Here is a 57,671-nt window from a genome sequence, read left to right on the forward strand (position 1 = left end):
ATCGATAAGGCTGTCTATGCCGTATTATTGGAACACCTTGTTTCAAAAAATACCAGATGAGGTGTTTTTTTTGCATGCCCTTTTATGGCTCAAAAAGTGTTAAAAATAAGACAGTAACCTCGGAATAACTACTGTCTTATCTCATTTTTCACTTAAAGCCTTGACAGACTTGACAAATGGTAGAAAAAAATACCAGATGAGGTGTTTTTTTTGCATGCCCTTTTATGGCTCAAAAAGTGTTAAAAATAAGACAGTAACCTCGGAATAACTACTGTCTTATCTCATTTTTCACTTAAAGCCTTGATAGACTTGACAAATGGTAGAAAAGAGCCAGTAAAACTAGCCCTCTCTTTTCATCCTAGAACATCTCTAGAGCAATCATGGTAATCATCGTTGCATCATAGTAATTATCCAAAGGTAAATCTTGTGTGAAAATGTATTTATTTTGTTGAAGAAGTTTCAGATAACCTTCTCCCTTATCAGAAGCATAGGTAATCGGCGCCAAGAAACTACCTGCCTGGTATTGATTGAGGGCAGTTCCATTCAAGTCATATCCGGCATAAATGCGTTGCTCTTTCATAAAGAAGTTCATCATCTTTTGAACGATTTTTTGACTTCTTTCATCCTGGCTCTGTGACAAGTGATAAGGCAAACGACAAGCGTTATAAGAATATGCCCCATCGTATTGAGATTCAATTGTGTTAGCATCAACAAGGCGCGCCCCTGACTTCTCAGCCCAGATAAAGTCTGGCAAAAGTCCAGTATCAGAATGAGAACTGATTTGCTCCAGTTGATCAAGCATTTTATCTTTAATATTTAGCCATTGTTTATCTCCAGTTAGATTATAAAATACTTGGAAATAATGAGGTAGTGTATCAGATGTTCTCATCAAATAGTAAAAATTCGTATTTTTTTCTGCCCAATTTCCTACCTTTAGAACACCGGTCTCCTCGTTATAATTAAATCGAAGAATATCAATCAAAATACTTTGGGCTTGACCTTCGTATTCCTGTGCTTTATCTGGCCACTGTTTAGCAGCTTCAATCAAGGAATAGGCAATATAGAGATCCCCATCAGTTGCGTTTTGTTTCTCAACCGTTTCACTACCATTTTTGATCACTTGTTTCCAAGACATCAACTGCGTTCCTTCGATACGATGATTCTGGTAATAGCGATAAAGACTATCAAAATCTGCTTGTGTTGCTTGCCCTTTTTGGGCTGCTAGAACTGTTATGAGCATTCCGTAACTTTGCGCTTCTGATAGAACTGTTGTTTCCTCAGAGTCATTCGTCGTACGGACATAGGACTGATCACCTTTTGTAACAAGGAACTGTTCACTCCACTGGCTGTAAATTCGATTACGCATCTCAATTTTAGTCCTTCCTCTTGCCAAAAACAAGGTTAAACAAAAGATAGAAAGGATGAGCACAAACCAGACATATTGTAATTTATTCGTTTTCATAGAACCTCCTATCCTGCAAATCGTTTAGTTTTAACCCACTTGGTTTCTTTTCGTCGGAGTACTTTATCCAACACGATTGAAGAAATGGAATCAACGGATACAACGATAAACATCTGTGCATAAGAGAAATAGGCTACCAAGGCTAACCAGATTTGCTTCGTAGTAGCTTGTCCAAATTGACTTGCCAATGCAATCATAATCTGCATCAGATACAGACCAATCATGAGAATCCAGTTGAAGAGCATGAACTGGGCAATGTAGATATTATCCGCATCAAAAGCAAATGGAACTCTGACATCTGGGAAGAATAGGTTCAGACAGATTGCTAGCACATTCGCTAGGAAAATCAAATCCGATAGGACAATGGCAAAGTTAAACCAAAAGAAAACACACGAATAGTTAAAAACTTCTAGTTTAACACGCCAGTTTGCTCTGTCAAATAAATGCTTAAAGTTTGATAAAACAACTTCGTAGTTTCCTTTAGCCCAACGTTTTCGTTGCATATAGTAACTCTTTAAAGTCTCAGGTTCTTGTTGGAAGGCCTCTGAGTTATAAGCAAGGGCGATCAATTTCCCACTCTGCATGATTTTGAAGGAAATATCGGTATCCTCAGTCAAGGCACCATTCTTCCAACCACCGATACTCTTTACAAAGTCGGTTTGAATGATAAAGTTGGTTCCTGGAATACGCCCAATTTTAAAGAGATGCCACATCCCAACATGGTGCACCCGTTGAGTAACAACGATTTCTTGGTTGATACAACGAGTCAAGAAATTTTGATTGGCATTTCGGGTCTTGTTCCGACCGAAGGATGCCACGTGGCGTTCTGGGTCTTTCATCACTTCTTTGACCAGGAAATATAAGGCATTTTTTCAGGCATGGCATCTGCATCATAGACACAGATGTATTCACCTGTTGCCATCTGCAAAGCATCGTTTAGAACACCAGCTTTTCCTCCCGTACCAGTACGATCGATAATAGTAAGATTTCTGCCAGCATATTCAGGCATGGCTTGTACAGACAAACACTCTGAATAGGTGTTGTCCGAACAGTTATCCGCAAACAGGAGTAACTCCACACGATCGTGAGGGTAATTCATATCTAAGATAGCTTTTGCCGTTTGCGCAATAACCACATCCTCATTATGGGCAGGTACAACAATGGTAACCTTAGGGTAATAAGGCAGTGGCGATGTATCCACACGAAAATCACTGTGTTTAAACCAAAAGTGTACTGCTGAAAAGAGAATTACCACCCCCCAAGCTAGAGAAATCCAAATAGTAAGCAGAGTAAAAATCATTAACATTTGACTAATCATGATTCACCGCCTTAAAATTTTTATTCACTCGATGGTAAAGAATATTGTATGCAATAAATAATATGATAAAACAAATGCCAAAGGTGAGACTGAGTCCCAAAGCAATGCCAAAAAATATATCGGTTAGAGTCATGTTTCCCTCCTAATATTCTACAATTACATCTGTCTCTAATTGACGCTTGAGATGACTGGCAACATCCGAGTAGTTTTGGTATTTACTTCTATTATCAGAGTTAATCACCAGGTAACCTGTTTGGAATTGAATTCCTTGGTTGCCATCTTCTCCATGAAAAACTAAACTGCTTAGTTTATCCTGCAAACCACTCAAATAGAGTTCTTTCAAAGAATGTTGGCTACTACTAGATAGAACGAGAAAACTACCATCTGAAACATAATAGAGCTTATCGTTGTCACTCAATTTCTGAGAAATTACCTCTTGAATGCGACTGAGCATCTGGTTATATTCTTTAGGTTTAATCTGGAAGAACAAATCTTCATGCGCCCAATGAATCAATAAAGACTGTACCGTCACATTACTTTGTGCAGTTACCATAGCTTGGTAATCAGCTCGAGCTGCGTCTTCTTGTTCTTGTACTTTTGAGGCTACCTTGAAGAAATAGTAACGAACTTTAAGCAGAATCCCAATCAAAAGTGGAAAACTGACTAATAAGAAGACCAGTTGAATGATTGGGATATAAACTATACCTGCAACCAAAGCAATAAGTCCAAGCCCAAATGTTAAGATAAGGGTCCACGTAAGCAAAAGATCAGATAAGACCAATACTGAAAACAAAGCCAAAGCTAAAAACAAAATTTGTTCTAAAATAATCTCTCGAGCAAAGAAAAAAGAAAGCCCTAAAAGAAGCGACTCACACCCCAGAAAAGCAAGGAGCCAATTCCTAAATTTATTCCATTTTTTCATTACGCCTCATCCCCCTCTTTAAATTCAGATACAGATTCAGCCATTCCAAAATAATGTTGTATAGCACGAACGATTCGTTTAGATGCTCTTCCATCTCCATAAGGATTCGGTGCCTGAGACATTTGTCTATAGAGAGTTTCATCTGTTAAGAGTGCTGCCATAGATTTTTTCACACGTACCGGATCCGTACCAACTAGCTTCAAGGTTCCTGCACGAACTCCTTCTGGACGTTCTGTCGTGTCACGAAGGACGAGGACAGGTTTCCCAAGAGAAGGTGCCTCTTCCTGGACACCTCCAGAGTCGGTCATGATAAAATAGCTTCTTGAAGCCAAATTATGAAAATCAAGTACATCTAAAGGTTCAATCAAGTGAATACGATTGTGACCTGCTAAGATATCTTTTGCTGCTTCTTGCACGGCAGGGCTAAGGTGAACAGGATAGACAACTTCAATTTCCTGATGAAGATCGACCATCTCACGTAAAGCTGTAAAGACATTTCTCATTGGTTGACCTTGATTCTCACGACGGTGCATGGTTACCAATACAAGTTTCTTATCTGGATCCAATTGATCTAGAACTTCATGATAGTAATCCGATTGAATGGTTAATTTCAAAGCATCAATGGCTGTATTCCCCGTAATAACAATAGCAGACTCAGGGTGATTTTCCTTGAGGAGATTTTCTTTACTCTCACTAGTTGGAGCAAAATAAAGATCCGCAAGGTTATCTGTCATCTGACGATTCATTTCTTCTGGGAAAGGAGAATACTTATCAAAGGTCCTTAGGCCAGCTTCAACGTGTCCGATACGTACCTGATTATAGAAAGCAACTAAACTTGCTGCAAAAGTTGTTGTTGTGTCTCCATGAACAAGAATTATATCTGGAAGTTCTTGCTTAACAACTGGATCAAACTTTTCTAAAATTTTTCCGGTAATATCTAAGAGGGACTGATTTTGCCCCATAATATCTAAGTCATAATGTGGCTTGATGCTAAACGTTTCGAGAACTTGATCTAGCATTTGACGGTGCTGAGCTGTTACAACTGTGATCGTCTCAATGCTGTCACTGTGTTTTTGCAATTCCAACACTAAAGGAGCCATTTTAATAGCTTCTGGTCGTGTTCCAAAAACAACCATCACTTTCAGTTTTTTCATTATTGTATCCTTCTACTATAATAAAATTTGATACATCAGATTAATCCTTATATCGAATTATTTCGCAAATCAATTAATTCGACTATCTTAACTATTTTACCGTCAATTAATCTATATGTCAATTTTTTTCAAATTATATTATTGCATTTAATTTAAATAAGCCGTAATCTTTTTTCAATGATACAATTTACAACATGTAAACCTCATTCCTTAAGATTTTCTTAAATTTTTTTGAAAAAATATTTTTCAAGTATTCTAAAACTTACCATTATCTAAATATTTATTTTTTTCTTAATGATTCAGATAACTATATTTTATCGTTTCCCAATTTGTAAAATTAAGCTAGACAGAAAAAGCCATCTATGTTAGGCTCAGATAAACTACCACATTTGTCTGAAAGGAACTAACATAAATGACCTATACTCATTTTACCACAAACGAGCTTATAATGATAGAGGCTTACTATCAAGAAAACATAAAAGTTTCAGATATCGCGAACGCACTAGGAAGATCAAAACAGACAATCTACACTGTCATCAACTATCTGAAAGAGGGCCACTCTGCTTATGATTACTATAACCGATATAAAGTCAATAAGAAACGCTGTGGCAGGAATAAAACAAGTCTTACACAATCAGAAAAAGATTTTATTCCAATCTTCTTCATATTTTCTTATTTCGAAATATCGTTTTGCTTTATCGTATTCTGATTCTTTGTAAGGATATTCTTTAGAGATTCTAAATTCTAAATCGTGATTTTGATTGTATCCATACCCCAAGGTTCTTAACTCTTTTATTTCCGAACCTTCCTCCCACAAAAAATATAACAACTCTTCAAAATATGATTTTTTCTTATCAATAACTTCGATAATATTTTACGAAGCAATACTAGAATATTCCTCTTCTAGAATCTCTTTATCAATCGTAAACTGATAAAGATCACTCTCCAAGATGTTATACAGATATTCCATATCTAAATTTATCGGTTTATATTTAAAATACTTCACAAGCGACATAAGTATACTCTCGATTCCCATACGACCATTCATCCAATTGATAACATAGTCTGCTTTCTCGCTTTCATCAGTTTTATTTGAAAGTTCTTCTAATGACTTTTGAAATTCTCTCAAGCTCAATTTTTCTTCTTTCATTTGTTGTTTTTTTTCCTGTACCTCTCTATAATTTTTATCTACATAATAAATTTTAAAAATCAATGATAACATTTTTCCAAAGTCATCATCTCTCAATTTACTCTTTTTCAAAATGTTATCTATGACTTCTTCTGTAGATACCATTCGATTATGATTTAGCTTAAATTTATTATAAATAATCTTCTTTGCTGACCCAATTTCCTCAATGTTTAAAATTACAATAATTTTAAATTTTTTATTCTCAGAAAGATAGTCAATATAACCCAATAAATCATTGTAATCTGAAGGGTTATCTGATTTTGCTGCATCTGAAGGGTTATCTGATTTTGCTGCATATGAGACCCGTTCGAAATCATCAAAAATAATGATAGAATCTCGCTTCATCAAATCCGTTCCAACTGTTTTAAAGAACCATTTAAAAACTCCTCCAACAAGTGGAATAAAGTCCAAATTTCCGAGTATGGATTGTTTTTCTATTTCATTGATCAATATTTTCTCGGCTTGCTCTCTTGTTTTGATCCCAAAGCAGGAAATATAGTAGATTTCTTTCTTTTTGTAAATTTGATTTTCAAAAAACGTCTTTACAAAAAATGTTTTCCCACTCCCCCAAGAACCATCTAGCCAGAAGACATTATGAATAGAGTCTGGACTATTTAAAAATTCCACCAGATGAGTTTGATAAGGATAGTCATCCAAGTCATATTCCGGAAATAGCCCTGGGTCCAGTTTCTTATAACTAACTTTTTTAAAAATTATGTCTAAAAACCAGAACAGTATTGTTGGTATAGTCAGTGCTAACAATAGTATTACACGATTCACATACAAAATCGAAATAATATCTTTTAAAAAATTATAATTAGATATAAATTTATAGATAGGCAAAGCAAAGCGTTTAAATTGTTCGATCTCAAGTGCAAGATACAGTACCCATATACTGGCTATAAATATTTTGTACCATTCAACAATTCTAACATTACTACTCCATGATGGTCTTTTCAATAAATATTTCAATAGTTTGAATTTGAAATTCAGAAGAAAATTAAGAATCCTCGTCATTGTATTTTTCATATATCCCCCTTTTAATCTATATTATCATGATTATACCACAAAATAAGAGTTATAAAGCGGATTCAAGGACAAAGATTGCAATCGCTATACTAAATTTCTTTTCTTATTTTTTGTCTTAGGAAATCTGTCATTTTCCAAAAAACTTTATCTTTAATTTATTAGCTAAAATTTCTAAAATAAAAAAGGGCTCTATAATATTTGTAGTGGGTAAATCCCCTATGGATATTATGGAGCCTATTTTATTGTAGAAAAAAAGTCCCATATAATCTATAATGAAAAGCGACCAAACCATCATTAGAAAGAATCATATGGAACCATTACATTTTATCACAAAATTACTAGACATTAAAGACCCTAATATCCAAATTATAGATGTTGTTAATAGGGATACCCACAAAGAAATCATCGCTAAACTGGACTACGACGCCCCATCTTGCCCTGATTGCGGAAATCAAATGAAGAAATATGACTTTCAAAAATCTTCTAAAATTCCTTACCTTGAAACAACCGGTATTCCTACTAGAATTCTCCTGAAAAAGCGTCGTTTCAAGTGCTATCAGTGCTCAAAAATGATGGTCGCTGAGACTCCCCTCGTCAAGAAAAATCACCAAATCCCTCGTATCATCAACCAAAAAATTGCTCAGAAGCTAATTGAAAAGACGTCTATGACTGATATTGCCCATCAACTTTCCATCTCAACTTCAACTGTCATTCGCAAGCTCAATGACTTTCACTTTGAGCATGATTTTTCTCGTCTACCAAAGATTATGTCTTGGGACGAGTACGCCTTCACTAAGGGAAAGATGAATTTTATTGCACAAGATTTTGATAATCTCAATATCATCACTGTTCTTGAAGGAAGAACACAAGCTATCATTCGAAATCACTTTCTTAAATATGATAGGACAGTCCGATGTCAAGTGAAAATCATTACTATGGATATGTTTAGTCCCTACTATGACTTAGCTAAACAGCTTTTTCCGAATGCAAAAATTGTACTTGATCGCTTTCACATTGTACAACATCTCAGCCGGGCTATGAGTCGTGTGCGTGTTCAAATCATGAATCAATTTGAACTAAAATCCCTTGAATACAAGGCTATCAAGCGTTACTGGAAACTCATTCAACAGGATAGCCGTAAACTGAGTGATAAACGTTTTTATCGCCCTACTTTTCGTATGCACTTAACCAATAAAGAAATCCTAGACAAGCTGTTGAGCTATTCAGAAGACTTGAAACACCACTATAATCTCTATCAGCTCTTGCTTTTTCACTTTCAGAATAAGGAGCCTGACAAATTTTTCGGACTCATTAAGGACAATCTAAAGCAGGTTCATCCTCTTTTTCAGACTGTCTTTAAAACCTTCCTCAAAGATAAAGAGAAGATTATCAACGCCCTGGAATTACCCTATTCTAACGCAAAACTAGAAGCTATTAACAACCTCATCAAAGTTATCAAACGCAACGCTTTCGGATTTCGAAACTTTGACAATTTTAAAAAACGTATTCTCATCGCTTTGAATATCAAAAAAGAGGCTCTATAATTTCTGTAGTGGGTAAATCCACCGCAGGGATTATGGAGCCTGTTTTGTTGTAGAAAAAGAGCCGAAAAAAACAGCCAAACTGACTGTTTCCCCATTCTACTAATTAGAATTTTTTACGTTTACGAGCTGCTTCTGATTTGCGTTTGCGTTTTACAGAAGGTTTTTCATAGAATTCACGTTTGCGTGTTTCTTGAAGAGTACCAGCTTTAGTAACCGCACGTTTGAAACGACGAAGCGCGTCGTCAAGAGATTCATTCTTGCGTACTACTGTTTTTGACATTTTTTTCACTCCCTTCAAGTCCAAAATCTTTTTAATCATACCATACCTTTGATTGATTGTCAAGAACTTTTCTTCTGTAGTATGTGTCTGGATTTCTGAGGTTTCAAAAAAATATATCAAAAACAGGAAATATAAAAATAAGGCTAAACAATTTACTTGCTCAGCCTTGACATCTACTAAAATTTCTGATAGTATTAATCTTACTGATAAACAAGCCCTAATTGTTTATCTTTATGAGAGGTACGTTGCTGCGTGCCTCTTTTTTTATTATAAGAATATTATACACTAATAACTCTTACAAGTCAAGAATTTAAGCTGTTTTTAAGCGTTTTTTCTAATTATTTTCTTACTTTTTTATTAAGAAATCGATCCCGTTCTCTATGCCTATGGCCCTTCCAAGAAGCATCAACCATCAGACCTAGACTACGTGGAACCCGATTCATTTTTTCCTTCACCTTAGCACCGCTCATTCCCTCTGAGCGGTATTTTTCATATTCTTTTCTCCAATTACCAAAAAATAGCTCTCTTATCTGGTTATGAGACAACAAAATGATATGAGACATGGTATCCGCATGTTCAAGAGACCAATACATTCCTCTATTCTTCATTCGGTAACTAATTTTCCGATGCTGGCTCTCCATAATCCCTAAGCTGTCTATTTCTATATTTCTTTGTTTAGGACTTTGAGTGTATTGAAAGTTTAGTAAGATCCTTTTCTTAAAACTTATAAAACTTTCAAACTTCTTTTCGTCCTGAGTATTCAATACTAATGCTTCTAGAGTATCAATGGCACTTCTAAGCATCTTTTTACTGTTGTTTTTGATTGCTTCCAAAAAACGATCATAAAGCTCACTTGAATAAGAATAGACTGACTTTTTTATTTCCATATTCAAATGAAATCGATCCCAAAAATGCTCATGCTTCTTTATTTTCAATCCTTTCGCTATTTCTTGGAAAATATAAGGTGTATAGCCATGCCCCATATCCGAATTTGTCACCAGCAAAGTGTTTTGATTAATTTCATAATGGTTATAAATATAATCAATAACCTTCTCTCTAGCAACTCGATTATTTTGAGATACAATTTCAACCTTATTTTTTAGAATGGTTCTGTTTCCTTGTCGCTCTGAACCTGTGTGAATCACAAAATGCGCTATGTCTTTGTTCCTTCGTTCTTTTTCTTGTTCAGTAACTTTTATCCATAAACCATCGCCTTCAAGATAAATGACTGGTACTTCAATCTTTTTGACCATCAGTTCTTCTTGATAAAATCGATAATTTTCTTTCTCAACTAACAGTTCGTCCGCCAATTGAATTGCCTTTAGCACAGTATCTTTAGTGATATACACTTGATACATCAGCTCAATCACTTCCACAACTTTCCGATAGGGCATCATCGTAGCCAGTCTCGTAATTTTGTAAAGCAACTCTTTTGAGTAAGCAGCTCGCTTTTCTAATCCCAGCTTCTCATCCACTGGAATTCGACACTTCCCTTTTTTATACCAGCGTTTTCTAGAAAATGTGACTTGACCAAAAGTGAAAGTCACTGTTCTTTCAGCATAGTTTACAAATTTATAACCCCTCGCACGCATGATAGGAGACATAAATTTATCATAATCACTTACAAATTTATGGAATCCTTCTAGGTTTTTCTCTTTAAATTTCTCCACAAAATCTCTTTCATCAATAATCTTCGTATCCAAACTAAAAATACTCCTGGACTAAAATAATCATACTAAGAAATTATAATTATTTTAGCCCAAGAGTTCAAATTTTCTATTTCAGAGTAAATAAAAGCCTGGTATAAAACCAGACTCAAGGTGGTTGTTAGGGTTATCACCTCACAACTAGTATAGCATATTTTGCAATAAAAAGAATAATGATTTTTTATATTTGTAATTATATTTATAGTTATAAATATAGACCTTTCTCTTCTTTGAGATGGCTTTTTTGAGGATGTTCTTCTTCTGCCTTTTGCTTAAACTGCTCCAATTTCTCTGACTTTTTTATAAAGTCACCAGCTTTCTCATCATTGATAGCCCCTTCAAATCCTTTATTTTTGAGATAATTCGTATAAAAATGTTGCTCCGATTGAAAATAATCAAATAACGGCTGTCTGTTATCTTGAACCTGAAACGCTTCAAGTGCTGAATAATAAGTTGCCTTATTAAGATCATCTACAATTAGGGGTGTAAGCCCTTCTTTCAAACACTGTTTATACAAAAGTAACCGACCTATTCGACCATTACCATCTGCGAAAGGATGGATTCTTTCAAACTGTGCATGAAAGCTTGTTAAGTAATTCAAATCTTTCTGTTCTTTTAAGTCATAACCAAGCAGCAAAGAAAGCATCTCATCTTCAGTTTGTTCGACAGAAGCTGTCGCAATTTTTCCCACCTCATTTTGTAAAACTTTATAACGACCAACTGGAGCTATCGGGTTATGCTCCGAACTTGTTCCACTTTTTAGAATCCGATGCAGTGTTTTAATATAGTTCTCTGTCAGTGGCTCGTTAACGGTATCTAAGATATAATCAAAGCACTTGAAATGATTATTCATTTCTACCAGATCATCAATTTTGATTCCTTTAGCATCAATATTTGCGATCGTCTTTGTCTCATAAATTAAGCTAGTCTGTTCTTCTGTCAGACGACTCCCTTCGATCCGATTAGAATTATAAGCAAAGCGTTTCTGTGTGATGTCATAAATACCACCATGTACTTTCCCTTCTCTCTCTGCCAAGAGTCTCGTGATTAAATCCATAATTTCTCCTTATTATAAACTCTCCAACCACTTATCAAGATAATCCGAGGCCGACTTTGCACCAGCTGCTTTAGCCACTTTATCCAGTTTCTCTCGATTACTAGGTTTCAAAGTGAATTGAAATTGCTTCTTACGCTCAAACCTTTCAAACTCAACTGCGACTCCATTTGGAGTCTGATCAGGTTGGCTGCTCGCTTCAATGATCTGTGATATTTCTTTTTCCTTAGGGGTAAATGCCATGATAATCTCCTTCTAATTATGTTTATAATTGTAATTGTGTTTATAAATATAATTATATTGTATCATAAATTTTTGAAAAAGTATGCTCGAGCTCGTTAAAAAACTTTTTGTGTTTCTGATAAAGCTTTGGATTTTCTCTCATATCTGCAATAGAGACCTTATCAATCGTGGAATGATTGAATAGTTCTTTTGCTGGTACAATCCCTAAAAGGTTATCCGTCCCCTTTTCTTTTGCTTCCAATCCCAGAGCCTCCAGCAGATCCCAGGAGGATCCATAGTTTGGTCGGATCATATTGGCCAGGAAATAAAGTTCGGCTGTGATATAAGATTCCCTAGTCCGATAGTCAATAACATCCTTTCGGAAAGCTTCTAGTCGAGTAGATAGATTGAACTTAGCATTATAGCCAAATTCAGAAGGAGTCAGTGGACTAATGATAGCATGGCTAACCGCAACCGCATTTTTGGTAGCTGTCGCAAAATCTGGCCTACAGTCGATCAATATATAGTCAAACTGATCCAGCTGCTTCTTATCGTAGTTATCTTCTAACCAGAGATAAAGTAACATATTTTTCTTGTCGCTATTCTCCAGATCTCGTTCCACCGTGTCCAGCTGAACTGATCCTGGAATCAGACTGATATTTTCCTTGACTTGCTTAATATCCACATCACCGCCTTTGAAAGCATTAGCAATCGTATTCTTGCTCTCGTAAATATTATAGCACTGGGTCAAATTACACTGATGGTCCAAGTCTATCAGAAGAACCTTATGCCCTTTCTTAGCCAGCCATTCCCCATAATTAAATGTCAAAGTTGTTTTTTTCCAACACCGCCTTTTATAGCAGCAAAAGTAATAATTTTCATGATGAATCTCCTTAATTCTCTTGATTACGTTCTTTTTTGTAAATATTCAAGCACTACAAGTCTTATTGTTCGGCAGGCCTGTTCTCCAATCATACCCCCTCTTAGCCAACATTCTCCTAGCAGCCTGTACTGACCGATTATCTGGATGCCCTTGAGCTGTTTCCAAAGATTTCTCTATATTAGTCGGTGGTCTAAATTTACCACTTTCTACCAAAGCATTATATTCTTTAATAGCTTCATTTCTTTGTTCATGGTACTCATCAATGATTCTTCTGGCATCTTTTGAAAATTTTTCTCTTTGCTTTCCACTCAAAAAATGTCTATTACCTCGCCACTTGTCATCTAGATAATCACTAATTGGGAAGCTTAATCCTTTCAAACCGAGAAATTTTTCTAGCGACATTACTTGAATTTCTTTATTTATCATATTCTGTCTCCTTTGTCTATATCTCTATTATATCATTATAATTATATTTGTCAATATAATTATAATGATATTTATAAATATTTTACAATAAGGTTTCTCTCTCCTTGCGTTGCTCTACATTCTTTTCAATATCCTGATGGAGCTTGTAATCTTTTGTGATAGATTCTACTCTTTGATGCAATGCCTGGCGCTCGAAGGTTGCCTCTTTGACAAGTTTATCAATTTCTGCTTTGCGAGTGCTAGGATCCACTTTAAAGTCTTTTAAAATAGATTCAGCCAGTCTTGCTTCCTGGGGTTCTCTTGACTCTAGGGCAAGGAAGGCTGACTGAATTTTATTTAGATCACCCAAACGTCGATCTAATTTATCAAGCATCTTATCGACCTCCTCTAGCTCTTCTTCAAAACGATTTAGCAAGTCATCAAATTGTTGTCCTTCGGTTACACCATGAGCGGATAAATAGTTATACTCACGTACGAGTTGATCTAGAGTTGAAATTTTAGGATTCTTCCGGACAATCATTTCCCCATTATCGTAAGACAACTGGGAAGCAACTGTTTCTCCTTTCATGTATCTATTCTTATCCGCATGTTCCGGATTAACGAAATAATAGAAATCATTCTTCCGGATAAAAATTTCATAAGAACCATCTTCCACTTTCTCGACCTGATGAGCAGGAATGAGAATAGTTCCCTTATTCCTGAGCCCAAATTCCATTTCAATATAAATGCCATTCTTGGTTTCTTCCATCACCTGCCATTCTTCAACTGTGATTTTCATTTCAAAATCATCGTCTCGCTCTGCGACCATTTTTTCATATTCAGATTTAATTTCATCGACAGAGAAGGTCACCTCGTTAGCAACAACTCTCTCAGAAATTTTCTCCAAAGAATAATTTCCCTTTTTTGACAAAGTACGATCACGGACATTTCTAGTTTGGTCCCGATCAGCCAACCGGTATTTTACTTCTTTGCCTGTCGTATCAAGAATAAGATCTAAAGCCTGGGCTTTGAGTTTAAAATCCTCAAGAGAAGTTGATTGTTGCAAAAGAAAATCCAATCGAGATTTAATCTCATAACGAAAAGAATTTTTCTTTCGATAAGCATGATAGGATTTTCGATTAGTCCACAATCGCTCTTTTAAAATTTTAGCTCCAGCAAGATCTGCATACTTGTTTGAAATATTGAATAGGCTTCTAGCAGTATTTTTCTGCCAGCGAAATTTGTTTAGCGTAACCGAGTTTGTAGAATTGAAAATGATGTGATTATGAATATGCCCTTTGTCCATGTGGGTCGCAATGACAAATTCATGTTGACCGCCGGTCAATTCTAAAATCGTTTTGCGGCCAATCTCATGAATTTCTTGCGGACTCAAATCATCTTCTGGAGAAAATGATTGGATGATATGATGAGCCAAAACTCGATTCGGATTTTGAATGTCCGATAATTCTTTTGTTCCTCTTCGCTGAGCCGCATTCTTTTTTGTCAAAAGAAATTCTTCCGTCGCTGTACTGGCATCTGTGATACCATAAGTAGAAACAAGCTGCTTAACCACCCGGCCATCTTTGACCACTGCTGGAAATTCTAGTTGTTTATCTTTCTCTAGTAAACTTGTTTTTGAGGGATTCTCAATATAGCGTAAAGCGTTGGTCAAACTTTTTATATCGGTCAGCTCGACTGTTTTTGCTTCGTCCTCGATATATTTTGTAGAGCGCCCCAAAGAAGCCACTCCTTTTATCTGCAGAACTTTTGTTACAACCATCTGTCTTGTTCCTTTGTTTGATTTTCTTGTTTTTGAATAAATTGATTGACTGTCTCTTTCAAATCTTTTTGCAACTCAAGAATCTGACTCAACTCATTTAGACTAACCTGGTCATCTTCATTGACCTTTTTTGCAATTTGATTGACATTGACTCCAATCCGATTTATTTCCTTACGTAGCTTTCTTAATTCTTCAAAATTTAAGATTTTGACCTCGCCCATAATCAACATAATTCGGGCAAAGGCATTAAAATTCGTCATTCCAGATTCTAAAACTTTGGTCGAAATGAACCGAGCCTCTTCTTCTGTCAATCGAATTTTTTTCTGGATCATCCGTTTTCGTTTCTCTTCACTTTTCAAAAATAGCCACCTCCATTCTGGCATTTTTCGCTTGAGGCCCTCAGGGCCCTTTTCTTCTGGCAAGATTAGCACTTGGGTACCCAAATGCTGTTTTTAAAAAGGTCAGAGATGGTCAGCTTCTAAAACTGACCATTCTTGACTTTTTAAACTTTTGGGGAAATCCCCAATCCCCTAATCCCTGCAAGCAGGAATTTTTATATCACGAGGGAAAGCTCATTTAATCATTTTAAAGTTTGAAGCAGAAAAGCTATATCATTTGCTGGCTCCATTTTAAGAATTTCATCCCTTAGTTTCTCGAATACTTCATCACTCATACCCTCAATTTCTTGAAGTGCAACTGGATAACTTTCTGCTTCTTCTAGTTCATAGTTTGATTTGATCCGCATATCTCTACGAAGAATGTAGAGACATTCTTTGCGAGAAATGTGCTGGTTCACCTCATCAATTTTTGGTGAATCTGTCTCGCTATTCTCAAAGAATATATCCATCAAAATATCAAAAGTTTCTTGTTTTAGATGTTCAATCATCTTCCGTTTCTCCTTTTTTGTTTTTCTTCCGACGAATCAGCGCCTCCATTAGTGAGGGCTGCTCAGGGACTTTTTTTCCTCCACCTGCTTTACAGCCTCGGCCTTTTGATTACTCAGCTTCTCAGATTGTTCTTTTGCCTGCTGGAGCTTATCTGCAAATTTATCTTTTACAACTGTTTTATTTTTCACCAATTCCAGCTTAGCATCCATCCGATCAATCAAACTTTTTGCTTCCTTTTGGACAACCTGCAGTTGCTCTACCATATCTTCAAATCCATTTTTATCTTTCGCCCAAATGGCCAAATAGCCAAAACTATAGCTACTCGTATCGAAACCAAAATGACTAGCTACAACATAGGCGACACTCTCCGCTTGCAATTCTTGCTTGCGGTATTGGTCATCTCCATATTGTGCATTGGATCCTTTGTGTAAATCGGCATGAGCCATTTCATGAAAAATTGTTTTTAGGATATGTTCTTCACCTTTTAATTCTTTTGAAATAACAATTCGATTTTCACTTGGAGAGTAATAACCACTAGTGTTCTCTCTTTTAATTTCTTCAAAACTGATGGGAACCTGATTGTCCGTTGAAACAGCTTTAGCTGCTCGATACAGATCTTCATAATCTTTGACACTTCCGGTCAATTCATGAACGGCTTTGGGCAATTCTCTTCCTTCTGTTTGGGAAACATCAAAGACATTTCCTAGCTTAAAGCGAGTAACAGTGATCTCCTTCTGATCCATTTCTTTTTCAGGTTGACCAAAGGTTAGCTCCTTTTGCTTGTCAGGAATTGTTGTCTTCACCTGGTAAGGAACCCAAATTTTCAGAGCTTTAGCTCCCTTTTTGACGGTTCTTTCAAAATCAGTTTTCCATTTATTGAAACTAGCAACTTGAGTCACATTTGGATTTTGCATCTTCAGCAAATGGATATTATTTAGTGAGTAATTGTGAAACTTGCTCATCGTATCTAAGAAAGATTTAAACTGATCTGAATCCAGATAGTTCTTCATTCCTTCTTTCAAGTGTTCAGCTAGAGCCTTTGTATCTTTATCCGCAACCATCTGAGAGATGCTTCGTTCCGAATTTTTAGTGGCGACAGCTTCTGTGATAATAGCTCCAGCTGCTACCTCAGCATCTATTCGCCTTTCTCGCTCTTCTTGCTTTTTATGAAGATTAGAAGCAGCATTATAAGGATCTGTCCCCTGCAGCATCTCATCAGAATTTGAAATGCCATCTCCGTCCAAGTCTCGATCCATCTCATCTTTTCGATTGTGCTGGCGAATTTTTTCGTCAGAGCTTGGAAGAGTTCGTTCAGGGTTATCTTGAATCATTTCCTCTTTAGAATTTGTTTCTTCAAATTCTCGTCTTTGTAAATTTTCCATCATTTCCTTGCCGCCATCAGCAATCAACGCTTCATTGATTGATAGCTGCTCTATTTGCCCCTCCCGTTCTCGGTAAACACCAAGAATAGGGATTCTGTCCACTGTCTCCAGTTCTTTGACCAGTTTTGTCCTGGACTGAAAGACTGACACTGGGATATAATGATCCTCTTCCAGCTCTTTAAACAGCAAAATAATATCTTTATCATCAGACTTGATGAGGCTGTCAAAACGGCCATTATAACGCCGAAGATCAGTTAAATCATCAAAATAGAAGGATGTGCTTTCTGTTGCGACTGAAAGATCTGATAACACTTTGAGCTTGTCAAAAGCTGCATCATTGTTGGCCAAAAGAATATTATCAAAGCGTCCGTTTCCTTCTGCAAAGTCATGCAAGGTTTTTTCAGGTGTCTGGCCAGCTGCAAGTGGTTTGATCCCCGTCAAGTGCATGAAGTGTTTTTCTTCAAAATTTACTTGGACAGTCTTATCAGGAGTGACATAATAAATTTTAGAATTGGCCAATTCATCCAAGTAATACCGTGCTGCATTCTGTATAGTTTGACTACGAATTGGACGATTCAATTTAGCTAATTCATGCGAGGAAATCGAATGATAGTGGCCATCGTTACTTGACTGAAACTCTTCATTTATGCTAAAATATAATAAATGAGAGGATAACGTAGGGCGACTGGTAACAGAGCGTTCAAAGGTACCAACTTCTGGTACGGGTGTGGGACTGCCTTCAGCTTTGGGCTGTAAAGACCCCTGACTACCATTGGTCCTCTCATTTTTTTGATACTCTGAATTCACATTTTGCTCTTGAGACTTCCCAAGAGCTTTTTCTGTGCTCTTATTTTCTTCCAGTGCTCTACTAGAATATCCAAGAGGATTGGAAGGTTTTTCAAAGGTCACTGTTTTATCTGAATCAATAACCATCTGTTTTTTAGGCTCTACTGAAAAGCTGATGTTGTTCCAGTTCTGCTTCAGCCATTCCGCATCTTCTGGAGATAGATTGCTAGTATCTGGAGTCAAGGCTGATTTATGAGTCTCATCCTCACTTTTCTTCTGATTGGACAGCAACTTGTTTACTATCTCTTTTTCTTCATCCGTATTAGGGCGATATTTAGGAGATGGTTCAAATCTCCCTTCCTCCGTCAATTCTAAAGCAACTCGACGTAGCCCTTTTACGAAGTAGATATTTGGCTGCTTAGCCCACTGCTTGACCTCTCCAGAATCAATTAGAGCCTGTGTTTCCGGTTGAATCACTAGTCCATCAACTTTATCTTGAATAGCTTCTAGGCGTTCTGATTTATACTCAGCCCTAGCTTCGTGTACTTCCGACATACTATTTCCCCTTTCTTTCTCTTGATCGATAATCCTTGTATATTCCTGATGGACTTCTTCCTTTGTCAGTTGCTTAGCTGAGACAAAGGCTTTTACATCATCTTCAGTTAGCTCTTGCACTTTTGCGAGAGCTACTTCTTTTGAAAAATAGCCCTGGTAATGCCAGGACTCTTCGTCTGCGCTGTAAACATGCACCAGCTCATTAGGAGCCTCATTCCCTCGCTTCAGAAAATCATTCCAATCTTCCTTTTCCTGGTCAATCTGGATAATAGGTGGAATGGCAATCTGTACCGGAATGCCCTTTTCTTGTAAGCGAGTAATAAAATTCTGCCCTGCGGCATCATTATCTACAGCCAGTGTAATCATATCCTGATGCTGGCCGTCTTTGAAATAATCTGTTGTGTTGACGACAGTTTCTAGAGCTTTTCCAGTATTCTGATCTATTTGATAGGATTTACCGTTCATCTCTGCATACAATTCCATAAAACGTCGGCTAATGATGCCCTCTTTGACCCCATCCATAGCTACTAAGCGTACATCCTGAAGAGTAGCCTTATGAAGCTCATAGTAGCTCATTAGATCAATTGGAGCTTCCGCAAAGACTAAGCGCTTTGGCTTTCCAATATCAATTGAAAAGCCAAGTTGCCCGTCTGAGTTTCTCATAATTTGTTTCAGACGGCCACGTTCTGGATAGTGCACCCGGTTTTCGACCACTCCCTGAAGGCTTGCTCCAGCTAAAAAGCCTGTGTTGTCCTTATACTTAAAGACTATCACAGGCTCAAAATAATCTCCTTTTTTTCGAGTGGCTTCCGCCATGCTTCCCTGACTCAAAAAGAAATTTATCGTATCATCTGAAAGGCCTCTCTGAGTCCTCAGATAGCTTCTAGAAGCATTGAAGTCCGAATGCTCATATCTTTCCAAGCTATAGTGAAAGGGCTCTTTTACGGCTGTCTGCACCACTAAATCTACTTCCCTAAATTCTCCAGTTTCCAAGAAGTGCATTGCTTCTTTGTAAGAAACTTCTCGTATGGTTTGAACTAATTGAATCACATCTCCAAATTCAGTTCTGGAATTCCAGTAAAAACCATTTTCCCTTGCATCGATTACAAACGAATCATGCTCTGTCCACGTATAGCTATATGCTCCCGTGCGCTTTAGCTCCATTCCCAACTGTTCCGCAACAGAAAGGATAGATAGATTTTTAGCTGCTTCTTTGGTTAATGCCATCTGCCGCCTCCTTTATAATGAAAGTCCAGACACTTCTTTTTCTGCTGCAAATTCTTGAGTCTGGTTAAGCTGTTTCTCAACTTCCTCTGCTTCTACAAATCGCTCTAAATCAGGAATAAGGTGCTGGACTTGTTTGAGTTTATCCTGAAGTAACAAGTTATCATCAATATGATAGACCGCTTCCTGGTGGCCGTTGAAGCCATTCTCCAGATCAATATCCTCAAATCGGATAACAGCTAATTCTGTCAAACTTCCCTTATACCAAGCCCCGATTTCATTTTCAAGATAGAACTGAACCGATTCTCGATCTTCAGCCTTTGTATCCCGCAAATAGGCCAGATCCCAGCTTTCACCTTGTAAATAGCCATTTACCTTTTGAATGATTAATTCCTGATTCTTAGCACCTAAAATCTGGTTAATATCATCTAATCGAGGCTCTAGAATATCCCGAGCCAGAGATACAGCTTCTGACCGATAGTCGAATAATTCATATCGTTCCCTATCTTCTACATAGTTCATAACAAAATCTGAGTAGCTAGGGAAATGTTCCTGAAAAAGAGGTGACGTCGATCCATAAACATAGGCTTGATTCAACGTTTCAAACTGTGCGATGTGGTAAAAAGATGAATCGAGTTGGGCTTCCTGATTCAACATTTCCTTAATACCTTCTGAAAATTGTATCGGATCAGAGTCTGGCCAAGTTCGTTTAGAATAGTTGATCACTTCTTCATATAGAATGGTGTCAATATCCGGATTATTCATTTCAAACAAAGCCTCCACAATCTGGCCGTATTCCGGAAGGGCAGAGCGATAATCAGTAATCAAACCGTCCTTGCGAACCTCCCATTCTTCAACCTGAGCATTTTCAGGAGTCCGTAGTAATAATGCCTCCTCAGCATCCAGGTCAAGACCAATAACCTGATCACCATTTGGCAGCCGGTCTGTTTCCAATTCCTGAATCTTGGCATCCAGCCTATCATGCACCTGCACCAGATCTTGTTTCAAGTGAAACAGCTCTTCCGCATTAGCTTTTAACTCCTCAAAATATTCTCTGGAGATCTCTACTGGTCGAACCAATAAATCCTTCTCCCGTTGCTCTCTAGGGTAGGAAAATAAGTAGGGAGCAACTTCTTTGAAGTCCTGGTAATTCATCCGTTTTATGGATTCAGTAACAAGCATATTCTGGACATCGATGACATCTGTATGAGGAGTAATCCAGCCAGATAAAGCCAACTCTTTTACTGCTTCAGATAGTGGATAAGAGGGAATATGTTCTAAAATCCCTTCGAAATAACCGACCCCTAATGCTGTCTCTTCCTCAACTTTACGCTTCATCCGTTTGAATTGTTTTTGTGGCAATGTATTCATTATTTTTCCTTTCATTTTTGAAGTAATATGTTTTAATGTTATAATAATTGGTAGATAAACTCTTAAAGAGATAATTTAATATTAGAAACAAGAGGTAAGATATGTCATATACATACCCCGAAGCATACAGCATTGAATTAGGATACAATATTGAACCAATGGATGCTTACAATTTATCTTTAGCTAAAATATTGAAAAACAAGCATAATTTCCAATGTGACAAAAATTGCCCATTTGGACTTACACTAATAAACTTTGGTAAGTCTCCTTATACAAAGGAGCCACATTTCCGAACCAGTAACTTTGACCAAGTACATTCAGTCAACTGCCCCGTAGTACAAAATCGATATGAGAAACGGGCTCAAGAAACAACGATAGAAGAAAGTTATACATTTGAACGGGACAAAAATGCAGTTAAAGTAGATATTAATTTGGTTACAGCTACATTTACAGAAATAACTAATTCATTAAGAACAGAAGAGCAAGTCTCAACTGAAATAAGATCTAAAAAATCTACTACTTCTAATCACATAGCGAAAAAGACCTTCAATAGTCATGTAAAATCTCTAAGTCGTCTGGTTCAACTTTATAAAGAGTTTAAATCTGGAGAAAAATATACCTTTTTGGATTCTTCAGGAAACAAATTAAATCTTGACTTGTACTTTCAAAATTTAGATAATAACTCACTCATCAACGAGCATGAAACAAAAGTTTACTATTCAAAAGCTACGGTTCGATACATCAAAGCTGCTCAAGAAAAAGATTCTTATTTTTTAATTAGAATCAAACAAAAATGTCAAATCGACAACTTAAGAATATCTCCAACATTCATAATTAATGAGAGCCTAGCTAATCAACAAGGAGTCAAACAAAGACTAGAAACTTTAAGAAAGGCTGCCAAAAAATCAAAAGAACTCACTATTTATTATCTGGGGCCATTTAAAAAATACAAAAACAGTTATATAAATGCTTCCATTCCGCATGAAAAAATACTAAGACACATTGTGCTCTCTAGTTCTTAGTTTCTATATATCCAAGTTCATCTGTAGAAAAACCAATAATCTTATAGAAGCCTATGGCTCCAAAAGTTTCTAATAAATGAGTTTCCGCTACCCTTTTAGCTGTATTAAAATCATGAAAAAAACCTGCATGAGCAAAATTTTCATGCCAGGTTATTTTTTCACCTTCCTGATGCAACCACACATACTGATCCCAATTTATAGCAATTAAAACGCAATAAGAGTCATAAAATTCCATTAGATTTCCTTTCTTTCCTAACTTACTTTAAGAGGGGCATCTATGACTTCCTCAATCCCAAGACGAATAACATTTTCTTCCCCAACCTGATTTTTCCACTCATCAATATCGCTCAGATAGCGCTTATAGCGATACCAGTTTTCATCATCTGGGCCATTGCTTAACAGATAGGCTCTCGGATGCGTATCCAGGTTAAATTTTTGATCCCGAAAAACATTCTGCTTAGCTAAAAAGAGTAGGGCTTCCGTTGTTCCAATTGTAGCAACCTCATGCGGTGTCAACAATTCTCGGCCAATTTTAGAGTTCTGTTTAGAACTGCTGCCATTCCGTCCCCTGCTCTCACTATAATTCTGATCATTTAAAGTCTGCTTACCAGATCGTTCAGATAAATACTTGAGCGTATCTAAGTCATTAGACCCCAAATAGAGAATAGAACCACAATTATTGATAATTGTCTTCGTATTCTCTTTCCCGTATAATACTTCAATCTGACTTTGAGATTGAACCATCATTTTAATAGAGATTTCCCGAGACCGAATAACAGAGATGATGGGTGGTAAATTAGGAATCTTCCCAATCTGGCCAAACTCATCCGCCCATACCTGGACATGTAATAAGTCTTTCTTAATCTTTGTTGGATGCTCACCTAGCAAGATGGCATCTGCAGTCTTCATCATCACATCAAAGAGTGTACTGAATAGCAACGCTGATAAGAACTGGTAGGCAGGATCTACTTCTGGAATATGAATGAAGACAGCAGTCTTTTCTATATTCCATTTTTCAATCTCCAGCGTGTCCTTTTCAATAATCTTTCTCAGCTGTTCATGATCAAATACTGAGAAAGTGGTCGCAAAAATAGCATAGACAGAAGCCCTTGTCTGACCATCAAAGTTTTTATTAAACAAGCTCCACTGCCTGCAGGCATAATTACCCGGCCATCTTCTTTCCAAATCTTCAAACATCAATTCAACTGGACTTTCCGCCTCTGGATGATTTCGTCTCAACTCCCGAATCATATCCGTTACCTGACCTAGGTTTGGCATATAGTGATCTAACTGTCTATCAAAATAGAGATAGCCGATTAAAGAACGCATCAGAAGCTTATTGGCCGCCGGCCAGAAAGGATCGCTTTCATGACCATTTCTGTTTAGCGACTCTGTAATGGCCTCTGACACTCGATCTATATCCATTTCATTATGGATATATTTGAATACATTAAAGCCGTCTGAATTCAGGAAAGTAATCAAATCAAAGATTTTTATCTTATATCCTTTTTCTACAAGGGATTTCCCCGTTTCATGAATCAAAATCCCTTTGGTATCTGTCGTCACAAAGCTAGAGTTCCCTTGTAAAATATTCGGTTTAACAGCGCTTCGAGTCTTTGAATCCCCCGTACCTCCATAAACTAAGACATTCTTATTAATCTGATTTTCATAGCTCAATCGGCTATTAAATAGTCCCATCTGACTATTCTGTGTAAAGATCATATTCTTTTCAGGCTCTGCGTCTCGGAAGCGCATCAATTCGTCTTTCGTCGCAAAACGTGCCGACCCATGCTCCTCCCCATACCTGTACGTGCCTGTATCAGATACCCTCAAATACAGTAGAAAAGCAATCAAAAATCCTCCTAAGCCAGCCAGCAAAGATGCCGGGGTAAACTGAAAATCAAACCAAGCTTTATCTCCTAAATGATCACTCATCCAGTTAATCTTTCCCAATCCAAATATATCCTTTACTGGATCTGTAGCTGGAGCTAATAGCCAAAGCTTAAAGAGCCAATGAAAAAGATAGAATAAGCCAATTCCTAATAACAAATACGGTCTAAATCGCCGTTTCTTTTTTTCTGTAATCACTTCACTTTTCCTCCAATATGGGGTTCAATGTTTTCTGGAAGGACAAATTCCTTGGTATGAATCTTCACCTGCAGAGAATGAATTTTTTCTTGTTCAACCGCCTTGAAATGCTTTAATTTCTCTTCAAAAGAGGTAGTTTTCCCATTTTTAAGGTTCCGCTCATTGAAGCCTTTGGGATCTCTTGTGATACCTTCTAGGACATCCTTAAAAGCTTGCTCCACTACCCCCTTATCTTTTGCGTTGAAAGCAAGGGTTGTCTTACCGTCCGGGTGGGTATAAAAAGAAAAGCCAATCCCGTATTGGCCTAGTTCTTTCCGAACCGCCTCGAGATTGACTTCATTTTGTAGTAATTGCTGGACTTCTTTGCTATCCGCTGTTGCCATGAATTTATTCCAGTCTGCCTCACCGGTAAAGTGGGTATTTTCACCTTTGAACTGGTAGATCTCCACTACTTTAGAGCATACCAGGAAGAGACCCTTTAAAAGCACCTCTCCTGTCACAAGAGTTGCCCGTCCTAACTGGGCTACCACTTGTTCTTGTTCCATTTTAGCTCACCTCATCAATTATGAAATAAAGATCCTTCAGTTTAGCAGCTTGGGCTTCCTTAGCAAGAATCTTCTGCTGCAGTTCATTGATTCTGTTTTGGCACTCCACAATCTCTTCATTCGCCTCGCTGATAAAATCTTCGTTAGAATGAATTTTATTTTTGATAGATTGCTTATAAGTGATTGTCTGAACCTCAAAGCTATCAATAACCTCTGAGGTCATATCCACTGTAGTTGTATGAGAAAGTGGAAAAGAAGGCTCAATAGGGCGCTTAACTTCTTGTTTATCAGGAATCTTTGAGATTCCTTCCTGGACAGATTTTTCAACGACAGGTACCGCTTCTTGTGCAGGTTTATCTTGTGAAGCCTCTACTTGTTCGTCCTTTACTCCCTCTTCTTCAGCATCCAATCGACTAAAATCATCCGTAGTCCATTCAGAAGAAGTTCCTGAAGCTTCATTTTGCGTTTCAGACTTTTCAGGTTCCGAATTGCCTGTCACCAACTTGGCAATCCTATCACGTTCAAGATCCGCTTCTTGCGCTGTTACATTATTTTTGTCCTCTGGATCTAAGTGTTGCTTAGACTTAGAGGACTTCTTTTTATGCCTCGCCAAAAAATCAAGTAGCCCTTTCTTTTTCTTCCGACCACTTGTACCAAAATTTTCCAGCAACTGATCAATAATTCCCACAAAAGGAATCGTCAAAGTCAGCTCTTGTAAAATTTCACCGTCGGAAGATAAAGAGTAGAGCAGATAACTACCATTTATGTTATTGCTCTTCATCCGCTCATTGATGATTTCAAGTTTAGAGAGAAGATCATCTCGATTTTCAAAGTCTTCTTCTTGTTTCGTTAGTTGGTTGATAATTTTATACATGGTTCACTCCTTGATTAGTTGATTGTGCTGGAAGGATTAGCTCCTTCATTTCCTGATAAGATAGGCCGCTTTCTTCTGAAAGAGCAACGAAAAGCTGAGCTTCCATATCCTTTTCCTGAGCTATGCACTTTTTGATTTTGTGATCTGCGTCTTCTTTTTGTTGTTGCGCTTTGGCTTTATCTTTTCTGATTTTGTCAAGCTTATTTTCTAGTTGAGTTATTTTCTTATTCATCTAATTCTCCTTATTGACTACTAGACGAGGAGGTTTGATCAGAAGAGGTAGCCGGAACTAAGCTAGAACTGCTAGTATCTGTATAGGTTCCAATCCCCTGCCCCCTGGCTTCAGCCAACACGATTGGCTCAATATTATTGATTAATAGCTTCCCGTCTTGTTCTACATAGGTCAGCCGGATAGTGACCTTAGTTGTTCCAGTAATCCCCTTAGAATCTCGGTTATCTTTTTCCGTTAAGGTTGTACTAGTGTATTGAACCTGAGCCAAAACAATTTTATGCTCTTTGTCAATATATATAGAACCTGATTCAAAAGCTTGGTCAACCACATACCCTTTATAGGTCTGGTTAACTGGCTTTTGTTCTTCTTGAATGGCTTCCTGATACATTGATTCAGTCATAAAAGGCTTATATCGTGGTCGGTTTTCTTCCAAATCCTTCTTAGTATAGTAAGCGATTAGAAAATCTTTGACCTGTTTTTCAGAAAGAGAAGCTTGCTTCTGCTCCTTTTCTTTTTTATGTTGTTTTACCTGTTCCTGCTTCTGGCCATTATGTGTGAAATTCTGTTGCACCTGTGCAACAGAATAGCCCAATAAAATACAGAAAACAGCACCGGCTCCTATAAGGATGCCCTTTGCTAGTTTGATTAACTTTTGATTATACATTCTTTTCCTTTCTTATTTAGGGGTTACAAAATAGATACCTGATTGTGGTGTTAAGGTGCGCCAATTCATGACATATAAACCACCATAGTTCATTTCTGAAACGAGGAAGCTGCCATCACTATTGACATACTCACAAAACGCAACATGACCATAAATAGGTGATGAGCCAGCTACACCAGGCATAAAGACAACTGCAGAACCTGGCTTAGGGGTCGTTGAGATTTCATATCCTTGAGCTCGGCCACTATCAACCCATTGGTTAGAATTACCAAGATAAGGATACAGTTGAATCCCAATCTGTTTGAAGCGATTATAGACGTACCATGTGCAGTTTCCTAGTGCATACGCATTGCCTGGATAACCTAGACCTGGTAAAATTGCTTGGTCAGTAGGAAGCCCATGAGGAAGTTTATCTTTATATTCTGCTGGAACTTGCTTACTAGAAATTCCTGTAGAACCTCCCTTATTTTTTAAGAAATTCAACCATTGCCGTGCGGCTGATTGCCTTTCTAAGAGCTTGTTTCCTGGAACTCCTAGCCAGGAGCTCAAAAAGTCCTCTGTGAGTGCTTCTACAGATCCAGTTGAAGTGACAACTCTTCTAAAAGCTGCCCGTCTAGTTGGGTCATCACCCTCCAACAAGAACTTAGTTTGAACCTCTGCAGACCAAATATCTCCATTCATAGCTTTGGCAAAGTTCCACAGTGCAAGAGAACGGGGACCCGTGAATTGACCAATCCCAATCCCGATATAATGCAAACCATTGACCATGTAGCCCCCTTCATTTAGATGCCAGGTTGGATACATGGCTTGAAAAGCCCCCCCAGTTCCCAACAAGATTTTCAGCAGTTGGCTCTTTTGCCACCTTATCAAACTGGTTATTCGTCAAGTAGTCCGTTTCATACCGTTTAAAAGTAATGGAGCTTTCAATATCAAAGCCCCCCAAAACAGCTGCAATACCTTCATCTGTTGCCCCTGGAACATTCTTTTTGATCGAATCCGCAAAGGCTCTGGCACGCTTCCCTTTGTCTCCAGATGTTTCAATATCACTGACAACCGACGTTGCTTGCGTGTATTCTACATGCTGGAAGTAAAATCCGACATTGACATACGTCCAGCTCTTCTTCACCTTTCCGTCTTTATCTTTCTGGTTGGCTCGATCAGGTTCTAGTTTTTGGTAGTAGACGGTTTGATTTCCTTGAGTAGATACCTTCCCAATAATTTCACCAGCCTTGACCTGATCACCTGTTTTATAACGAATCGTATCTACATTCTTATACAGAAACTTGGAATCCTGATCGCTGATTTCTACATCATTTCCTTTGACTTCCACTTTCCCGTCTAAAACAGCAAGTAAGGTTTGTCCACCGGAGGCCTGTAAAACAGATCCATTAAAGACTTCCGTTTTATTTTTGTACCCAAAGCGCTCAATAATCTGAATAGGATTCTGTGCTTCAGGTTGATCATCCTTATAAAACGGATTCTCCAGTTCTTGCAGTAGCATATATTTTCCACTATCTCTAGCAATTTCTAAGAGTTGTTTATATTCTTCTAGCTCGTCCTTATCCAGTTTATAAAGATTATTTTTGGTATAAAGCTCTTCCATTGTTTTAAGATTATCTTTATCTCCATTCAAATCTTTCCATAAGGCATCCAAATACGTTTTTCCTAGAGTGTTTTTTGAAAAATATTTATTGCCGTCTATCTGCAGCTTATCCGTAATCTCATCATACTTATAATTCAGGTACAAGAGTGGATCGTCAATCTTTGTCCAATAATCCACCTTATCATTAGATTTTTCACGATCCAATTTTGAAAGATACAACCAGGTATCATTCATATCAAACTCATCTTGCCGGGTAATCCCTGAGCTTCCAATACCAAGTATGGCCAGAAACAAAAGCAGAGCAAAAGCAATCACATAGGCCTTTAAGCTAAACGGGTTCTTAATAATCGCCTTGACCGGCTTAGCACCAACACGATAAGCCTTTCTGGCCTTCTTACCAGCCTTACCTACTTTGGAGCCAGCCAAGCGTTTCTTGTAAGCCTGAATACGACGAGCCAGCCTGCCTTCCCAGGAAAATTCTTTTGGAGTACGGATAAAGCCACGACCTCTCGCCTTGTTATAAAGTCTATTTCCAAGGCTATAGCTAGATCTAACAGTTCCTTGCCCAAGCTTGCCACTGTACTTCCCAATCGTTTTAACTCGCCTGCCCTGAATCTGGACATCCTGGTACTGATACTTAGCTCGTGCTATATCTGAGAGTGTATCATCCTGATACGCTGCAGAGCTTGCTTGTTGACTGGTGCTTCGTTCTACAGCCTGTTTAGCAGCACGAAACAACTTCTTCTTCCGTGATCCCCCATTAGCCTCTTGAGCAACTTTAAAAGTTTTCTTAGAGGCTTTTTTCTCTAGCTTTGCCTTATCCAGTTCCTGCTTGAGAAAAGCCTGCTTCTTGATCTCCTCTGGATGAAGAGCCTTACCTTCTTTTCCAAGCTCTTTGCCTTGTCTCTGGATATTCCTGTACTCTTTTCGGATTTTCTTAACATTAGCCTTAGAAGCTCGGAATTGGCTATGACTCTTTTTTACCAACTGGCGCTTAGAGCGGGTTTGAGATTGTAGCTCACTCATCTGCTTAGCGCTATCTTGCTGCACAGTTCGATAATTATTCCGAACTGTTTCTAGCTTCTGATCCAGTCTATGACCGATTGTCTTTGGTCTGCCTTTTTCCTGATCCATAATCAGCCTCCTAAGCGTCCGTTGCGACTAAATCATAAAGCTTAGTATGCTTAGGTATCGGATTTTCGAATGGTACGACAACTGGTCCAGCTACAATCAATCCGGTACCTTTAGCTTTTGGTCGAGCTAAATAGCGGATCTGTTTATCTGTCAGATTGACAATCTCTTTTAAGACAGACAAATCCTGTGGCTTTTGTTTGAGCAGAATCATAAATTCACTGTTAGAGAGAAGCTTTCGACCTTCTTCAACAGCAGCTAGCGTTTCTACGTTCTGGGTAATTCCCGTTGGAATAGCTCCATATTTCCGAATCCGTGAATACAATGTAGTAAAGAAATCTGCTTGTGCCTTGTTTTTAAATAGGATTTGCATTTCATCAAAGTAAACCCAAGTGGTACGTTTCCCTTGATTTTCGACAATTTGATTCCAAATGTAATCCTGAATAACCATCAAAGCAAAGGGCTTCAGCTTATGTGACAATTTCTTCAGGTTAAAGATAACAAAGCGATGATTGAGATCCACGTTAGTATGATGAGCAAAAATGTCTTGAGAACCAGTTGTATAGGTTTCTACTGCAAGAGCTAGATCCTGAGCTTCTTCCTCCTTCTGCTCCTTCAAGACCTGGTGCCACTCTTTTAACGTTGGCGTATAATCATCAGTCAAATAGCGCTCATAGGTCAAGCCAGTTACCCGGTCAATAATCCCAATCTGGGCATCTGTCACCTCAGATAGAATGGATTCAAACAAGCCCATCAGCAAATTCGCTTTGTCCCCGATTGGATCATCATCTTCCTCAGCCAGCCGATCTAGATCTGGCAAATCCAAGAGATTGATATGAGTTTTTGAGCCAATCGAAATATCCACCATCTGCGCCCCAAAAGATCGGCCAATATCCGAGTATTCATCTTCTGGGTCTACGATGATGACTCGATCTTCTGGGTATTTCAGCAAAGTCGGAATGACTTCACCACCTTTGATTGTTGTGGATTTACCAGATCCGGCAGTTCCCAGCACAACACCAGAACCTGTATTCAGATCACGTTTCCGATCTAGCGTGATGATGTTATTGGACAGCTGATTTTGACCATAGTAGCGAGCCAGTGGGCTATCCGACTTTAAGTCTACGTTGGTAAAGGGTACCTGAGTCGCAATGTTAGCGGTCGTCATTTTCCGCATGAAATTTTTCTTAACATTCAGGAAGCATTCCCCAATAGGTAGAATCGTATTTAGAGCCTCTTCCTCGTAATAATATAGATCTTCAAACTCTACCCCTAGTTTGCGGCCAGCACGTTTAATCTTCTGCTCGTTGCGTTCCAGCTCTTCTAGGCTATCCGCCTTAAAGTAGACTGCAATCAAGCCAGAGAAGATTTTCTGATCATATTCAGTAATCTCATCTCGCCACTTCTTAGTAGCTTCTGAGATTTCTTGGTCACGACCTGCAACCACCGCATCATCAAAGATACCGGATTGAGCAGCTTTCCGCTTAGAGCGAAGTTTCCCGATTTCAGCATCTGTTTCCGCATCATCAATCTTCCCTAAGATTTCGACATTCTCATAGGGCTCTGCATGGATTGTAATAGCCAGCTCCAGCCCAAGTGTTGTCAAATCCCGAATGAGACGATCGGACATCCAGTTAGGATAGCGGCGTGCATAGAGCACCTTGCACCATCGATCATCTATGACCATCCGTTTTTCCTGAAATTCAATTCGGTTTGGAGCAATAAATGATTTCGTTGATAACCCAGATAAAGCAATTTCTTTGTAGTCAAAATTGACATACGGATTATCTCGTAACAGTTCAGAAAAGACTTTTAGTCGATCCAAACCGTCCATTTCCTTAAATGTAATATCGGATTCCTGAAACTGAGTTCCCAAAGCTACCCCAATATCCTGTAAGAGAAGCTGAGCTTGCTTGCGATCATCAGCATCCGTTGAAACAGTTATATACTTATGCACCTCAAAGTTATTAGCATGAGTCGTAAACCGTTCCTTGATCATCTCGTTCAGTTCCTCACGATAGTCATCGAATCCATCGTTCGTTTCTTCAAACAAGATATTTTGTAAGGAATTGTCAGATACTCGGCGGTTAATCACTAAAAGTTGATAGTTACTGCCTTCATCCAGTAAATTAAGAGCATCCATCGTTGTATCAATAATGCCTTCTTTTTCATCTTGTTGAGCTGTCGAGTAAGAGGCATCTCCCAGCTTAAAGCTGCGAGAATACTTCTCACGGGCAATGTGCATTAGTCCGTCTTCATGCAGTGTAGTATAATTGAGCGTATTTTGCGTGGTCGGTTTCATTTGCCGGCGCAAGCGTTCAATTTTTTTCTTTTCTGCGATTTCTAGTTTTTCTCTTTTGCTTTTGAATAAACTCATCTTTTGTATAAATTCCTACCTTTCCAAAGTTAGTTTCGTAATTTCGAGTCTGAATTCGGAAAAAGAAATTGATTTTTTCTTTAATCCGCATTCGCTTGGTCATTCCCATACCGTACATTCCCCCAGGAACTACAAAGAGAGCATCCCAGAGATAAATGTACCAATCAGGTAGACCAAGAAAATATATAACAACTGTCCCTGCGACAGCTATTGCTAAACACAAATAGAAGACCATCATTCTACCGGTTAGACCGAATAGAATTGGTCTATCTTCTGTTTCAAATTCTCTTAAAAATTCTGAACCTATTTTTTTCAACTATTTTCCTTTCTTATTTTTTAAAAAATCCTACACCCCTAGAAGCTGTTTGGCTTTTCGACTGCTTCCGACAATCGCAAAAATATATATAGCCCCTTTGGCGATTGATGAGAAGGCAGTCCCCCAACTTCCGCTAGCTCCTGAAGCAACTTTTAACATATCTGTAGTAACTAAACTATTATATACAACAGATACTACAATTAGAACAACTCCAATAAAGGCAGAAGCCGCAAAATATTTCAGGAAGTTAATCGTAACAGAGCGTAAAGAATCCATCATAAAGAACGCTACTAATAATGGTGCCAAGGCTTTGAGCATATATAAATCTAAATACCGTAAGAAGATGATAATTCCAAGCGTAATATTGGCAATAAATTCAGTTAAACCACCAACTAGTCCAAAAATCATTTTTTCAAACCAGCCTTTGACAGCTCCTTGTGCGTATTGATATTTATCAAGTTGTGAGGGCACTACATGAGCAATCACCTTCACAACAACATTAAGTAGCTCCAGAATGGCATCGCAAATCTGGGATGAGGCTGCAATCAAGATGAGAGCAAATAGATACTTCATCAAGGCTTCTAACCAAATCTTTTGAGTCAGAGCTCCGCCTCTTGTCTTTACCATTTGTGACCAAGATGCCATTTCAAACCAGAAAAAAAGACCTAGAAGGATATACCCAATAGGTCGGACAGCATCGGCCATCATGGTTACAGCTTGGTTAGTACCAGAACTGTAATTGGCAAGAGAACTAGTTAGCTCCCCGATGTTTAAATTCATAGGCCACTCCTAAAATTTTAACTGAGACAAAGCTGCAACAATTGCGGCCGCAATCCCTACAGAAACAACGGCCAAGAATGTACCATTCGTCATAGAATCAGCACCATCATCTTGACGTTGCTTGTCTTTATTCTTTCTTCCTTGAATGTAGTCAACTGAACCATTCCAGATCCAAATAAGACCTGTAATTGTTCCGACTACGCCTAGACCAGTAATAATTTTTGTAATAATTTCCATTTCGATTTTACCTCTTTAATTTCAATTTTTTAAAACAAAAAGCACTGTAGAATTTCTACAGTGCTTAACACCATTCTATTTTTAAAGTTAATCAAATTCCTCACGATAAATCGTTCGAAGAGTCGCTACAAGAAGAGCCAGAATAATCATAATTGGAACTTCGATACCTGGATAAGGTAAGAAATTAGTTCCACCTGCAGGAATTGGAAATTCACGAACTGTACCATTAATCCAAGCACGTTGAACAAAGCCCATAACATGAATTCCATACCACCGGAAAATATCATCTCCTACTGAAGGACTGACCCAGTGTAAGACATCAATCAAGAGCCAGAAAGGTAAAAGCAGAGTTAATCCAACACAGCATTTAGCTACTATCCAAAGAACAATAACCCCAAAGACTGATTTTATGAAATTTATACACCACAGTACGATATATAAAGGAGCCGTAAATATTCTAATGATGGCTACCCACAACCAAGAAAAATCACTCCCAAATTTCATAATGCTTCTCCTTCACGATTTACCGTCATTATACCATAAAAATAGATTAATTTAAAGGGACTTAAAGCTTTCTAAGCCTCTTTTTTCTTACGTTTGCCATAGACTAAGCCAGCAGCACCCGTCATTGCCAAACCAGCCAGCAGCAATTCTGCAGAAGCATGTTCCCCTGTTGCTGGCAAGCTCCGTTCTGTCGTAACAATTGGTTGTTGAGGACGACCTTCAGGAGTTTTTGGTTCCGGTTTTGGTTCTGGATTTGGTTTTGGAACCTGATTAATGATCGTTGGTGTTTCATACAGCTGACCAAAATCAATCTGATAAGCTGTATTCTGATACTCGCCACCTTTTTTCGCAAACTCTTTCTTGATCTTCATTGGAACTCGTAAGGTAATGACCTTTCCAGTCTTAACATAAGATTCAAAGAAAGCTTCCGGATCATCTGCGCTAAAGACTTGAATGGCACCCTTCGGAGATTTGTTCTTAGCTTTAAATGCTTTTTGAACCTCTTCTGGTGCTTCTGCCAGGCTGGAGTAAATCTTAGAAGAAAGTCCTTTAACTTCTTTTCCGTCTTCATCCAGCATCTGAATTCCTGACTGATCAATGTCCAGTGCTTCTTCTGGGAAGTCATCCACCCCGAAGAAACCTTTTTTGATAAAGGACTTATCCGGCTCAATTCCCTTATATTTAGAATAGTCCAGCTTCACTTCATAGTAGTTGACAGTATCTGGAGTCAAGGTCTTGCCATTGATCACCGTACCAGCCTTATCCTTATTAACCTTGTCTGGTTTTGGAATAGAAACATGGTTCTTCACAATATTTGAGTAATACCCATTTCCAAACTGGATCTGATGCACCTGGTTTTTGTACTCGCCAGTAAAACCAGCTTTATTTTTCATCGGGGTATGGAAGTACAAATCCATCCCTTTCTTAACATAGGCCTGATAGAATTCTTCTGGCCTCTCAGCCGTCCACATATAGAAAGCTCCTGTTGGAGAAATACCAGAATCTTCTACCATCTTCTTCAGTGAACCAGTCAAAGAATCTTTAGAAAGCACATGGTACATTTTAAGCCCATTTACTTCCTTGCCTTCGGCATCCCGAACCTTGAATTGGCCTTCCAGTGGATTTACCGCCTCGTCTGGATAGTCCTCAATGAAGCCAAAGCCACGTTGAATCGCTTCCTTGGCAGATTGGTCGCCTTTGTACGGAAGATTAGTCATTTTAGAAATGTAGTGATTGGTCGCTTCAGGAGCCATTGCCTTTCCGTCTACGATTTTACCTTCGGCATTATAATTATGCTTTTCAGGTTGAATGGCAGTACGATTCGGATCTTTCGGATTGTTTGGATTCTTAGGATCCGGATTCTTTTTCCCTGGTGTTGAGATTTTCACGATATTACTCTTTCGAGCATAACCGCCCTTATCCTTGCCGCCATTTACTACCAGCTCAAAGCCGTTTACATAGTCGGCCGCATCATTCTGCGGTCTTCCCCAATAAACGAATGGAGCAATCTTATAAGCCTTGCTTAGATCACCATTAACTGCTCTGAGTAAAGATTCCGTAGCTTTAATTGTTAATTTATTGTTTTGATCAAAGCTAATATTCCAATTTGGATTATCCTTCTTGATCAAATCGACTTCAGGTTTAAAGCCACTTGGAGTCGGATCACCCGCCACCAGATTAGTTGTATGTGGACGACCAGCAGGAAGAGCTTCTACGTTGAGAATCCATTTATTCAGACTGTTTTTAGCCACATATTTCCCATCAATATCCACACCATCCGCATTCTGGACAGATTTTTTAATCTGTGGTTGCGCTGACAACTTGTAGTCGTTGTAATGTACCGTTGGCGGCTGTGGTTTCTTTGGAACTTTTTCTTCCGGTTTTGTTTTTGGCTTAGGAGGCAATGCTACCGTCTGCAAATTCAACTCAGAAGGCTTTGGAGTTTCCGGAGTAAATGGCTTCAGTGGTTTAACCTTATTTGGGCTTGGAGGAGTAACTGATGTACTCTTAAAATCAGTATTAAATGCAAACCATTGCGAAACAATTCCACTTTCCTGACCGTTTGTTTCAACACCGAAACTAAATCTGATTCGTTTATCTGTCGAAACAATCCCAGCACCTTTATACGCGTAGGGACTGTCTTCTCTGTCCCATGGTTTGTCTAAGCCTAAAGCATCCAAATCTTCCAAATTGGCTTTAGAATAAACCAAATCACCATAACGAGCAACCTTAGATCCGTTAATTGGAATGAACTTATCATCAGAAGAAATACGAGCATATTCAACGTGTGATGTTCCTTCACCGTAAGAGTTCATGGAAGCAACCGAATAAAGGAATGGTTTTCCTTTTACTGGAAGAATTTCCTTTCCATCTTCCCCAAAATATCGAACCTCTACATCAAGTTCATAGCCTTCCTTGCCTGCCAAAGTACCTGCCAAAATAGTTGAAGTAGGATTCCCTTCAAAATTCAAATTGATCTTACCATATTGGCTATTAGCCTTTTTAGCCGTATATTGGAATTCGGCGGCTACAATTTTTTTACCGTCATAGGAACCAGACAATCCCTCATATCGAGCAACTGCTGTTTGTCCTACCGCAAGACGACCTAGGATGCTACCGCTGGTTGCAGAAGTCGCTTCTTTAGCATCTTTAGTAACCAAATTATCCCAATTAGTACCAATCACATTAAAGACATTACCGCCTTTTGCATCAACCTGTTCCCAGTATTTCTTCTGAGAAATAAATTCTGCTCCCTTAACACTCACAAGTTTGGCATTCTTCGTATTTTCACGACCGAAAATCAAGAATTTTTTAATAACTTCAGTAGCGTAGCCATCCTTCGCCTTATTTTTTTCAGCTTCAGTTAATTCTTTTTCATAGCGTTTCTGGTCATCTATAATTTTTTGATTTTCAGCTGCAATCACTTTGTTTTCCGCATCCACTTTGTCTTTTGCTTCCGAGTTGCGTTTAGCAAGATCTTGAGCATCCTTCTTCACCTTAGCAGCATGATCCAAAATAGCTTGTTGATTAGATTTTTGGACAGAGAGCACAGTCTGCTTGTACTGATCATAAGAAATCTTGGAATTTGGGTCTACCGTAATGTTTTTCGGTGTTTCGGTGATTTTGGTATCTGGGAATTCCTTCTTCACCGCTTCCTTGCTCTTCTTTAACTCTTCCTGAGTCTTTTCAGCTGCAGCTTTCGCTTGGTCATATGCACCTTGAAGCGCTTGGTTCTCGGCTCTGATTACCTTGTTGTTAGAAATAGCTGTATCAGCTGCCTCCTTTTGAGCATGCTTTTTATCCACATAATCAGAAGTCGTTTGCTCAATTTGTTTCTGTTGTTCATTTTGAGCTGCCGCAATTTCAGATTGAGCTTGCTGCGTCGCTTCAAGATTCGTTGTTACCCCTTTGTCCACCGTGGCATCTTTTACCACGTTGACACCTTCTGCTTGAGCTTTAGCTACTGCCCCCTCAAGAGTTTCTGTGTTGTTAGACAAAGAAACAGAGCCGTCTGCTTGATTTGCTTGCTTGATAGCAGCTTGATTTTCAGCCGTTGGCGCTGGCTGGGTATCTTTCAAGTTAGAAGCGGTATTGGCAACAGCTACTGGTGTTGCATCCGTCACCTCATCCGCCTGCGCAATCTGAGCTGTTCCCATCAGGGCAGCTAAGCCAAGAATCACACCACAGGTTCCCCAACGTTTTGTTTTTCTGATAGACCCGTAGGCCTTTGTATCAAGATTTGATTTCATGATTTCTCCTTTAGTTTTTAATATAGTATTGGTTTTTATCTTGTTTCGATATAAGTCGAAGGAGCTCTTGCTCTAAAGCATACAATTTTCATTTCTTCCTCTTTCCAATTAAAAATTTCAATCGCTTTTCCATCTTTATCTGATCCTGATACTTGTCCGCTTTAACAAACACACCATCAGACTTTTTCAACAAATTCTTTAAAAACAATCTGACACCTCCAATTAAAAAGCCACCAAGAAATCTTGATGACTTTAGCCGAATTAATTTACCTCAGATTTTCGTTTGATTCGCAAGAAACTCAAAAGTGAAATGGTTACTACACCAAACAGCCCGAGGCTTGAAAGTTCTTCACCTGTTTTAGGCAAGCCAGTTGATCTGGACACAGCAGGAGCTTGATAAACCGGATTAGTAACTTTCGTTGCTTGATTCTGAACTTGACCTCGTACATAATCCACAATCTTACCATTTTGAACTACTGGAACCGGATTTCCTCCAGCCTGCTCAATACTTGCTTTTTGAGCGGCTAACTTTTCTTGATGCTCAGCTTCTTTTTGCGCTGCTAAATAAGCACGATAAGCAGATACCAGCTCTTTATGAGCTGCAACTACTTTGCTTTGAACTGCTTTTGCTGCTTCTAGTTTGGCTTGGGCTGCTTCAAGCACTGATTTCTTTTCTTTCAATACTTTTTGAGCAGTCGCAAGAGCAACTTTTGCTTTTTCTAAAAGCTGAGGAGCAGTCTGCAAGATTTCTACTCGTTCTTGTGATGCTTTCAAGTCATTTTGTGCTTCTTTAAGTGCTTTTTGGTGATTGGTAACGACTTCTTTCGTTCTACCAAGTTCAGCTTGTTTCGTTGCCAATACCGCCTTCTCAGCCATTAGAGCTTCATTCAATGTTTTGCGTTCAGCTTGTTTTTCGGCCAGCTTTTCTTTTGCTGCCTCAAGTACTTTCCGTTTAGTCTGAACATCCGCATTCAGTTGAGCCAACGCTGCTTGAGCGTCCTTATTTTCTGAATCAGCTTTTGCCAGTTCAGTTTCTGACTGAGCTAATTTTGCTTCCGCTGTGGGTGTTTTTAAGGCTGTGTTTTGAATAGCAACACGCTGAGCCACTGCTCTTTCAGCGGTAGATTTTGCCTCTTCGTAGGCTGACTGTGCTTGTGCCTTTTTCGCTTGTGTTGCATCATTAGCACCCTTTGCAGCAGTAAAGGTTGTCTGGGCTTGTGCTAGAGACTTTTGAGCAGCTTTAATTTGACCCTCGATGCTAGCCACGTTGTTCTTCGTGTCAATCTTAACATCCTGATGCAGTCGATTTTTCAGCAAATCAATTGTTTTAGAGTCTGTTCCAACATAGTGCATAGCTACTAACCCACGATCCAGCTTCCGAGTTGCTACACCGATATACTGCAACATGACCGACTCCCGATCCAGCCCTGAAAAGTTTAGTGCATGACCCCAATCAGCATGCTTATCGTAAAACATCATCATAACCAGATTATTGTAAGCTTGTTGTTTCAGATCAGCTAGTGTCACTTCACCACTTGGGCTTTGATACCCAATATTCTCCGAGAGCAAGCCTTGATTCCCTTGAACAAGTCCGACTTCTTTAGCGGCAGTATTTAAAGCATCCTGATCATGTCCGTATTGATTAGTAGACAGCTGAGTCGCTTTTTGAGCGACTTTTTGCATATCTCGATTCACCAGAACTGGAATATCATCCGTTCCCATCAACCGGCGGAAATCATTGATCAGTTGAGCATTAAATGCAGCCAATGCTTCTTGAACCTCAGTTGATAAATTATTGACATCGGAAATCAGCACCTTCTTATCAGCTTCGCTTGGTTTAAATGGAGAAGCTGGATTGCTATAATAAGTCTTACCTCCATCAGGCGAGCTAAAGCCAGCAGCAATCATGCCTTTCTTGGCGATTTCTTGTAGTTTATTTGAATTTTCTTCCGTAGGATTGTTGAAGTAGGCTTTTAAAGCTTCCGCATATCCTGCAGGATAGGTGATAGAGCTGGTTTTCAAACTATCCAGCAGACTTTGAGTCTTGGATAGCTTCTCTTTAGCAGCTTGATACCGATCTTCGGTTTGATCCGCCTGTGCAGTTGCTTGAGCTAATGTCTGTTCTTTCGTCAGCTTATCTGCTTCTGTAGCTCTTACCTCGCTTTCAGCACGGTTCAATTCGGAAGCACGTCGAGCATCAGCTTGTTTAGCAGCCGTTAATTCTGTTTGAGCTTGTGAAACTGCCTCTTTGCTGGCTTCTAAGTTGTTTTTGGCAGTTTCAGCTTTGGCAACAACGTCTGCAGCTCCAGTCCCATCTAGAATGGCCTGCTTTTCAGCAACGACCTGCTCTGCAGCTGTCACTTCTCCCTCTTTTCCAGCAAGCTTGCTTGTAGCTTCGGTAACTTTCGCTTCCTGATCAGCAACACTTTTTTCAGCTTGCTTTTGTGTAGCTTCCGCAGCTTTCAACTCATCTTGAGCTTGCTTCTCAGCACCCTCTTTTGTGGCTACACTAGCTTTTGCCTGCTGGATATTTTCAGGCGTAGCTTCCTTAACAGTTTCCTCTGCCTGAGTAACCGCTACTGTAGTGTCCTTGACTGCATTTTCGGCAACAGTCACCTCTGTTTGAGCCACGTTTGTAATTTCCTCTTGAGATTTAACAGCTGAGTCCGCATTATCAACTTGTGCTTGTGAGATAGCAACATCAGCTGCTGTTATTGCTTCTTGATTAGTTCCCTGCTGTTCGCTACCCAAAATTGGCTCTAAAGGTTTCACCTCTTCTGCAAGAACTTGATTAGTTGCACCAACAGCTCCTGTTAAAATAGCACTAGTTAACACAACTTTCTTAACTTCATTCATGATTTCCATTTTGTTCTCCTTTTTGATAATTACTTAAAATATTGCTTATGTGAATAGTCTTCTAGTTCTCGTGAAATATCACCGGAAACTCGCATCAATGCAAAAGTCACATAGACCAGAATAACCGATACTAGAAGAATAACTGAAAATATTAGTTGGATAATACTCATTTTTTCCCCTTTTCATAACATCACCTATCTGCTTTCAGCAACAAAGAAAGATTTCCTTGCTCCCTAAAACAGATAGATGAGGACTCTATCTGTTAAGTTTTAACGATAGGTCGATGATAGCCTTTACCAGTTAGCTGCAAGATTGTTTTATTTCCCTGTTTGATTCGTCTAGCAACTAAAACATCCCCACGTTTGATTGTCCGGATTTCTCTGTATATTTTCGAGTATTCCGCAACCATTTCAACTGGTTGAAGTTTTCCTGCCACATAACCTTTTTTAGGAATTAAACCATGCTTACTGGTTAATTTAACTTCTTCACCACTTGCAAGCCGTGCAGTTGCATCGCCTTGTAAACCTAGTCGTCTTAAGTCAGTGAGTGTGACCTCACTAGTTGATTTTATTTGATTCATCTTGTCCTCCTTTATTTGAATCAAAGGCTGATTTACAGCCATGCCGAGTTGATGCCGTAGCATCTCTACTGTGTTTTTTACGCACGATTTATAGTTTAGGAATCGCAAACTCTTTCGTCTTACGGGACAAGTCAACCGTGACTTTCCATGATGCAGTCAGCACTAGATATACTTTCTAGTTACACACCGCCCCTATTCTTCTTTTTATGCCTAGACTGCGCTAATCGGGACAGTGGGGGTATTCAATTTTCAAAGGTCAAAAGTAGTTTTATGACTTACTCAGGTCAAGTATTTTAGAAATATGGAACTATCTTAATCCAAATCTTCACCTACTAAAGAATCGTAATCTTCTCCACAACAGGGACAGAATCCGCACTCCTCAGCAGAATCGAACTCTGTATCACACATTGGGCAATCTACCAGCATGGTAATCTCCTTTCTTTATTTTGTCCGATAGGTTATCTTCTTCACCCATCGAGGATTGATAGAAAACGGTGGAGTCGCTGATGTAAAATTCATACTTGCTCCTGTTCCAAATGAACTAGATACCAATTTTTCTAGTTCCTCCAAGTTGAAAGTGATGGAAATACTTTCTACCGTTTTATCAAAATACTCTACAAGCATTTCAATCTCTTGAACTGGTTGGGAAGGTGTAGCCTTCATAGCTTGCCCTCTGTTAATTTTTTCTTGGTTATTAAACAATCCCATAAAATCAACTCTCTTTCTTTCAGCAGGTTGCGGCGTCCTTAGACAACTCAGCTAGATATTTATTCAGTTTCATCTCTGATAGTTTGTCTGGATAATAACGTGCAATCAGACTAGGACACTCATCAGGGAATTTTCTAGCGTACTCACTTTGTCCAGATACCTCTAAGAAGCCCTGTTCTTTTTCGATGAGTAGAACCATTTTCCAAAAACGAATCATCATTTTGTAAAAGTATGCTGGGACATTCTGGATTGGTTTTCCTTCAGCCTCTCCTGTTTTGATTTTGAAAATCAATTTATCAAGCTCACGTTCAAGATCCTGTAGCCAAACCTCTCCATAAATTTCCTGATCAGCTAAGAGGTTGTTGTAATCATTCTCAACTTGGCGTTTCGATTGATAGATTTTATTTTCAAGAATTTTTGCATCTTTTCCAAACAAACTTAGTTTCTCAATTAGTCGAGGAGAAAGAAAACCATGTTGTCCCATTTTAAATGCTTCAGAGATTGATAAATCGGATAAAGATGACTCGCCCTCGTATCGATTAGTATCGTAAAGATTATCAATCTTACTCTTCTCTATATTTATTCTGTTTAAATTCTGACCGTCCGGACGGTCAGAACCTATCCGTCCACTTTCTAAATTTGGACGGTCAATTTTTAGTTGTCCATTCATATCATCATTTTGAAGACTTGTTTCTGCCTTGAAAATTACATTGCCTAAATGGTCCGATGTCATAATATGACGAAAATTAAATTCATATACTATTTTTACTTTACCTTTAACTTTTCGTTCTTTTTTCTTTCTTAAAGCCTCGTATTTTTCGTGAACTTCGCGACTGGCCTCAACATTTTGTAGATAAATTCGATTTGGCTTATTAGATCCCTGCTTAACTTCTCTTAACAATCCATTTTCTGCTAACTCCTTCTTGATTTTCTGTACCGTAGCCTTTGATTTATCCAGTAAATCCATTAAGTCTTCGACCGTATAAACCAGAAAAACTGAACCATTCTCATCCACATAATCAATTTTTCCTTCTTGATACGAGCGAATACTCAACATGCAACGATTATAAAGAGCACCATATGCTATTTTTGCATCATTAGACATTCTTGCATAACTGCTAGTATGTTTCGTTTTAAATCGCAATCCTCCTTTTTTATCGTAAGTTTTTTCAACTCTAGTAAAGAAAATCTGAGGAATTTGATAAAAATTTTGGGTAGTTAATTGATCTACATGTATATCCGCCATTAGAATCCTCCTACAACTTGTAACCTCAGACCACCAGCTTCAGGAAAATAGACAAGATGAGTTTGTTCTAACTCTTCAATAGCTGCAATAGCACGGCTTCTAGTCCATCCCATTGTATTCATCAAATCAAAAATCATTAAGTCTCTAGTCAATCTTGAGGCATTGGTTTGGTGTTGTTTCATATGTAATCCTTTCTTTATGAGGGGAAGCTACTTTATAATTGGAGTAATTCTTCCGATAATAACCTTGTTTCTTTTGCATGTTCAAGACCAACAATATATGCCTCGCAATCAACATCAACTTTGACGTTAATGGTTCTACTCTTTAAACTTCCCATTCGACGACGTTGCTCTTCCAAGACTTCTGCTGGAACCTGCACCATCAGGGAGAATTCCTCCGATGATTGAGATTGCTCTTTGAAACGTTGGTCAATACCTTCTAAAAATCCGAGCAAATAAGACTTTTTATAATTTTTCCAATACGCTCTAGGAACGGTAGGGAGAAGCCGTTTTAATCTATACTTTAAATATAAGATTGCCCCTTCATACACTTTACTGCAAAGTTCAGCATCAGAATGATAACCGAAGAATATCATTTGAGTGACCCCCTCTTTTCGATACCGCCTCCTAATCGTTCGACATCTGAAATTCGGCCCTAAAATAGCCGCTAATTTTTCTTGCCACCAAGGGAGCCTATATTCCCTTGTGCCTAATGTCTCGCCTATATTATTTTGGGGTTTAGCAGCTGCAAGGTCACTCATAGATAGATTGTGCTTGACCATTAGCTTTTGAGCCATAAGAAGAGCAGTCTGTCCTTCCTCATCATTCGGCGCATCATAAGATAACTCTAAAAGATTTTGTATTTTATCGATAATTTTATTATCCATATCAATCCTCAGTTCTATACTTTCTCGGCAAGCAGCTAGCGTAATGTTCTGATTCATTCACCATGGCATTGTGAAAAATCATGTTGTTAGCAATAATCTCTTGCCATTTAGGAATTTCATCACGATAAATACGATCAAGTCCATAAAATTCTCTTGCAATGAATCGAACTGCTCCAATGTGGTCACCTAAACAAACTACACACAACACATCATGTTCCATATCATAGACCCAGTGGCTTTTTGGATTTGTCAATGTTTCCCAAGCAAATTCTGTATCTCTCTCAAGAAAGTCATGACCTGGCCTATAGTAAACTTTCGTCTGATAAAGTTCATCATTAAGCCCGTAAAAACAATGACTACACAGCGTCCTATTTTTATCCATCCACCAGCAAGCACCACAATCATCATCAAGACATGGTGTAATCCAATTACAACCACACCTCCTACAAATGCCAGTTTCCATTTCTTGTCCCTTCCTACACATAACTCATCAATTCAGGATTAAACTCTAGAGTCAACCACAAGGCTTCATCCTGAGTCAATTGACTAGATTGGCCCCAAGTTCTATCTCTTGCTGTTCTGGAGTACGGATAAGTGCCATGTTTATTTCTAGGCTTTAGTTGATGAATGACATCATCTTTCGTAACCTCCCAGATAACACTAGAAGGTTTATAATAATAGCCATTTCCAAGCCAAACTCTGTCAAGGTCATCGTATGGAGATACGTTCTCATCAGAATTTCCTTCAGGGATACAGTCAACTACATCTTCACTCTTATCAAGATTTCTAACATCAAAAATTTCTAACGAATCAATATCCATAATAATTTCAATATTATCTGACACATGTACCTCCCAAAAATACGAAAAAGAGTTAACAGTTTTTCCTGTTAACTCAATATTTTTTATTTACCTCAAAACTCTAGACACTTACTCTTCTGTAGGAATGTGTCTGGATTTTTGAGATTAGAAATTACGAAACCTTTCTCGAAGATCAATAATTGAATTTACTAGCGTTTCAAGCATTGAATAAAATATTAAAAAAAGAAGCCCTATCTAAATTAGACAGAACTTCTTTGAGTCTTATTCAATAACTTGGCCAGCATCTTTCAAAACATCTTCTGGTATAGTGATACCGAGTTCTTTAGCATTTTTGGTATTGACAACAGATTTACCTGTGTCGAAAATATCTACTGCAGTGTCAGCAGGTTTGGCACCTTTAAGGATTTTAGCTGCCATTTTACCAGTCGCAACACCTAGGTCATACTGGTCTACAACGACAGAGGCAAGGCCTCCTTCTTCTACCATGGCTGTCGCACTTGGATAAATCGGTTTCTTAGCTTCTTTATTGCTGGACACAACTGTCGCAAAAGCTGACGCAATGGTATTGTCAATTGGAATCCAGATAGCATCAACCTTGCCAGTCATGACATTCATGGTTGAAGCAATTTCATTGGTTGAAGGAACAGAATATTCTTCTACCGTGTAGCCCGCCTCTTCAGCCAATTTTTTGAACTCTTCCACCTGAGTTTTAGAGTTGTCTTCACTGCTAGAGTAGAGCACACCGATAGTCTTAACGTCTGGAGTCAGTTTTTTAATCAGCTCTACCTGTTGCTTGGCTGGATTGTGGTCAGAGACACCAGTGATATTGCCACCTGGCTTATCCAGATTTTTCACTAGATTTGCCCCGACCGGATCCGTTACAGCTCCCATAACGATAGGCTTGTCCTTAGTAGCCGCAGCCAATCCTTGTGCAGACGGAGTCGCAATCCCAATCAGCACATCATTGTCATTGGCAACAAGCTGCTTACTCATGGTAGAAACCTTGCTCTGATCGCCTTCAGCATTCATAAAGTCAATCTTAATCTTGTCGCCCTTATAGCCTTCCTCAGCCAGACCATCCTGAATCCCCTTGTAAATCAAATCAAGGGAAGGGTGGCTGACATACTGCAAGACACCAACCTTGACTGTCTTACTCTCATCGCCGGTATTAGTAACATTGCTTTTGCTGCTAAAGCTAGAATAAGCCATCCCACCGATTACCAAAACAGCCAGAAGGCCTAAAATAGTCATTAAACGTTTATTCTTCATATTCTTTCTCCATTTCTCTCTTTTATATTTTTTCTATTCAATCCCTAGGGACGCCATCGTTTAAACATGGGCAATTCTCCTTATTTTTTATAATAAGCAACAAAAAAACCTCACACAGATATTCTGTGTGAGGGCGTAAATCGCGGTGCCACCTCAATTATGGAAAAATAGCTAGTATTCCCCCATATCTCTGTCTTGTCATCAAACAAGCTGCACTGTAAGGTGTGCACACCGAATTCTTATTGTTTCAAATTCATATTTATCAATTAGCCCAATTTCGTAAAGATTTGCTGCTCATTTCCACCAACCACAAGCTCGCTAAAAACAAATACATTTACTACTTTTCTAATTTTCTATATTTTAAGTTTTTCCTGAAAGGATGTCAAGACCTTTTTGAAAAATTTTATAAAATGTTCGGATTTGATTTATAGAGGCAGTTATAGGCAAAAATTAAATTGCTTTTTAACGAGACTTTAGAAGCTTTTAGCTTGGTTTTTTGTTATAATTTTCTGTAGCAACTTTCAAGGAGAAAAGCATGTCTTTCGACGGATTTTTTTTACACCACATGGCAGAGGAGCTCCGCCGCGAATTGCTGGGCGGCCGCATCCAAAAGATTAATCAACCTTTTGAACAAGAGCTGGTTTTACAGATTCGCAGCAATCGACAAAGCCACAAGCTGCTCCTGTCAGCCCACTCAGTCTTTGGACGCGTCCAGCTGACAGATACCACGTTTGAAAATCCAGCTGTTCCCAATACCTTTATCATGGTCATGCGCAAATACCTACAGGGAGCTGTCATTGAAGCGATTCAGCAGGTGGAAAATGACCGAATTTTAGAAATCAGTGTCTCCAATAAGAACGAAATCGGCGATAGCGTGGCTGTGACTCTAGTCATCGAAATCATGGGCAAGCACAGCAATATCATTCTCTTGGATAAAGCTAGCGGTAAGATTATTGAAGCCATCAAACACGTCGGATTTTCACAGAACAGCTATCGAACCATCCTGCCAGGCTCAACTTATCTCACACCGCCTCAAACAGGCAGTCGCAATCCTTTCACCATCGGTGATGAAAAGCTCTTTGAAATCCTGCAGACAGAGGACTTAGAGCCCAAACGCCTGCAGCAAGTTTTTCAGGGATTGGGTCGGGATACCGCTACTGAGCTCAGTGCCCGTCTGACAGCTGACAGGCTCAAAACCTTCCGTGCCTTCTTTGCCAGTCCGACTCAGCCAAGCCTGACCGAAAAATCCTTCTCTGCTCTGCTGTTTTCCGACAGCAAGACCCAAATGTCCAGTCTATCCGAGCTTTTAGACACTTTCTATAAGGACAAAGCTGAGCGCGATCGGGTCAACCAGCAGGCTAGCGAGCTTATCCGTCGGGTGGAAAATGAGTTGGAGAAGAACCGGAAAAAGCTGGGCAAGCAAGAGGAAGAGCTCCTAGCAACGGAGAATGCAGAAGAATTCCGCCAAAAAGGGGAACTCTTGACCACCTTTCTCCATCAGGTGCCAAACGATCAGGATCAGGTGGAGCTGGACAATTACTACACGGGTGAGAAGATTATCATCGCACTTGACAAGGCCCTGACCCCCAATCAAAATGCCCAGCGCTATTTCAAACGCTACCAGAAGCTCAAGGAAGCTGTCAAACACCTGACCAGCTTGATTGAGGAGACACGGGCTACGATTCTCTACCTAGAGAGCGTGGAAACAGCCCTTGCTCAGGCCAGCCTGACTGAAATTGCGGAAATTCGGGAGGAACTCATCCAGACTGGCTTTATCCGCCGGCGCCAAAGAGAAAAAATCCAGAAAAGGCAGAAACCGGAGAAATACTTAGCAACGGACGGTCAAACCATTATCCTAGTCGGCCGCAACAATCTACAAAATGATGAGCTGACGTTTAAGATGGCCAAGAAAGACGAGCTTTGGTTTCACGCCAAGGATATTCCAGGTAGTCATGTGGTCATCACAGGCAATCTTAAGCCCAGCGATGAAGTCAAGACTGACGCTGCCGAGCTAGCGGCCTACTTCTCCAAAGCCAGACTCTCTAATCTGGTCCAAGTAGATATGATTGAGACTAGAAAGCTCAACAAACCAACCGGTGGTAAGCCAGGGTTTGTCACCTATACGGGCCAGAAAACCCTGCGCGTCACACCAGACGAAGAGAAGATTAAGAGTATGAAAATGTAAGGGACAAGATGGAAAAAGACAAACCCCAAAAAAATTAAGAATTTTTGATTCTCTCATTTCGAAATTTTTCAGTTTAAGCCAAAAAAATTTGACAAATCCAACGACGGTGTTATCATCATTGAAACAAGTCAGGTGACTTGCGTCTTACAGTGCTCAACTATGAAACTGCTGAAGCTGAAATTCTTCATAACCTCTCAAACTATCTTTTCTTTAGGATGGAATATTTATACATTTGTCGTGATTTTCTCCTACTTTTTTCAGAAAATACTCTATTTTATGGTATAATAGCCTAATGAAAAAGTAAAAAAGGGAGAGTTTCACATGGTTTCTTGGATTACAAGAATATTAAAAGGAATGATTATTGCACTTGGCTTTATCTTACCTGGTGTTTCAGGTGGTGTTTTAGCTGCTATTTTAGGGATTTATGAGCGGATGATTCGCTTTTTAGCCCACATCAAAGAAAATTTTGTTGAGAATGTTCTCTACTTCACTCCTGTAGCTATTGGGATGGTTTTAGGGATTGCAGCTTTCTCCTATCCGGTCAATCTCTTACTGGATAATTACAAGGTTATCGTTCTCTGGGGCTTTGCTGGAGCTATTATCGGAACAATTCCTAGTCTGATAAAGGAGTCCGTCAAAGAATCCGACAGAGATCGAGCTGATACTGTTACCTTCTGGCTTAGCTTTATCTTGTCGGGGGTCTTCCTCTATTCACTGAATGGAATGGTGGGAACACTCCCAGCTAACTTCTTATCCTTTGTTTTAGCAGGTGCTCTTATCGCTTTAGGAGTTCTGGTTCCCGGTCTCAGCCCATCAAATCTTCTGCTGATTTTAGGGCTCTACTCACCCATGTTAACAGGCTTCAAGCGTTTGGATATATTTGGCACCTTCCTGCCAATCGGGATCGGTGGCGCTCTAGCTCTGATTCTCTTTTCAAAAGCTATGGACTATATCTTGAAAAATTATCATTCTCGAGTCTACCACTTTATCATCGGAATCGTTTTGTCCAGCACCCTACTAATTGTCATTCCACAAGCAGGAAATAGCGAGAGCATTAGCTATGCTGGCGTATCTGTTTTCACTTTGGTTCTCGCTGCCTTTTTCTTTGGATTAGGAATTTGGCTAGGAATCTGGATGTCCCAGTTAGAAGAGAAATATAAATAATGGCTAAAAAAACGAAACTAAAAAAAACATTGGTCGAGCAAATCTTAAATAAAGCAAAAATCAATCACCTAGGCTTGCAAATTAATGCTTTAGATGATAGCCTGACAGAGGAATTTGACCGCTCGCAAATTTATAAAACACTGGCTTTAAACGGAGATAAAACAGGAACAGTCATCGGCATCCTGCCCATCACCGAACATCTTTCGGAAAAGAAATTAGCAAAAATTTCAGGAAATAAAAAAGTCAACATGATTCTCCAGAAAGATTTAGAAAAAACGACTGGTTACATTCACGGTGCCAATAATCCTGTCGGAATTCGCCAAAAACATCCCTTCCCAATTTTCATTGACCAAACAGCTCTGAGTCGCGAAAGTATTATTGTTTCTGCTGGTGAGGTCGGACGCAGCATTCAGATCAAGGCCCAAGATTTAGCAGATTTTATTCAAGCAACTTTTGCAGATTTAAAAGAAGATTAATCCCATACTTTTTAATTTGCTGAATCAAACATTTCAGTTTATTATAGATTTATATGTATATGAAATAGAACGAGGCATTGATTTTATATGAAACTGTATTTTATCAGACATGGAAGAACTGAATGGAATTTAGAAATGCGTTTCCAAGGCGCAAACGGAGACTCCCCTTTGCTGCAAACAGCTATTGACGAACTGCACACACTGGGAAAGCATTTATCCGATACTCATTTTAATAAGATTTACAGCAGTGACCTGCCTAGAGCCCTTCATTCCGCTAAAATCATTCAGCAGGAAAACCATTTTGCACCGGACCTTATTCCCATTTCAGAGCTAAGAGAATGGGGGCTTGGCAAACTGGAAGGCGCGAAAATTGCTGCTACCGAAGCCGCTTATCCTCAGCAGATGTGGGCATTCCGCCACAATTTAGCCCAGTTCGACCACGATCTATTTGATGCTGAGTCCGTTTACCAGACCATTCACCGTACCACCTCTTTCATCAAAACACTGAAAGAAAAGGATTATCAGAAAGTTTTGATCGTCGGTCACGGCGCTAACTTAACTGCCAGCATTCGTACGCTGCTGGGTTATGAAGTCTCCCTTCTCCGTAAGGACGGCGGATTGGCCAATGCTAGCGTCACCATTCTAGAAACAGATGACTTTGACTCTTTTAAATTGATTACTTGGAATAACTTAGATTATTTAGTTGAAGATAAGACTGCGAACCTATAAAAATCGCAGTTTTTTCTATTTTTATAGGTAATTATTGCTGAATTTCCTTCTAGTTTATGATAGAATAGGAAGGAAAGCCCTTAGGAGGAAGAAAATGACTACTGAACATATTGAAGAATTAAATGACCAGCAGATTATTCGTCGTGAAAAAATGGCTGCGCTGACTGAGCAAGGGATTGACCCTTTCGGAAAACGTTTTGAGCGTACTGCGAATTCTGCTCAACTCAAAGAAAAATACAGCGACAAATCCAAAGAAGAATTACATGAATTGAGCCAAACTGCGACTATCGCTGGCCGTCTCATGACCAAACGCGGAAAAGGTAAAGTTGGCTTTGCCCACATCCAAGACCGTGAAGGCCAAATCCAAATTTACGTTCGTAAGGATGAAGTCGGTGAAGAAAACTACGAGATTTTCAAAAAAGCAGACCTTGGTGACTTCTTAGGTGTCGAGGGTGAAGTGATGCGGACCGATATGGGAGAACTCTCTATCAAAGCAACGCATATTACTCACCTTTCAAAGGCCCTGCGCCCGCTTCCTGAGAAATTCCACGGTCTGACAGATGTCGAAACCATCTACCGCAAACGTTATTTGGACTTGATTTCCAACCGTGAGAGCTTTGAACGCTTTGTCACTCGCTCCAAAATCATCTCAGAAATCCGTCGTTACTTGGATGGACAAGGATTCCTCGAAGTTGAAACTCCTGTCCTTCACAACGAAGCAGGCGGTGCTGCTGCTCGTCCGTTCATTACTCACCACAATGCTCAAAACATTGACATGGTGCTACGGATTGCGACTGAGCTTCACTTGAAACGTCTCATCGTCGGCGGTATGGAGCGCGTCTATGAGATTGGTCGTATCTTCCGTAACGAAGGTATGGATGCCACTCATAACCCTGAGTTCACTTCTATCGAAGTTTACCAAGCCTATGCAGACTTCCAAGATATCATGGACTTGACAGAAGCCATTATCCAACATGCAGCGATTTCTGTAAATGGCGACGGGCCTGTCAACTATCAGGGCACTGAAATCAAGATTAACGAGCCTTTCAAACGGGTTCACATGGTGGATGCTATCAAGGAAATCACTGGCGTAGACTTCTGGCAAGATATGAGCTTTGAAGAAGCTGCTGCCTTGGCTAAGGAAAAGAAAGTTCCGCTTGAACAGCACTTCACCGACGTAGGTCATGTCATCAATGCTTTCTTTGAAGAATTTGTCGAAGAAACCTTGATTCAACCAACCTTTATCTATGGTCATCCTGTTGCCGTGTCACCTCTGGCTAAGAAAAACCCAGAAGACCCACGCTTCACAGACCGTTTCGAACTCTTCATCATGACCAAAGAATATGCCAACGCCTTCACCGAGTTGAACGATCCAATCGACCAATTATCTCGTTTTGAAGCACAAGCAAAAGCCAAAGAACTGGGTGATGACGAAGCAACTGGTATCGACTATGACTATGTCGAAGCACTGGAATACGGTATGCCACCAACTGGAGGTCTCGGTATTGGTATCGACCGCCTGGTAATGCTGCTAACGGATGTCACTACCATCCGCGATGTATTACTCTTCCCAACGATGAAATAAGCTGAAATTTACACAGATTGTAACAAAGTAAAGAGTCTGGGACAAAAGTCCGAGCTCAAATATAAAAAGCGAACAAAACTAGTTTTCTGGTAATCAGAATTCTGCTTTGTTCGCTTTTCGCATTTAATTATATATTTGAAGGACTTAATAATTAAGATTTTTAAAAATTGAAATCTTTTTGTCCCAGACTCTTTGTTTATTTTACATCCTTGAGTCTACAATATAAGTGCACAATAAAAACTCATAAGATTTTCTAGTAAAATAGAATTGAACCAACTAGTTACGAAAGGAAATCTTATGAGCTATCACCATTTTACCATAGATGAGCGCGAAAGTATTCTGATTTACCGTACAAAAGGACTAAATTTTTCTCAAATTGGAAAATTACTTCATCGTCATCCTTCCAGCATTAGTCGGGAATGGAAACGTCATACGAAAGGTCATGTTGAAAACAGAGGGAAATTTCCTATTTCTCATACCATTCACGAAAGACCCGAAGAAGCAAACAAGCGAGCTAGGATCGGTGATTGGGAAGCAGATACGGTTGCCGGTCAAATCGGGAAAGCTTGCTTAGTTACTCTAACCGATCGCTATTCTCGCTTTCTTAAAATCAAGAAGGTAGCGGTCAAGAAAAGCAAACTCGTCATAGAGGCTATGGTACAAATGTTAGAGCCCTTGCCGAAAGAAACCGTCACTCCCGATAGAGGAAAAGAATTCACGAATCATCAAGACTTGACTAATAAATTAAAGGTAGAGGTCTATTTCCCAGACCCTCATGCGCCTTGGTAACGAGGAACCAATGAGAATACCAATGGATTATTACGAGAATATTTTCCCAAAGGGAGCGACTTAACATTCATTGACGAGCACACCATTCAGCTGTGGGAGGATAAACTAAATAATAGACCACGAAAGTGTCTCAACTGGAAAACTCCTTATGAAGTATTTTATGGCAAAATTGTGCACTTAATTTGACAATTCAAGTCACAAAAAGTCTGGTTTCCCAGACTTTTGATTATATTATTCATATCTCAGCGCTTCAATCGGATCTAATTTAGATGCTTTATTGGCTGGCAGGATACCGAAGATAATCCCAACCATAGCTGAAAAAATCAAACTTCCAACAGCGGCAGTAGCAGAGACAACTGGTGGCCCTCCGAATACATTTTCTGGGACGACTGCAGCCAGCAAGGCATTAATCCCATAGGCAAGGCCAAGGCCAAGTAGACCACCGATAAGAGTCAATACCATGGATTCAATCAAGAACTGTGTTAAGATATTTCCACGTGTTGCTCCAAGAGCCTTACGTAGACCAATCTCACGAGTTCGCTCTGTGACCGATACCAGCATGATATTCATCACACCGATACCACCAACAAAGAGGGAAATCCCAGCGATGGCTCCGATCACACCGGTCATGGTTCCAGTAATTTGCTTGTATTGTTCCAGCATACTGTCCATATTTAGGATTTGATATTCTCCTTGACGAGCTCCTGACAGATTAGTCAGCTCTTTTGCAGCTTCTACACCAACTTCATTGATACGGTTAACTTCTGGAACATAGACATAGACAGTTGAGATTTCATCTGTCTGGAATTCAGACGCTACCTGTGTATTGGCCATCAGAGCGCTCCCTGAGCTCATACTCATACTTTGACCAGCATTGGGATCTTTATAAACACCGACAACTCGATAGTTGCTTTCCCCAACTGAAACCACCTTGTTTAATGCTTCGCTACTACTTCCAAAAAGAGTACTTGCAATCGTTTCATCAATCATCATCACATTAGAAAAACTTTGGTAATCACTAGGCAAAAGAGTACGCCCTGCTAGAATCTCATATTTTCTAATTTTAAAGAAAGTCGCATTGACTCCTGTAATATTGACCTTCTCAGACTTCTTGTTGTGATAAGAAAAATCGGCTGACGATCCATTTGTTACATAATAGCCCTTGACTCCGTCAACTTTTAGTAATTCTTTGACCCAAGCTTCCTGGATAACAGGTGGTTCTTCTAGTATTTCACTATCTGTCTCTGCCTCACCATTAAACTCCATCAAATGGACACCCATCGTATAGTTACTTTTGGTATGCGAATATAACAAGGCAACATACTGTTGGTCTTTCGTAATGCTTTTGGTGACTCCTTGTTGCATTCCGTTTCCCAAAGCCATAATGACCACCACCGAAGCAACTCCAATAATAATCCCAATCATTGTCAGAAAAGCTCGCATTTTATGCCCAAGAATGGAGCTAATGGCAAATTTAAAATTTTGCATTAATCCAATTCCTCCTTCTTAGCACTATCTGAAGAAATCGCCCCATCCCGAATGACAATCTGCCGCTTGGCATAGGCTGCAATTTCAGGCTCATGGGTAACCATGATGATGGTCTTGCCTTCCTCGTTTAACTCTGTCAAAAATTCCATAATCTGCTCACCAGTCTTGGTATCCAAAGCCCCTGTCGGTTCATCTGCAAGAATAATGGAGGGATTGTTGACCAGAGCACGCGCAATAGCCACCCGCTGCTTTTGTCCTCCGGAAAGTTCTGATGGAAGATGGAGCATCCGCGACTCCAATTCAACCTTTTTGAGAAATTGTTCTGCCAAGGCCTTCCGTTTAGACTGAGAAACACCCGCATAGATCAGCGGCAGCTCAACATTCTGCAGAGCATTAAGTTTAGATAAGAGAAAGAACTGCTGGAAAACAAAACCGATTTTATTATTGCGGACCTTGGCTAGCTTTTTATCTCCAAGTTTCGCTACTTCTTTGTTTCCCAAATAATATTCACCACTTGTCGGACGATCCAGCATACCAATGATATTCATCAGAGTCGATTTCCCAGAGCCAGAAGGTCCCATGATGGCAACGAATTCTCCTTCTTCCACTTCCAAATTGATGTCTTTCAAAACCCGAAGTTCTTGATCACCATTTCGATAGCTTTTATTTATATTCTTTAAATCAATTAGCTTCTTCATAAGATTTCACCTCTTGACCATCTTTTAAGCTATCTGTTGGATTGGTGATAACTTTACTGTCTTTTGTCAAACCAGATGAGATTTCTTGATTTTCAGCATCAGCATTTCCGAGAGTTACTTCTGCCTTCTTGGCAACTCCTTTTTCCAGTGTCCAAACATAGTTTTTGTCTCCATCTGGTACTACACTGCTGACTGGCACAAGAATGCCTCGAGTATTGTTTTTAACTTCAATATTGACAGAGAAACCTTGTTTGAGCTCTCCTATTTCACTAGTAATATCTATCGTAAATGGGTATTTTGCACCAGATGCCGGCGCTGCTCCACCTGCTCCAGATGCTGCTTGTTGACCATCTTTTGGATAATTGGAGATAAAGCTGATTTTACCTGTCCATTTTTTGTCAGGGTAAACTTTTGATGTAATGGTTACTTCCTGACCAACAGACAAATTAGCAAGATTGTATTCAGAAAGCTCTCCTTTAATTTGCAGATTTTCATTGCTGACAATATGAACAAGTGTTTGATTGCTGCCAGTTGTAGATTTGGAAACATCTCTATTTACTTCAACAACGGTACCTTCTGCTGTACTTGTTACGGTAGTTGCTTCAAGTAGGGCATAAGCTTTATTCATACTGTCAACCGCATCAGCCCGCGCATCCCGCAGATCAGCAAGCTGTGAGTCGACTGAGCGTTGAGCAGAGGCTGCTGATTTATCATCCGCTTCTTCGTCTCCCGTTGATGATACAGAGACCCCATTTGTCTGTAGGTCATAAATCTGACGATCAACTTTATTGACAGCACGGACTGCTGTATCATAGGCAACCTGAGCCTCTGTACTCTTATACTGAACCAAAGCCTGACCAACTGTTACTTGATCCCCCACATTTACTAAAACACTCTCTAAATCTCCCTTGGTCCCATCATAGTAAACATACTGTTCTCCATTGGCAGTCACATTTCCTGTCAATAAAACAGATGAAGCAACGGAACCTTCTTTGACTTTTTGGACGATTGGAGTTGATTCTACTTCTGGTGTCGAAGCATTGTTTCCACTAAACCACATAAAGAAAATGGCCACTAAAACAATTGTAACGGCAGTTCCAATAATGCTAAATATCTGCCATTTTTTTAACTTTTTCATCTTTTTTCTTCCTCCTGATGAAAACGATTTTTTCTTTTTTTATATTATATCATAACTATATTTTATTTTTTTCACAAAAAACTTTGAAAATCTCAAAGGTGTTTTAATTTCTTCTCTGTAATGCTCTTCACCTCTCGTAGCAGATTTTTGCATTCACTTTCTAAAAAAGGTACAATTACCTCATATTGATTAAAGGAGCTTATATCTAACTATGAAAGAATTCGATATTATTGCTATTGGCGGCGGCAGCGGCGGAATTGCTACTATGAATCGTGCTGGCGAGCATGGCGCCAAAGCTGCTGTCATTGAAGAAAAGAAATTAGGGGGAACCTGTGTCAATCTTGGCTGCGTTCCTAAAAAAATCATGTGGTACGGAGCTCAGATTGCCGAGGCCATCCAGCACTATGGACCAGACTATGGCTTTACTTCAGAAAATCAGCACTTTGACTTTGCCACCTTACGAAAAAACCGGGAAGCATACATTGACCGCGCTCGCTCATCCTACGATGGAAGCTTCAAACGCAACGGCGTTGAACTGATTGAAGGTCGCGCTCATTTCGTTGACAAGCACACAGTGGAAGTCAATGGGGAGCTGATTCGCGCCAAACATATCGTTATCGCAACAGGCGCTCATGCAGCCATTCCACAGATTCCTGGTGCAGAATACGGCGAGACTTCCGACGATGTTTTTGCTTGGGAAGAGCTTCCCAAGTCTGTTGCCGTTGTCGGAGCAGGCTATATCGCAGTGGAGCTTGCTGGTGTCCTCCATACTCTAGGTGTCAAGACGGATCTCTTTGTCCGTCGCGACCGTCCCCTCCGTAATTTCGATAGCTATCTGATTGACGGATTGGTGGCAGAGATGGAAAAATCTGGTCCAAGTCTTCATGCTCACAAGATACCCGAACGAGTGGAAAAACTGGCTGATGGCCAACTGAAAATCCACTTCCAAGACGGGAGCAACCACACAGCAGAGCATATCATCTGGGCTATTGGGCGTAAGCCAAATGTCCAAGGCCTCAATCTTGATGTTGCAGGGGTTACCCTAAATGACCGAGGCTTCATCGCTGTGGATGAATACCAAAATACTGTCGTACCTGGCATCTATGCCTTGGGCGATGTGACTGGCGAAAAAGAACTGACACCGGTAGCAATCAAGGCTGGCCGCACCCTATCTGAGCGCCTCTTTAACGGCAAGACAGATGCCAAGATGGACTATACTACTATTCCAACTGTGGTCTTCTCCCATCCCGCTATTGGGACAGTTGGTCTAACAGAAGAAGAAGCAATTCAGAACTACGGCGCTGAAAATATCCACCTCTACACCTCTAGCTTTACCTCCATGTACTCAGCCGTTACTCGCCACCGCCAACAGGCTCGCTTTAAGCTCATCACCGCTGGTGACAATGAGAAAGTCATTGGCCTACACGGTATCGGATATGGCGTAGATGAAATGATTCAGGGCTTCGCCGTAGCTATCAAGATGGGAGCCACCAAGGCTGACTTTGACGCCACCGTTGCCATCCATCCGACCGGATCCGAAGAATTTGTCACCATGAGATAATACTGATGAGAACCGGAAACAAGATCAGCTTGGTTAAACATTTATATTATTCCAAACTGATGACGCAGTAGCTGACTGGCTCTTTCATTCGCCTTTCAAGATTCGAGGAAATCTTAATCAGGCTTGGAGGTAGAATAATGAACTGATTTTATAAAAATTTAGTTCTGTCCCACTCCCTTTTCTCCTTTCTAAGGCTCATTATTATCATAAAATAAAC

At 39.3% G+C, this 57,671-nt stretch carries 48 protein-coding genes and 3 pseudogenes; 9 read left to right on the forward strand and 42 right to left on the reverse strand.

Translation table 11 applies throughout. From position 1 onward, the window contains the following. Positions 1-358: 358 nt before the first annotated feature. From FZ952_RS07030 to FZ952_RS07055, 5 genes and pseudogenes are all read right to left on the reverse strand, one after another. Positions 359-1,462 carry a glycosyl hydrolase family 8 gene (locus tag FZ952_RS07030; RefSeq protein ID WP_148881127.1) on the reverse strand — a complete coding sequence of 368 codons (1,104 nt, stop codon included), beginning with the start codon at positions 1,460-1,462 and terminating at the stop codon, positions 359-361. A gap of 8 nt (positions 1,463-1,470) precedes the next feature. Next, positions 1,471-2,780, reverse strand: a pseudogene (locus FZ952_RS07035) (glycosyltransferase family 2 protein). A 142-nt stretch (positions 2,781-2,922) separates the two neighbouring features. Continuing rightward, complete coding sequence (locus FZ952_RS07040) at positions 2,923-3,702, reverse strand: hypothetical protein (protein ID WP_037614750.1); 780 nt, start codon at positions 3,700-3,702, stop codon at positions 2,923-2,925. Further along, entirely contained in the window at positions 3,702-4,856 is a 1,155-nt protein-coding gene (gene wecB, locus FZ952_RS07045; protein ID WP_148881128.1) for a non-hydrolyzing UDP-N-acetylglucosamine 2-epimerase, read from the reverse strand. The genes FZ952_RS07040 and wecB overlap by 1 nt, the downstream gene beginning before the upstream one ends. An 874-nt stretch (positions 4,857-5,730) precedes the next feature. After that, positions 5,731-7,074, reverse strand: a complete 1,344-nt coding sequence (locus FZ952_RS07055) for a P-loop NTPase fold protein (RefSeq protein ID WP_262366342.1) — start codon at positions 7,072-7,074, stop codon at positions 5,731-5,733. Positions 7,075-7,382: 308 nt separating this feature from the next. On the opposite strand from FZ952_RS07055, the gene FZ952_RS07060 reads away from it, so the two are divergent. Then, positions 7,383-8,618, forward strand: coding sequence for an ISL3 family transposase (locus FZ952_RS07060; protein ID WP_187423889.1), 1,236 nt, complete (start codon positions 7,383-7,385; stop codon positions 8,616-8,618). 103 nt (positions 8,619-8,721) lie between these two features. Here the strand turns inward: FZ952_RS07060 and rpsU are convergent, their stop codons facing one another. The 11 genes and pseudogenes from rpsU to FZ952_RS07115 form a co-directional block, all read right to left on the reverse strand. After that, complete coding sequence (rpsU, locus tag FZ952_RS07065) at positions 8,722-8,898, reverse strand: 30S ribosomal protein S21 (RefSeq protein ID WP_000048054.1); 177 nt, start codon at positions 8,896-8,898, stop codon at positions 8,722-8,724. A 338-nt stretch (positions 8,899-9,236) separates the two neighbouring features. Continuing rightward, positions 9,237-10,601, reverse strand: coding sequence for an ISLre2 family transposase (locus tag FZ952_RS07070; protein WP_148881130.1), 1,365 nt, complete (start codon positions 10,599-10,601; stop codon positions 9,237-9,239). A 208-nt stretch (positions 10,602-10,809) separates the two neighbouring features. Further along, the gene (locus tag FZ952_RS07075) at positions 10,810-11,661 is read right to left on the reverse strand and encodes a Fic family protein (RefSeq protein WP_148881131.1); all 852 of its coding nucleotides are present in this window, start codon (positions 11,659-11,661) and stop codon (positions 10,810-10,812) included. 12 nt (positions 11,662-11,673) lie between these two features. Further along, positions 11,674-11,901, reverse strand: coding sequence for a hypothetical protein (locus tag FZ952_RS07080; protein ID WP_037616652.1), 228 nt, complete (start codon positions 11,899-11,901; stop codon positions 11,674-11,676). Positions 11,902-11,953: 52 nt separating this feature from the next. Then, positions 11,954-12,762: pseudogene (locus FZ952_RS07085) on the reverse strand (ParA family protein). Between the two features lie 46 nt (positions 12,763-12,808). After that, a complete protein-coding gene (locus FZ952_RS07090; protein ID WP_148881132.1) occupies positions 12,809-13,189 on the reverse strand; it encodes a hypothetical protein in 381 nt (126 codons plus the stop codon). A gap of 82 nt (positions 13,190-13,271) precedes the next feature. Continuing rightward, the gene (locus tag FZ952_RS07095; RefSeq protein WP_148881133.1) at positions 13,272-14,948 is read right to left on the reverse strand and encodes a helical hairpin domain-containing protein; all 1,677 of its coding nucleotides are present in this window, start codon (positions 14,946-14,948) and stop codon (positions 13,272-13,274) included. Further along, positions 14,939-15,307: a plasmid mobilization protein gene (locus FZ952_RS07100; RefSeq protein ID WP_148881134.1), complete on the reverse strand. Its 369-nt coding sequence runs from the start codon at positions 15,305-15,307 to the stop codon at positions 14,939-14,941. The genes FZ952_RS07095 and FZ952_RS07100 overlap by 10 nt, the downstream gene beginning before the upstream one ends. A 221-nt stretch (positions 15,308-15,528) precedes the next feature. Further along, complete coding sequence (locus FZ952_RS07105; protein WP_148881135.1) at positions 15,529-15,834, reverse strand: hypothetical protein; 306 nt, start codon at positions 15,832-15,834, stop codon at positions 15,529-15,531. 48 nt (positions 15,835-15,882) lie between these two features. Next, positions 15,883-19,785 (reverse strand): PBECR4 domain-containing protein, encoded by a 3,903-nt coding sequence (locus tag FZ952_RS07110; RefSeq protein WP_148881136.1) that lies wholly within the window; start codon positions 19,783-19,785, stop codon positions 15,883-15,885. A gap of 12 nt (positions 19,786-19,797) precedes the next feature. Next, positions 19,798-21,153 (reverse strand): hypothetical protein, encoded by a 1,356-nt coding sequence (locus FZ952_RS07115; RefSeq protein WP_148881137.1) that lies wholly within the window; start codon positions 21,151-21,153, stop codon positions 19,798-19,800. Between the two features lie 101 nt (positions 21,154-21,254). Between FZ952_RS07115 and FZ952_RS07120 the strand changes: the two genes are divergently transcribed. Continuing rightward, entirely contained in the window at positions 21,255-22,175 is a 921-nt protein-coding gene (locus FZ952_RS07120) for a hypothetical protein (protein WP_148881138.1), read from the forward strand. Here FZ952_RS07120 and FZ952_RS07125 read toward each other — a convergent pair. The 23 genes from FZ952_RS07125 to trpX all read right to left on the reverse strand — a co-directional run bounded on the left by FZ952_RS07125 (position 22,165) and on the right by trpX (position 45,641). Further along, the gene (locus FZ952_RS07125; protein ID WP_148881139.1) at positions 22,165-22,410 is read right to left on the reverse strand and encodes a hypothetical protein; all 246 of its coding nucleotides are present in this window, start codon (positions 22,408-22,410) and stop codon (positions 22,165-22,167) included. The two genes, FZ952_RS07120 and FZ952_RS07125, sit on opposite strands and share 11 nt — an antisense overlap. Before the next feature lie 17 nt (positions 22,411-22,427). After that, a complete protein-coding gene (locus FZ952_RS07130; RefSeq protein ID WP_148881140.1) occupies positions 22,428-24,263 on the reverse strand; it encodes a VirD4-like conjugal transfer protein, CD1115 family in 1,836 nt (611 codons plus the stop codon). Beyond that, complete coding sequence (locus FZ952_RS07135; RefSeq protein WP_148881141.1) at positions 24,260-24,808, reverse strand: DUF3801 domain-containing protein; 549 nt, start codon at positions 24,806-24,808, stop codon at positions 24,260-24,262. The genes FZ952_RS07130 and FZ952_RS07135 overlap by 4 nt, the downstream gene beginning before the upstream one ends. A gap of 1 nt (position 24,809) precedes the next feature. After that, a complete protein-coding gene (locus FZ952_RS07140; protein WP_148881142.1) occupies positions 24,810-25,682 on the reverse strand; it encodes a hypothetical protein in 873 nt (290 codons plus the stop codon). Then, entirely contained in the window at positions 25,675-25,914 is a 240-nt protein-coding gene (locus FZ952_RS07145; RefSeq protein ID WP_148881143.1) for a hypothetical protein, read from the reverse strand. The genes FZ952_RS07140 and FZ952_RS07145 overlap by 8 nt, the downstream gene beginning before the upstream one ends. A 10-nt stretch (positions 25,915-25,924) precedes the next feature. Further along, positions 25,925-26,578: a hypothetical protein gene (locus FZ952_RS07150; protein WP_148881144.1), complete on the reverse strand. Its 654-nt coding sequence runs from the start codon at positions 26,576-26,578 to the stop codon at positions 25,925-25,927. A 12-nt stretch (positions 26,579-26,590) separates the two neighbouring features. Continuing rightward, the gene (locus tag FZ952_RS11815; protein WP_262366344.1) at positions 26,591-27,382 is read right to left on the reverse strand and encodes a phage tail tip lysozyme; all 792 of its coding nucleotides are present in this window, start codon (positions 27,380-27,382) and stop codon (positions 26,591-26,593) included. Beyond that, positions 27,357-29,315, reverse strand: a complete 1,959-nt coding sequence (locus FZ952_RS07155; RefSeq protein ID WP_262366345.1) for a M23 family metallopeptidase — start codon at positions 29,313-29,315, stop codon at positions 27,357-27,359. Before FZ952_RS07155 ends, FZ952_RS11815 begins: the two co-directional genes overlap by 26 nt. A gap of 10 nt (positions 29,316-29,325) precedes the next feature. Continuing rightward, positions 29,326-31,689, reverse strand: coding sequence for a VirB4-like conjugal transfer ATPase, CD1110 family (locus FZ952_RS07160; RefSeq protein ID WP_148881145.1), 2,364 nt, complete (start codon positions 31,687-31,689; stop codon positions 29,326-29,328). Further along, positions 31,631-32,005, reverse strand: coding sequence for a hypothetical protein (locus FZ952_RS07165; RefSeq protein ID WP_148881146.1), 375 nt, complete (start codon positions 32,003-32,005; stop codon positions 31,631-31,633). Before FZ952_RS07165 ends, FZ952_RS07160 begins: the two co-directional genes overlap by 59 nt. Before the next feature lie 30 nt (positions 32,006-32,035). Further along, positions 32,036-32,785 carry a conjugal transfer protein TrbL gene (locus tag FZ952_RS07170; protein ID WP_148881147.1) on the reverse strand — a complete coding sequence of 250 codons (750 nt, stop codon included), beginning with the start codon at positions 32,783-32,785 and terminating at the stop codon, positions 32,036-32,038. A gap of 9 nt (positions 32,786-32,794) precedes the next feature. After that, positions 32,795-33,022, reverse strand: coding sequence for a hypothetical protein (locus FZ952_RS07175; protein WP_148881148.1), 228 nt, complete (start codon positions 33,020-33,022; stop codon positions 32,795-32,797). A gap of 87 nt (positions 33,023-33,109) precedes the next feature. Continuing rightward, complete coding sequence (locus FZ952_RS07180; RefSeq protein WP_148881149.1) at positions 33,110-33,526, reverse strand: hypothetical protein; 417 nt, start codon at positions 33,524-33,526, stop codon at positions 33,110-33,112. 71 nt (positions 33,527-33,597) lie between these two features. Then, entirely contained in the window at positions 33,598-37,275 is a 3,678-nt protein-coding gene (locus FZ952_RS07185) for an SspB-related isopeptide-forming adhesin (RefSeq protein ID WP_148881150.1), read from the reverse strand. A gap of 261 nt (positions 37,276-37,536) precedes the next feature. Further along, positions 37,537-40,140, reverse strand: coding sequence for an SEC10/PgrA surface exclusion domain-containing protein (locus tag FZ952_RS07190; RefSeq protein WP_148881151.1), 2,604 nt, complete (start codon positions 40,138-40,140; stop codon positions 37,537-37,539). Between the two features lie 253 nt (positions 40,141-40,393). Then, complete coding sequence (locus FZ952_RS07195; protein ID WP_148881152.1) at positions 40,394-40,711, reverse strand: hypothetical protein; 318 nt, start codon at positions 40,709-40,711, stop codon at positions 40,394-40,396. 441 nt (positions 40,712-41,152) lie between these two features. Beyond that, the gene (locus tag FZ952_RS07200) at positions 41,153-41,419 is read right to left on the reverse strand and encodes a thiopurine S-methyltransferase (RefSeq protein WP_148881153.1); all 267 of its coding nucleotides are present in this window, start codon (positions 41,417-41,419) and stop codon (positions 41,153-41,155) included. A gap of 19 nt (positions 41,420-41,438) precedes the next feature. Next, positions 41,439-42,665 carry a replication initiator protein A gene (locus FZ952_RS07205; protein ID WP_148881154.1) on the reverse strand — a complete coding sequence of 409 codons (1,227 nt, stop codon included), beginning with the start codon at positions 42,663-42,665 and terminating at the stop codon, positions 41,439-41,441. Further along, a complete protein-coding gene (locus tag FZ952_RS07210; protein ID WP_148881155.1) occupies positions 42,665-42,847 on the reverse strand; it encodes a hypothetical protein in 183 nt (60 codons plus the stop codon). The genes FZ952_RS07205 and FZ952_RS07210 overlap by 1 nt, the downstream gene beginning before the upstream one ends. 32 nt (positions 42,848-42,879) lie before the next feature. Next, complete coding sequence (locus FZ952_RS07215) at positions 42,880-43,551, reverse strand: DUF2786 domain-containing protein (RefSeq protein ID WP_148881156.1); 672 nt, start codon at positions 43,549-43,551, stop codon at positions 42,880-42,882. A gap of 1 nt (position 43,552) precedes the next feature. Then, a complete protein-coding gene (locus FZ952_RS07220) occupies positions 43,553-44,014 on the reverse strand; it encodes a hypothetical protein (protein ID WP_148881157.1) in 462 nt (153 codons plus the stop codon). Between the two features lie 13 nt (positions 44,015-44,027). Further along, positions 44,028-44,396, reverse strand: coding sequence for a hypothetical protein (locus tag FZ952_RS07225; RefSeq protein WP_148881158.1), 369 nt, complete (start codon positions 44,394-44,396; stop codon positions 44,028-44,030). A 237-nt stretch (positions 44,397-44,633) separates the two neighbouring features. Further along, entirely contained in the window at positions 44,634-45,641 is a 1,008-nt protein-coding gene (gene trpX / locus FZ952_RS07230; RefSeq protein ID WP_148881159.1) for a tryptophan ABC transporter substrate-binding protein, read from the reverse strand. Positions 45,642-46,176: 535 nt separating this feature from the next. On the opposite strand from trpX, the gene fbpA reads away from it, so the two are divergent. The 6 genes and pseudogenes from fbpA (at position 46,177) to FZ952_RS07260 (ending at position 52,755) form a co-directional block, all read left to right on the forward strand. After that, on the forward strand, positions 46,177-47,826 hold the full coding sequence (gene fbpA, locus FZ952_RS07235; protein WP_148881160.1) for an Rqc2 family fibronectin-binding protein FbpA: 1,650 nt from the start codon (positions 46,177-46,179) through the stop codon (positions 47,824-47,826). Positions 47,827-48,147: 321 nt separating this feature from the next. Beyond that, positions 48,148-48,990 (forward strand): DUF368 domain-containing protein, encoded by an 843-nt coding sequence (locus FZ952_RS07240; protein WP_062199509.1) that lies wholly within the window; start codon positions 48,148-48,150, stop codon positions 48,988-48,990. After that, complete coding sequence (locus FZ952_RS07245; RefSeq protein ID WP_148881161.1) at positions 48,990-49,466, forward strand: aminoacyl-tRNA deacylase; 477 nt, start codon at positions 48,990-48,992, stop codon at positions 49,464-49,466. The genes FZ952_RS07240 and FZ952_RS07245 overlap by 1 nt, the downstream gene beginning before the upstream one ends. An 87-nt stretch (positions 49,467-49,553) precedes the next feature. Further along, positions 49,554-50,195: a histidine phosphatase family protein gene (locus FZ952_RS07250; protein WP_148881162.1), complete on the forward strand. Its 642-nt coding sequence runs from the start codon at positions 49,554-49,556 to the stop codon at positions 50,193-50,195. Positions 50,196-50,289: 94 nt separating this feature from the next. Next, on the forward strand, positions 50,290-51,780 hold the full coding sequence (gene lysS, locus FZ952_RS07255; protein ID WP_148881163.1) for a lysine--tRNA ligase: 1,491 nt from the start codon (positions 50,290-50,292) through the stop codon (positions 51,778-51,780). A 297-nt stretch (positions 51,781-52,077) separates the two neighbouring features. Next, positions 52,078-52,755 (forward strand): annotated as a pseudogene (locus FZ952_RS07260) (IS30 family transposase). Positions 52,756-52,800: 45 nt separating this feature from the next. Here the strand turns inward: FZ952_RS07260 and FZ952_RS07265 are convergent. Genes FZ952_RS07265 through FZ952_RS07275 form a run of 3 tightly spaced genes read right to left on the reverse strand, consistent with a single transcriptional unit; the run spans position 52,801 to position 55,893 of the window. Next, positions 52,801-54,057 carry an ABC transporter permease gene (locus tag FZ952_RS07265; RefSeq protein ID WP_148881164.1) on the reverse strand — a complete coding sequence of 419 codons (1,257 nt, stop codon included), beginning with the start codon at positions 54,055-54,057 and terminating at the stop codon, positions 52,801-52,803. Then, positions 54,057-54,755 carry an ABC transporter ATP-binding protein gene (locus tag FZ952_RS07270; RefSeq protein ID WP_062199522.1) on the reverse strand — a complete coding sequence of 233 codons (699 nt, stop codon included), beginning with the start codon at positions 54,753-54,755 and terminating at the stop codon, positions 54,057-54,059. Before FZ952_RS07270 ends, FZ952_RS07265 begins: the two co-directional genes overlap by 1 nt. Further along, a complete protein-coding gene (locus tag FZ952_RS07275; RefSeq protein WP_148881165.1) occupies positions 54,739-55,893 on the reverse strand; it encodes an efflux RND transporter periplasmic adaptor subunit in 1,155 nt (384 codons plus the stop codon). The genes FZ952_RS07270 and FZ952_RS07275 overlap by 17 nt, the downstream gene beginning before the upstream one ends. Before the next feature lie 211 nt (positions 55,894-56,104). Between FZ952_RS07275 and gorA the strand changes: the two genes are divergently transcribed. After that, positions 56,105-57,454, forward strand: coding sequence for a glutathione-disulfide reductase (gene gorA, locus FZ952_RS07280; protein ID WP_148881166.1), 1,350 nt, complete (start codon positions 56,105-56,107; stop codon positions 57,452-57,454). Positions 57,455-57,671 lie beyond the last annotated feature (217 nt).

It is taken from the genome of Streptococcus sp. Marseille-P7376 (assembly GCF_902460385.1).
GTDB lineage: Bacteria > Bacillota > Bacilli > Lactobacillales > Streptococcaceae > Streptococcus > Streptococcus sinensis.

What these genes read in the sequence shown, in the direction of transcription:
- FZ952_RS07030 (WP_148881127.1), bottom strand. Translation starts at nt 1,462, where the DNA reads ATGAAAACGAATAAATTACAATATGTCTGGTTTGTGCTCATCCTTTCT.
- FZ952_RS07040 (WP_037614750.1), bottom strand. Translation starts at nt 3,702, where the DNA reads ATGAAAAAATGGAATAAATTTAGGAATTGGCTCCTTGCTTTTCTGGGG.
- wecB (WP_148881128.1), bottom strand. Translation starts at nt 4,856, where the DNA reads ATGAAAAAACTGAAAGTGATGGTTGTTTTTGGAACACGACCAGAAGCT.
- FZ952_RS07055 (WP_262366342.1), bottom strand. Translation starts at nt 7,074, where the DNA reads ATGAAAAATACAATGACGAGGATTCTTAATTTTCTTCTGAATTTCAAA.
- FZ952_RS07060 (WP_187423889.1), top strand. Translation starts at nt 7,383, where the DNA reads ATGGAACCATTACATTTTATCACAAAATTACTAGACATTAAAGACCCT.
- rpsU (WP_000048054.1), bottom strand. Translation starts at nt 8,898, where the DNA reads ATGTCAAAAACAGTAGTACGCAAGAATGAATCTCTTGACGACGCGCTT.
- FZ952_RS07075 (WP_148881131.1), bottom strand. Translation starts at nt 11,661, where the DNA reads ATGGATTTAATCACGAGACTCTTGGCAGAGAGAGAAGGGAAAGTACAT.
- FZ952_RS07080 (WP_037616652.1), bottom strand. Translation starts at nt 11,901, where the DNA reads ATGGCATTTACCCCTAAGGAAAAAGAAATATCACAGATCATTGAAGCG.
- FZ952_RS07090 (WP_148881132.1), bottom strand. Translation starts at nt 13,189, where the DNA reads ATGATAAATAAAGAAATTCAAGTAATGTCGCTAGAAAAATTTCTCGGT.
- FZ952_RS07095 (WP_148881133.1), bottom strand. Translation starts at nt 14,948, where the DNA reads ATGGTTGTAACAAAAGTTCTGCAGATAAAAGGAGTGGCTTCTTTGGGG.
- FZ952_RS07105 (WP_148881135.1), bottom strand. Translation starts at nt 15,834, where the DNA reads ATGATTGAACATCTAAAACAAGAAACTTTTGATATTTTGATGGATATA.
- FZ952_RS07110 (WP_148881136.1), bottom strand. Translation starts at nt 19,785, where the DNA reads ATGGCATTAACCAAAGAAGCAGCTAAAAATCTATCTATCCTTTCTGTT.
- FZ952_RS07115 (WP_148881137.1), bottom strand. Translation starts at nt 21,153, where the DNA reads ATGAATACATTGCCACAAAAACAATTCAAACGGATGAAGCGTAAAGTT.
- FZ952_RS07120 (WP_148881138.1), top strand. Translation starts at nt 21,255, where the DNA reads ATGTCATATACATACCCCGAAGCATACAGCATTGAATTAGGATACAAT.
- FZ952_RS07125 (WP_148881139.1), bottom strand. Translation starts at nt 22,410, where the DNA reads ATGGAATTTTATGACTCTTATTGCGTTTTAATTGCTATAAATTGGGAT.
- FZ952_RS07135 (WP_148881141.1), bottom strand. Translation starts at nt 24,808, where the DNA reads ATGGAACAAGAACAAGTGGTAGCCCAGTTAGGACGGGCAACTCTTGTG.
- FZ952_RS07140 (WP_148881142.1), bottom strand. Translation starts at nt 25,682, where the DNA reads ATGTATAAAATTATCAACCAACTAACGAAACAAGAAGAAGACTTTGAA.
- FZ952_RS07145 (WP_148881143.1), bottom strand. Translation starts at nt 25,914, where the DNA reads ATGAATAAGAAAATAACTCAACTAGAAAATAAGCTTGACAAAATCAGA.
- FZ952_RS07150 (WP_148881144.1), bottom strand. Translation starts at nt 26,578, where the DNA reads ATGTATAATCAAAAGTTAATCAAACTAGCAAAGGGCATCCTTATAGGA.
- FZ952_RS11815 (WP_262366344.1), bottom strand. Translation starts at nt 27,382, where the DNA reads ATGTATCCAACCTGGCATCTAAATGAAGGGGGCTACATGGTCAATGGT.
- FZ952_RS07155 (WP_262366345.1), bottom strand. Translation starts at nt 29,315, where the DNA reads ATGGATCAGGAAAAAGGCAGACCAAAGACAATCGGTCATAGACTGGAT.
- FZ952_RS07160 (WP_148881145.1), bottom strand. Translation starts at nt 31,689, where the DNA reads ATGAGTTTATTCAAAAGCAAAAGAGAAAAACTAGAAATCGCAGAAAAG.
- FZ952_RS07170 (WP_148881147.1), bottom strand. Translation starts at nt 32,785, where the DNA reads ATGAATTTAAACATCGGGGAGCTAACTAGTTCTCTTGCCAATTACAGT.
- FZ952_RS07175 (WP_148881148.1), bottom strand. Translation starts at nt 33,022, where the DNA reads ATGGAAATTATTACAAAAATTATTACTGGTCTAGGCGTAGTCGGAACA.
- FZ952_RS07180 (WP_148881149.1), bottom strand. Translation starts at nt 33,526, where the DNA reads ATGAAATTTGGGAGTGATTTTTCTTGGTTGTGGGTAGCCATCATTAGA.
- FZ952_RS07185 (WP_148881150.1), bottom strand. Translation starts at nt 37,275, where the DNA reads ATGAAATCAAATCTTGATACAAAGGCCTACGGGTCTATCAGAAAAACA.
- FZ952_RS07190 (WP_148881151.1), bottom strand. Translation starts at nt 40,140, where the DNA reads ATGGAAATCATGAATGAAGTTAAGAAAGTTGTGTTAACTAGTGCTATT.
- FZ952_RS07195 (WP_148881152.1), bottom strand. Translation starts at nt 40,711, where the DNA reads ATGAATCAAATAAAATCAACTAGTGAGGTCACACTCACTGACTTAAGA.
- FZ952_RS07200 (WP_148881153.1), bottom strand. Translation starts at nt 41,419, where the DNA reads ATGGGATTGTTTAATAACCAAGAAAAAATTAACAGAGGGCAAGCTATG.
- FZ952_RS07205 (WP_148881154.1), bottom strand. Translation starts at nt 42,665, where the DNA reads ATGGCGGATATACATGTAGATCAATTAACTACCCAAAATTTTTATCAA.
- FZ952_RS07210 (WP_148881155.1), bottom strand. Translation starts at nt 42,847, where the DNA reads ATGAAACAACACCAAACCAATGCCTCAAGATTGACTAGAGACTTAATG.
- FZ952_RS07215 (WP_148881156.1), bottom strand. Translation starts at nt 43,551, where the DNA reads ATGGATAATAAAATTATCGATAAAATACAAAATCTTTTAGAGTTATCT.
- FZ952_RS07220 (WP_148881157.1), bottom strand. Translation starts at nt 44,014, where the DNA reads ATGGAAACTGGCATTTGTAGGAGGTGTGGTTGTAATTGGATTACACCA.
- trpX (WP_148881159.1), bottom strand. Translation starts at nt 45,641, where the DNA reads ATGAAGAATAAACGTTTAATGACTATTTTAGGCCTTCTGGCTGTTTTG.
- fbpA (WP_148881160.1), top strand. Translation starts at nt 46,177, where the DNA reads ATGTCTTTCGACGGATTTTTTTTACACCACATGGCAGAGGAGCTCCGC.
- FZ952_RS07240 (WP_062199509.1), top strand. Translation starts at nt 48,148, where the DNA reads ATGGTTTCTTGGATTACAAGAATATTAAAAGGAATGATTATTGCACTT.
- FZ952_RS07245 (WP_148881161.1), top strand. Translation starts at nt 48,990, where the DNA reads ATGGCTAAAAAAACGAAACTAAAAAAAACATTGGTCGAGCAAATCTTA.
- FZ952_RS07250 (WP_148881162.1), top strand. Translation starts at nt 49,554, where the DNA reads ATGAAACTGTATTTTATCAGACATGGAAGAACTGAATGGAATTTAGAA.
- lysS (WP_148881163.1), top strand. Translation starts at nt 50,290, where the DNA reads ATGACTACTGAACATATTGAAGAATTAAATGACCAGCAGATTATTCGT.
- FZ952_RS07265 (WP_148881164.1), bottom strand. Translation starts at nt 54,057, where the DNA reads ATGCAAAATTTTAAATTTGCCATTAGCTCCATTCTTGGGCATAAAATG.
- FZ952_RS07270 (WP_062199522.1), bottom strand. Translation starts at nt 54,755, where the DNA reads ATGAAGAAGCTAATTGATTTAAAGAATATAAATAAAAGCTATCGAAAT.
- FZ952_RS07275 (WP_148881165.1), bottom strand. Translation starts at nt 55,893, where the DNA reads ATGAAAAAGTTAAAAAAATGGCAGATATTTAGCATTATTGGAACTGCC.
- gorA (WP_148881166.1), top strand. Translation starts at nt 56,105, where the DNA reads ATGAAAGAATTCGATATTATTGCTATTGGCGGCGGCAGCGGCGGAATT.